Annotated in this window: 56 protein-coding genes and 2 pseudogenes (2 of these 58 running past the window's edge); 20 read left to right on the top strand and 38 right to left on the bottom strand. The window is 63.0% G+C overall.

The window, feature by feature from the left end; translation table 11 throughout:
* Window positions 1-68 carry the start of a helix-turn-helix domain-containing protein gene (locus tag ACTWQN_RS17075; RefSeq protein WP_443204470.1) on the bottom strand. Its footprint begins 142 nt before the window's first position, so only the first 68 of its 210 coding nucleotides appear in the window; its start codon is at window positions 66-68; its stop codon lies off the left edge, out of view.
* A 182-nt stretch (window positions 69-250) separates the two neighbouring features.
* On the opposite strand from ACTWQN_RS17075, the gene ACTWQN_RS17070 reads away from it, so the two are divergent.
* The 3 genes from ACTWQN_RS17070 to ACTWQN_RS17060 all read left to right on the top strand — a co-directional run bounded on the left by ACTWQN_RS17070 (window position 251) and on the right by ACTWQN_RS17060 (window position 2,727).
* Window positions 251-634, top strand: a complete 384-nt coding sequence (locus ACTWQN_RS17070) for a helix-turn-helix domain-containing protein (protein WP_443204469.1) — start codon at window positions 251-253, stop codon at window positions 632-634.
* A 210-nt stretch (window positions 635-844) separates the two neighbouring features.
* Complete coding sequence (locus ACTWQN_RS17065; protein ID WP_443204468.1) at window positions 845-2,371, top strand: transcriptional regulator; 1,527 nt, start codon at window positions 845-847, stop codon at window positions 2,369-2,371.
* Window positions 2,356-2,727, top strand: a complete 372-nt coding sequence (locus ACTWQN_RS17060) for a signal peptidase I (protein WP_443204467.1) — start codon at window positions 2,356-2,358, stop codon at window positions 2,725-2,727. The genes ACTWQN_RS17065 and ACTWQN_RS17060 overlap by 16 nt, the downstream gene beginning before the upstream one ends.
* On the opposite strand, the gene ACTWQN_RS17055 is transcribed toward ACTWQN_RS17060, so the two are convergent.
* Window positions 2,724-4,274: a transcriptional regulator gene (locus tag ACTWQN_RS17055; protein WP_443204466.1), complete on the bottom strand. Its 1,551-nt coding sequence runs from the start codon at window positions 4,272-4,274 to the stop codon at window positions 2,724-2,726. The two genes, ACTWQN_RS17060 and ACTWQN_RS17055, sit on opposite strands and share 4 nt — an antisense overlap.
* A gap of 280 nt (window positions 4,275-4,554) precedes the next feature.
* Between ACTWQN_RS17055 and ACTWQN_RS17050 the strand changes: the two genes are divergently transcribed.
* Window positions 4,555-4,836, top strand: coding sequence for a hypothetical protein (locus tag ACTWQN_RS17050; protein WP_443204465.1), 282 nt, complete (start codon window positions 4,555-4,557; stop codon window positions 4,834-4,836).
* Complete coding sequence (locus ACTWQN_RS17045) at window positions 4,833-5,117, top strand: HC3 family zinc finger protein (protein WP_443204464.1); 285 nt, start codon at window positions 4,833-4,835, stop codon at window positions 5,115-5,117. The genes ACTWQN_RS17050 and ACTWQN_RS17045 overlap by 4 nt, the downstream gene beginning before the upstream one ends.
* Window positions 5,118-6,241: 1,124 nt before the next feature.
* Here the strand turns inward: ACTWQN_RS17045 and ACTWQN_RS17040 are convergent.
* Window positions 6,242-7,258 carry a hypothetical protein gene (locus ACTWQN_RS17040; protein ID WP_443204463.1) on the bottom strand — a complete coding sequence of 339 codons (1,017 nt, stop codon included), beginning with the start codon at window positions 7,256-7,258 and terminating at the stop codon, window positions 6,242-6,244.
* Between the two features lie 194 nt (window positions 7,259-7,452).
* Window positions 7,453-8,826 carry a toll/interleukin-1 receptor domain-containing protein gene (locus ACTWQN_RS17035; RefSeq protein ID WP_443204462.1) on the bottom strand — a complete coding sequence of 458 codons (1,374 nt, stop codon included), beginning with the start codon at window positions 8,824-8,826 and terminating at the stop codon, window positions 7,453-7,455.
* Window positions 8,827-9,038: 212 nt separating this feature from the next.
* Here ACTWQN_RS17035 and ACTWQN_RS17030 point away from each other — a divergent pair, with 212 nt between their 5' ends.
* On the top strand, window positions 9,039-12,572 hold the full coding sequence (locus tag ACTWQN_RS17030) for a tetratricopeptide repeat protein (protein WP_443204461.1): 3,534 nt from the start codon (window positions 9,039-9,041) through the stop codon (window positions 12,570-12,572).
* A 454-nt stretch (window positions 12,573-13,026) separates the two neighbouring features.
* On the opposite strand, the gene ACTWQN_RS17025 is transcribed toward ACTWQN_RS17030, so the two are convergent.
* On the bottom strand, window positions 13,027-15,249 hold the full coding sequence (locus tag ACTWQN_RS17025) for a KAP family P-loop NTPase fold protein (RefSeq protein WP_443204460.1): 2,223 nt from the start codon (window positions 15,247-15,249) through the stop codon (window positions 13,027-13,029).
* Between the two features lie 464 nt (window positions 15,250-15,713).
* Here ACTWQN_RS17025 and ACTWQN_RS17020 point away from each other — a divergent pair.
* The 3 genes and pseudogenes from ACTWQN_RS17020 to ACTWQN_RS17010 all read left to right on the top strand — a co-directional run.
* A pseudogene (locus tag ACTWQN_RS17020) lies at window positions 15,714-15,989 on the top strand (transposase); the annotation flags it as partial.
* Between the two features lie 205 nt (window positions 15,990-16,194).
* Window positions 16,195-17,121, top strand: coding sequence for a hypothetical protein (locus ACTWQN_RS17015; protein WP_443204459.1), 927 nt, complete (start codon window positions 16,195-16,197; stop codon window positions 17,119-17,121).
* A 51-nt stretch (window positions 17,122-17,172) separates the two neighbouring features.
* Window positions 17,173-17,823: a hypothetical protein gene (locus ACTWQN_RS17010; RefSeq protein ID WP_443204458.1), complete on the top strand. Its 651-nt coding sequence runs from the start codon at window positions 17,173-17,175 to the stop codon at window positions 17,821-17,823.
* 611 nt (window positions 17,824-18,434) lie between these two features.
* On the opposite strand, the pseudogene ACTWQN_RS17005 reads toward ACTWQN_RS17010, so the two are convergent.
* Window positions 18,435-18,596 (bottom strand): annotated as a pseudogene (locus ACTWQN_RS17005) (nitrile hydratase subunit alpha); the annotation flags it as partial.
* A gap of 371 nt (window positions 18,597-18,967) precedes the next feature.
* On the opposite strand from ACTWQN_RS17005, the gene ACTWQN_RS17000 reads away from it, so the two are divergent.
* On the top strand, window positions 18,968-20,665 hold the full coding sequence (locus tag ACTWQN_RS17000) for an AIPR family protein (RefSeq protein WP_443204457.1): 1,698 nt from the start codon (window positions 18,968-18,970) through the stop codon (window positions 20,663-20,665).
* A gap of 69 nt (window positions 20,666-20,734) precedes the next feature.
* Here the strand turns inward: ACTWQN_RS17000 and ACTWQN_RS16995 are convergent, their stop codons facing one another.
* A complete protein-coding gene (locus ACTWQN_RS16995) occupies window positions 20,735-20,929 on the bottom strand; it encodes a hypothetical protein (RefSeq protein WP_443204456.1) in 195 nt (64 codons plus the stop codon).
* 362 nt (window positions 20,930-21,291) lie between these two features.
* Here ACTWQN_RS16995 and ACTWQN_RS16990 point away from each other — a divergent pair, with 362 nt between their 5' ends.
* Complete coding sequence (locus ACTWQN_RS16990) at window positions 21,292-21,747, top strand: hypothetical protein (RefSeq protein ID WP_443204455.1); 456 nt, start codon at window positions 21,292-21,294, stop codon at window positions 21,745-21,747.
* Here ACTWQN_RS16990 and ACTWQN_RS16985 read toward each other — a convergent pair.
* The 11 genes from ACTWQN_RS16985 to ACTWQN_RS16935 form a co-directional block, all read right to left on the bottom strand.
* Window positions 21,731-22,354 carry a 3'-5' exonuclease gene (locus tag ACTWQN_RS16985; protein WP_443204454.1) on the bottom strand — a complete coding sequence of 208 codons (624 nt, stop codon included), beginning with the start codon at window positions 22,352-22,354 and terminating at the stop codon, window positions 21,731-21,733. The genes ACTWQN_RS16990 and ACTWQN_RS16985 overlap by 17 nt on opposite strands.
* A complete protein-coding gene (locus ACTWQN_RS16980) occupies window positions 22,347-22,613 on the bottom strand; it encodes a hypothetical protein (protein ID WP_443204453.1) in 267 nt (88 codons plus the stop codon). The genes ACTWQN_RS16985 and ACTWQN_RS16980 overlap by 8 nt, the downstream gene beginning before the upstream one ends.
* Window positions 22,601-23,152: an alcohol dehydrogenase catalytic domain-containing protein gene (locus ACTWQN_RS16975; RefSeq protein WP_443204452.1), complete on the bottom strand. Its 552-nt coding sequence runs from the start codon at window positions 23,150-23,152 to the stop codon at window positions 22,601-22,603. Before ACTWQN_RS16975 ends, ACTWQN_RS16980 begins: the two co-directional genes overlap by 13 nt.
* A gap of 51 nt (window positions 23,153-23,203) precedes the next feature.
* Window positions 23,204-23,800 carry a DUF5134 domain-containing protein gene (locus ACTWQN_RS16970; RefSeq protein ID WP_443204451.1) on the bottom strand — a complete coding sequence of 199 codons (597 nt, stop codon included), beginning with the start codon at window positions 23,798-23,800 and terminating at the stop codon, window positions 23,204-23,206.
* Window positions 23,801-24,005: 205 nt separating this feature from the next.
* Window positions 24,006-24,452: a GNAT family N-acetyltransferase gene (locus ACTWQN_RS16965; RefSeq protein ID WP_443204450.1), complete on the bottom strand. Its 447-nt coding sequence runs from the start codon at window positions 24,450-24,452 to the stop codon at window positions 24,006-24,008.
* A gap of 105 nt (window positions 24,453-24,557) precedes the next feature.
* Window positions 24,558-25,289 (bottom strand): alpha/beta hydrolase, encoded by a 732-nt coding sequence (locus ACTWQN_RS16960; protein ID WP_443204449.1) that lies wholly within the window; start codon window positions 25,287-25,289, stop codon window positions 24,558-24,560.
* A gap of 26 nt (window positions 25,290-25,315) precedes the next feature.
* Window positions 25,316-25,795 (bottom strand): pyridoxamine 5'-phosphate oxidase family protein, encoded by a 480-nt coding sequence (locus ACTWQN_RS16955; protein WP_443204448.1) that lies wholly within the window; start codon window positions 25,793-25,795, stop codon window positions 25,316-25,318.
* A gap of 269 nt (window positions 25,796-26,064) precedes the next feature.
* Window positions 26,065-26,307, bottom strand: coding sequence for an HAD family hydrolase (locus ACTWQN_RS16950; RefSeq protein WP_443204447.1), 243 nt, complete (start codon window positions 26,305-26,307; stop codon window positions 26,065-26,067).
* 63 nt (window positions 26,308-26,370) lie between these two features.
* Window positions 26,371-26,679: a hypothetical protein gene (locus ACTWQN_RS16945; RefSeq protein ID WP_443204446.1), complete on the bottom strand. Its 309-nt coding sequence runs from the start codon at window positions 26,677-26,679 to the stop codon at window positions 26,371-26,373.
* The gene (gene sigJ, locus ACTWQN_RS16940; RefSeq protein ID WP_443204445.1) at window positions 26,679-27,602 is read right to left on the bottom strand and encodes an RNA polymerase sigma factor SigJ; all 924 of its coding nucleotides are present in this window, start codon (window positions 27,600-27,602) and stop codon (window positions 26,679-26,681) included. Before sigJ (ACTWQN_RS16940) ends, ACTWQN_RS16945 begins: the two co-directional genes overlap by 1 nt.
* Complete coding sequence (locus ACTWQN_RS16935) at window positions 27,599-28,336, bottom strand: SDR family oxidoreductase (RefSeq protein WP_443204444.1); 738 nt, start codon at window positions 28,334-28,336, stop codon at window positions 27,599-27,601. The genes sigJ (ACTWQN_RS16940) and ACTWQN_RS16935 overlap by 4 nt, the downstream gene beginning before the upstream one ends.
* A gap of 458 nt (window positions 28,337-28,794) precedes the next feature.
* Here ACTWQN_RS16935 and ACTWQN_RS16930 point away from each other — a divergent pair, with 458 nt between their 5' ends.
* Window positions 28,795-29,148 (top strand): hypothetical protein, encoded by a 354-nt coding sequence (locus tag ACTWQN_RS16930; protein ID WP_443204443.1) that lies wholly within the window; start codon window positions 28,795-28,797, stop codon window positions 29,146-29,148.
* A gap of 121 nt (window positions 29,149-29,269) precedes the next feature.
* Window positions 29,270-29,731 (top strand): hypothetical protein, encoded by a 462-nt coding sequence (locus ACTWQN_RS16925; protein WP_443204442.1) that lies wholly within the window; start codon window positions 29,270-29,272, stop codon window positions 29,729-29,731.
* Window positions 29,732-29,758: 27 nt separating this feature from the next.
* Here ACTWQN_RS16925 and ACTWQN_RS16920 read toward each other — a convergent pair whose 3' ends face one another.
* Genes ACTWQN_RS16920 through ACTWQN_RS16910 form a run of 3 tightly spaced genes read right to left on the bottom strand, consistent with a single transcriptional unit; the run spans window position 29,759 to window position 33,187 of the window.
* Window positions 29,759-30,514, bottom strand: coding sequence for a succinate dehydrogenase/fumarate reductase iron-sulfur subunit (locus tag ACTWQN_RS16920; RefSeq protein ID WP_443204441.1), 756 nt, complete (start codon window positions 30,512-30,514; stop codon window positions 29,759-29,761).
* Entirely contained in the window at window positions 30,511-32,439 is a 1,929-nt protein-coding gene (locus tag ACTWQN_RS16915; protein ID WP_443204440.1) for a fumarate reductase/succinate dehydrogenase flavoprotein subunit, read from the bottom strand. Before ACTWQN_RS16915 ends, ACTWQN_RS16920 begins: the two co-directional genes overlap by 4 nt.
* 1 nt (window position 32,440) lies before the next feature.
* A complete protein-coding gene (locus ACTWQN_RS16910; RefSeq protein ID WP_443204439.1) occupies window positions 32,441-33,187 on the bottom strand; it encodes a succinate dehydrogenase cytochrome b subunit in 747 nt (248 codons plus the stop codon).
* A 378-nt stretch (window positions 33,188-33,565) separates the two neighbouring features.
* Between ACTWQN_RS16910 and ACTWQN_RS16905 the strand changes: the two genes are divergently transcribed.
* The 4 genes from ACTWQN_RS16905 to ACTWQN_RS16890 all read left to right on the top strand — a co-directional run bounded on the left by ACTWQN_RS16905 (window position 33,566) and on the right by ACTWQN_RS16890 (window position 37,786).
* Window positions 33,566-34,063, top strand: a complete 498-nt coding sequence (locus ACTWQN_RS16905) for a carboxymuconolactone decarboxylase family protein (RefSeq protein WP_443204438.1) — start codon at window positions 33,566-33,568, stop codon at window positions 34,061-34,063.
* 210 nt (window positions 34,064-34,273) lie between these two features.
* Window positions 34,274-35,722 carry a MocR-like pyridoxine biosynthesis transcription factor PdxR gene (gene pdxR, locus ACTWQN_RS16900; protein WP_443204437.1) on the top strand — a complete coding sequence of 483 codons (1,449 nt, stop codon included), beginning with the start codon at window positions 34,274-34,276 and terminating at the stop codon, window positions 35,720-35,722.
* A gap of 484 nt (window positions 35,723-36,206) precedes the next feature.
* Complete coding sequence (gene sigJ, locus ACTWQN_RS16895; protein ID WP_443204436.1) at window positions 36,207-37,166, top strand: RNA polymerase sigma factor SigJ; 960 nt, start codon at window positions 36,207-36,209, stop codon at window positions 37,164-37,166.
* Between the two features lie 365 nt (window positions 37,167-37,531).
* The gene (locus ACTWQN_RS16890) at window positions 37,532-37,786 is read left to right on the top strand and encodes a sigma-70 family RNA polymerase sigma factor family protein (RefSeq protein WP_443204435.1); all 255 of its coding nucleotides are present in this window, start codon (window positions 37,532-37,534) and stop codon (window positions 37,784-37,786) included.
* A gap of 363 nt (window positions 37,787-38,149) precedes the next feature.
* Here the strand turns inward: ACTWQN_RS16890 and ACTWQN_RS16885 are convergent, their stop codons facing one another.
* From ACTWQN_RS16885 to ACTWQN_RS16855, 7 genes are all read right to left on the bottom strand, one after another.
* Window positions 38,150-39,073, bottom strand: a complete 924-nt coding sequence (locus tag ACTWQN_RS16885) for a sigma factor (RefSeq protein WP_443204434.1) — start codon at window positions 39,071-39,073, stop codon at window positions 38,150-38,152.
* A gap of 1,068 nt (window positions 39,074-40,141) precedes the next feature.
* Window positions 40,142-41,872, bottom strand: coding sequence for an L-aspartate oxidase (locus ACTWQN_RS16880; protein ID WP_443204433.1), 1,731 nt, complete (start codon window positions 41,870-41,872; stop codon window positions 40,142-40,144).
* Between the two features lie 206 nt (window positions 41,873-42,078).
* The gene (locus ACTWQN_RS16875; protein WP_443204432.1) at window positions 42,079-42,423 is read right to left on the bottom strand and encodes a hypothetical protein; all 345 of its coding nucleotides are present in this window, start codon (window positions 42,421-42,423) and stop codon (window positions 42,079-42,081) included.
* Window positions 42,417-42,776 carry an FAD-dependent oxidoreductase gene (locus ACTWQN_RS16870; RefSeq protein ID WP_443204431.1) on the bottom strand — a complete coding sequence of 120 codons (360 nt, stop codon included), beginning with the start codon at window positions 42,774-42,776 and terminating at the stop codon, window positions 42,417-42,419. The genes ACTWQN_RS16875 and ACTWQN_RS16870 overlap by 7 nt, the downstream gene beginning before the upstream one ends.
* A 537-nt stretch (window positions 42,777-43,313) precedes the next feature.
* The gene (locus tag ACTWQN_RS16865) at window positions 43,314-44,285 is read right to left on the bottom strand and encodes a fumarylacetoacetate hydrolase family protein (protein WP_443204430.1); all 972 of its coding nucleotides are present in this window, start codon (window positions 44,283-44,285) and stop codon (window positions 43,314-43,316) included.
* A complete protein-coding gene (locus tag ACTWQN_RS16860; RefSeq protein WP_443204429.1) occupies window positions 44,263-44,730 on the bottom strand; it encodes a nuclear transport factor 2 family protein in 468 nt (155 codons plus the stop codon). The genes ACTWQN_RS16865 and ACTWQN_RS16860 overlap by 23 nt, the downstream gene beginning before the upstream one ends.
* Before the next feature lie 74 nt (window positions 44,731-44,804).
* Complete coding sequence (locus ACTWQN_RS16855; RefSeq protein ID WP_443204428.1) at window positions 44,805-46,256, bottom strand: amidohydrolase family protein; 1,452 nt, start codon at window positions 46,254-46,256, stop codon at window positions 44,805-44,807.
* 323 nt (window positions 46,257-46,579) lie between these two features.
* Here ACTWQN_RS16855 and ACTWQN_RS16850 point away from each other — a divergent pair, with 323 nt between their 5' ends.
* The 3 genes from ACTWQN_RS16850 (at window position 46,580) to ACTWQN_RS16840 (ending at window position 49,151) form a co-directional block, all read left to right on the top strand.
* A complete protein-coding gene (locus tag ACTWQN_RS16850) occupies window positions 46,580-47,293 on the top strand; it encodes a GntR family transcriptional regulator (protein ID WP_443204427.1) in 714 nt (237 codons plus the stop codon).
* An 806-nt stretch (window positions 47,294-48,099) separates the two neighbouring features.
* Window positions 48,100-48,678, top strand: a complete 579-nt coding sequence (locus tag ACTWQN_RS16845) for an FAD-dependent monooxygenase (RefSeq protein ID WP_443204426.1) — start codon at window positions 48,100-48,102, stop codon at window positions 48,676-48,678.
* A gap of 158 nt (window positions 48,679-48,836) precedes the next feature.
* On the top strand, window positions 48,837-49,151 hold the full coding sequence (locus ACTWQN_RS16840; RefSeq protein WP_443204425.1) for a type VII secretion target: 315 nt from the start codon (window positions 48,837-48,839) through the stop codon (window positions 49,149-49,151).
* A 423-nt stretch (window positions 49,152-49,574) separates the two neighbouring features.
* On the opposite strand, the gene ACTWQN_RS16835 is transcribed toward ACTWQN_RS16840, so the two are convergent.
* The 10 genes in view from ACTWQN_RS16835 to ACTWQN_RS16790 are tightly spaced (at most 44 nt apart) and all read right to left on the bottom strand, a layout consistent with a single transcriptional unit that may run on beyond the window.
* A complete protein-coding gene (locus tag ACTWQN_RS16835; RefSeq protein ID WP_443204424.1) occupies window positions 49,575-50,249 on the bottom strand; it encodes a TetR/AcrR family transcriptional regulator in 675 nt (224 codons plus the stop codon).
* Window positions 50,246-51,403 (bottom strand): thiolase C-terminal domain-containing protein, encoded by a 1,158-nt coding sequence (locus tag ACTWQN_RS16830; protein ID WP_443204423.1) that lies wholly within the window; start codon window positions 51,401-51,403, stop codon window positions 50,246-50,248. Before ACTWQN_RS16830 ends, ACTWQN_RS16835 begins: the two co-directional genes overlap by 4 nt.
* Window positions 51,400-51,810, bottom strand: a complete 411-nt coding sequence (locus tag ACTWQN_RS16825) for a Zn-ribbon domain-containing OB-fold protein (protein WP_443204422.1) — start codon at window positions 51,808-51,810, stop codon at window positions 51,400-51,402. Before ACTWQN_RS16825 ends, ACTWQN_RS16830 begins: the two co-directional genes overlap by 4 nt.
* Window positions 51,807-52,655, bottom strand: coding sequence for a MaoC/PaaZ C-terminal domain-containing protein (locus ACTWQN_RS16820; protein ID WP_443204421.1), 849 nt, complete (start codon window positions 52,653-52,655; stop codon window positions 51,807-51,809). The genes ACTWQN_RS16825 and ACTWQN_RS16820 overlap by 4 nt, the downstream gene beginning before the upstream one ends.
* On the bottom strand, window positions 52,652-53,563 hold the full coding sequence (locus ACTWQN_RS16815) for an SDR family oxidoreductase (protein ID WP_443204420.1): 912 nt from the start codon (window positions 53,561-53,563) through the stop codon (window positions 52,652-52,654). The genes ACTWQN_RS16820 and ACTWQN_RS16815 overlap by 4 nt, the downstream gene beginning before the upstream one ends.
* Window positions 53,564-53,854, bottom strand: a complete 291-nt coding sequence (locus ACTWQN_RS16810) for an aldehyde dehydrogenase family protein (RefSeq protein ID WP_443204419.1) — start codon at window positions 53,852-53,854, stop codon at window positions 53,564-53,566. It abuts the gene before it with no gap.
* Window positions 53,855-53,879: 25 nt separating this feature from the next.
* Window positions 53,880-55,106: a cytochrome P450 gene (locus ACTWQN_RS16805; protein WP_443204418.1), complete on the bottom strand. Its 1,227-nt coding sequence runs from the start codon at window positions 55,104-55,106 to the stop codon at window positions 53,880-53,882.
* Window positions 55,103-56,014, bottom strand: a complete 912-nt coding sequence (locus ACTWQN_RS16800; protein WP_443204417.1) for an NAD(P)/FAD-dependent oxidoreductase — start codon at window positions 56,012-56,014, stop codon at window positions 55,103-55,105. Before ACTWQN_RS16800 ends, ACTWQN_RS16805 begins: the two co-directional genes overlap by 4 nt.
* A gap of 44 nt (window positions 56,015-56,058) precedes the next feature.
* Window positions 56,059-56,232 carry a hypothetical protein gene (locus tag ACTWQN_RS16795; RefSeq protein WP_443204554.1) on the bottom strand — a complete coding sequence of 58 codons (174 nt, stop codon included), beginning with the start codon at window positions 56,230-56,232 and terminating at the stop codon, window positions 56,059-56,061.
* Between the two features lie 44 nt (window positions 56,233-56,276).
* A protein-coding gene (locus ACTWQN_RS16790) for an NAD(P)-dependent alcohol dehydrogenase (RefSeq protein ID WP_443204416.1) crosses the window boundary here: on the bottom strand, window positions 56,277-56,370 show its 3' end. The gene runs 1,004 nt beyond the window's last position; only the last 94 of its 1,098 coding nucleotides appear in the window; the start codon falls outside the window, past its right edge; its stop codon occupies window positions 56,277-56,279.

The following is a 56,370-nucleotide window of genomic DNA, read 5'->3' as shown; positions in this document are numbered from 1 at the left end:
CGATCGACATTGAGAATCCAGGCGGCTTTGCGGACGGTGAAGTACGCCGGTCGTCCGGCGTTGGACATATCGGTACCCATTACGGAAAGCCCTTCGAGAAAGATCTGATAGCTGATTTCAGCATTATTCTGATGATTTCAGCGCATATAAGGCGCGAAAAGTCCGCACCGCGCGATTAGTGCGCGGTCATGTCACGGAATGCGGCACGTAACGGCTAACCTCTGCGCTGAGGCGGAGCGCGGAGGAATACGTGTCGGAAGATTGGGCGGCAGTCGCCAGAGCGATTAACGAGCGCGTGAACGAGCTCGGCTGGCGACAACGCGAGCTCGCCGAACGCTCGAACGTCTCGCAGGCAATCGTCCGCGAGATCCAGCACCACGTTGTGGAGCGCCGCCGCAGCGCCCGAACGCTGGAGTCGCTGTCGGTGACGCTCGGCTGGCACCCGCAGCACCTGATTTCCTTGCTGCATGGGCGAAAGCCACCTGCGCCCGACGAACCGATCACGGTCGGCCCTGACACGATCTGGTCCCGTTTGGACACGCTCGAACAGCGCATGGTCGAGATCACCGAACGGCTCGACGACCTGAAAAGCGATCTCACGACGGTTATCGAGCATGTCCGCAAGAACCGCTAGCGCCGGGTGGTTTCGCTTGCTGGATCGGGCGTTTTCCATGCCTTCAATTCCAATGCGAATCCAGCAGGAAACCCATGCATCACCGACGCACATCCAGTGCACGAGCAGTGCAGAACCAGTGCACAAAGCAGCTACAGGGGGCGCGCCGCAATGGATTTGGTGACCGGTTGGACAGGCCGGGCCGCGTGCGCGCTACAAGCGGCATTGCGAATGAGCAACGAGGCATTCGCGGAGCATCTAGGAATTGCCGTCCGAACAGTCAGCGGTTGGCATCAGAAGCCCACTTTGGTACAGAAATCCGAGATGCAACAGCTGCTTGACACGGCATTTGAGCAGGCATCGCCGTCCGTCAAGGCACGGTTCGCCCAACTGGTCAACGGCGCTGCCGAAGCTGACCCCACCGGTTCTCCCGTCGACGACCAGGCAGCGGCCGACGCCGAACTACGGCTGGGCACCGATCCCAACATCGGCGCGGCGCTTGAGTGGCTGGACGAACACGCGGGCTGGGAGCCGGGGACGAGTCGACGAGAAGTAGCGTCGCGGCTGGCTCGGCTGGACGTGAGCGAGCTGCAGCGACGGGCAAGCCGTCGGGGTCGCGTGGATCAACGCACTGTCGCGCAAGTCCTTGGGAGGTACTACGGCGAGCAGGCTGGAAGTCACGGCAGATACGCTGCCAGCTACGGCGGCGAGACCGAAGCCGAGACAAGCATCTTGACCAGCGCTGACTGGCTGGATCTTGAATGCCCGCTGATCGCCTCGCATGACCGGCTCGCAGTCACCAACGCCCACGATGCCGATGTGCCATTGGACAACGACGGTGCCGGACGCGCAGCGCAGCGGTTAGCCGAAACGTTGGCTATGGGTACGAGGCTTGTCGACATGCCGCTCTACCGGCTGCTCGGAGTGGACGTTTCCCCAGGCTCGATCAGCGGGTCGGTCGGCGTCACCAGGTTCGTCGAATACGCCGTGACCATGGACCTACTCGAAGGCGAACTGATCGACGCAATAGCAGCCGACGCGCAATCGGCCCATGAGGCGCTGCCGCTGCGCGACAAGTACTTGCCGGATATCGCGTCCGTGGTCGACGTATTCGGCCGACTGTGCGCGGGCGGCCCGTTGGCGTTGTGTGCGGTCGCTCGCCCCGCGAGCCCGTTTCGAGGTGAGGCGGACTACGTTCTCCTGGTGCAAGAACGCTCGGGCCATGTCCTCAACGCGGCGCGTCGGCTCGCGGTGATCCCCAAGGGCTTCCACCAGCCGATGACGGATCTGCGTGTCGACGCGCAGATCGGCGCGACCCTGCGGCGCGAGATGGAAGAGGAACTGTTCGGGCGCGACGACATCGACAACACCTTCGGCGATCAACGAACCGCCGACCCGATGCACCCGAGCCGACTGTCCGAGCCGATGCGGTGGCTTTTTGAAGACCCAACTCGTCTGCGCATGGAATGCACCGGATTCGGCCTAAACCTGCTCAGCGGGAACTTTGAATTCGCCAGCCTGATCGTCATCGAAGATGAAGAATTCTGGGCACGCTACGGTGGCCAAGTCGAAGCCAACTGGGAATCGGTAGGACTCCGCCAATACTCCAGCCTGGACAGGGACCTGCTCGGCGAACTAATCCATGATGTAGCGTGGAGCAATGAAGGACTGTTCGCACTGCTTCAGGGCCTTCGACGACTCGGCCAAATCGGCGGCGAGCGAGTGAGCTTGCCGCCGATCGAATGGGAGGTACGGTAGTGAGCCGCAATTGGCACCACGGAAACGCAGCCGAAGACGGCAGCGAAACCCGCGGCTGGGTGCTGGGCCACTTCATCGACCCATCCGAAGGCGTCCGATCAACAAAGGACGTCGAAGTGAAATGGGGCGTCCACCCGGCTGGCGAGAAACGCCCCGGCGGGTGGACGACCGACGACCAGCGAACCACCATGCTTCTGCTGGTACAGGGACACTTCCGTCTGCACCTCACCGAAGGCACGGCCGATTTGGCCAAGCAGGGCGACTACGCGGTCTGGGGACCGGGGATCGATCACTCCTGGGAAGCGATCACAGATTCGGTCGTCGTCACCGTCCGCTGGCCGTCGGCGTCCAACTAGCTCCACTCCACGGCGGGCAGGTTCACTCGGTGGCCGCCAACCTCACACAGTCGGCGAATCCCTTGCGTCAGCGCGAAAAGCCCTTCGTCGCTCCAGGATTCATCGGCCATCAGCTCGGCGACCAAATGATCGTCCAAACTGGAGTACAGACGCAGTCCTGACGCCTCCCAGTTCGCTTCGACCTGCCCACCGTAGCGTGCCCAAAACTCATCGTCCTCGATGACGACCAGGCATGCGAACTCGAAGTTGCCGCTAACAAGGTTCAAACCGAATCCCGTACATTCCACTCGCATACGGGCGGAATCCTCCCTGAGCCATTGCATCGGCTCGGACAAACGACCGGGATGCAAGGGCGCAGCCACACGGGGTGCGCCAGCTGTGCTGTCGACTTCGCCTCGGCCGAACAACTCCTCTTCAATCTCTCGCAGCAATGTGCTTCCCAGCTGCGCATCGCCACGAAGATCTGTCATAGGTTGGTGGAAGCCTTTCGGGATTACGGCCAGCCTACGAGCGGCGTTGAGAACGTTCTCCGAACGTTGCTGGATTAGGAGCGCATAGTCCGGTTTGCCACGATACGGATCGGCTGGCCGAGCAATGGCGCACAACGCGAGCACACCGCCAGCACACAATCGCCCGGAGATATCGAGAACAGATGAAACATCCGGAAGGTACTTCTCACGCAGCGGCAAGCCGTAGAGCTGATTGTTGGGCGCGCCGCTAACTGCGTCGACCAATTCCTTTTCGAGGAGATCCATGGTCACGGCGTACTCGACGAACGGCGCGACACCGACAGCACCCGCAATCGCGCCTTCTCGGATGTCAATGCTCAGCAACCGATAGAGCGGCACGTTCGCGACTCGAACACCCAACGCAGCGGCTTCGGCGAGCCGATGCACTGCATGCCCAACCCCGATGTTGCCAGCTGCAACGCGGCTGCCCGAGTCGGTAGTCAAGGTCAGTCGATCGTTGCCCTTGCCGAGCGGACAGGCGAGATCCAACCAGCTCGGCCGCGTGAGCACGCTCGTCTGAATCTCTCGATGTCCACAGTGCACACTGTAGGTGTCATACCCCGACGTGCCGTCCCCGTAGTACATCGATAGGGCACCCGCTATCTGGCTTCGGCGCACCATGCCGCGTCGGACATGCTGGTCGCGCAGTTCGTCCGTGTTCAGCTTGCTGAGCTGCGACATCACCTTTCGTCGGCTCGTATCGGGTACCCAACCGGCGTGTTCATCGAGCCAGCCGTAGGACTTGGCGAGGCCAAGGTCAGCATCGGCTGAATAAGTCGTGTCGCGCTGCTCCGTGGAAGGCCCCGGAGTCGCCAGCAACTGGTCGATGCTGACGTCAAAGATGTTTTCCAGCAGACGAGCCGTAGCTGGTCGAACCCGACCGAGGGGCCTACCGTTCGGTCCAGTGCCGGATGCCAGCCGTTGAAGGTGTCGGACGCTGAGCGTTCCTGCCTCCTTGTGTTCGCGAGCGTACGTCTCGGCATACTCGGCAAACTCTTCGAGCGTCTGCCGTCGCTCCGTGATCTTCTGCTCAAGCACCGTGCGAAATCCACGCACTGTCGGTTCCTCCCGCCCGCCCGCTACGGGTGTCGCTTCATGTCGTCAGCGTGTCGTGTCCAAGTCGTTCCGCTGACAACGCGCTGATGAAAGCATGATTTCAGTCTGACACGGACCGCCCGCACGCGGTCACGAAAAGCGTCCGGCGTCGTCGCCTCGCCGCCCCCTCAATAGCGACGACGCCGGACATCTGGTCACGGCCAGGGTCGATGCGTTGTCCCCCGACACCCGACCCTGGCCGTGGCCCTTCGGGGAGGAACGAATGGACGCGTCGACGCCGTGCCGTCGCCCATGCTCCGGACTGGACAACTCTGGCTGCGTACTGGCGATCGTGCGACCAAGCACGCTGATCACGTCGTACGTGAACGACAGCAACATGATCTCGATCTCGGTACCCGGCAAGCCGTGCGACGTGCTTCTGGTCCTCGATGCAGAGGGAACGGAAGAGTTCGTCGCGCAGTTGCAGCTGCGGTTGTCCGAGCTACAACGCCGCCGAAGCCGAACCTCGGCTGCTGAGCCGATACGCGCATCGGGACGGTGGTGACCATCCACCCGTTTCATTGGGTGCCAGCCCAGGACCAGCGGCACGCAAGCCTCGACAGGAGACCGGGCGGCGGCTACCCAACCGGCATGTCGGTGCGAACGCTCTGCGATCAGCAGCTCACAGCCGAGAACACGGAACTGGCCTGGCTTTGGCTGACCTGCCCCGACTGCAACATCGAAGCGCACCGCCTAGCCAACGTCCCCTTCCCCTTGATCAACGACCAGGCTTCTGAGCGCCGAAGCTCAGGGCAGCCCACCCGCAAGCGGTTCAAGATTTCGTGACACATTCCGTGACTTCCGTTAGCCTCACGATCGCCTGTCACGAAACGTGTCACGATATGAGGTCTCATGCCTGCCGTGCTGTGCTTGGGATGCGGTGAGCCCCTAACGCCAGGATCAAACCTCGGGCGGCGAACGCGGTACCACGGCGCAGCCTGTCGGCAACGCGCCCGCCGGGCACGCCTGCGCACTGATAGCGAGCGCGGCTGGGCAGCACTGGAACGAGCCGATGCGGCGATCGTTGCGACACGCCGAGCAATAGGCACTGGCGCAGATGCCCAAGCCGCAATCGCTGATCTGCTGGCTGCCGCAACCGACCTCGCCGAGTTGCATGGCGCCCCTCAACCTGTTCGGGCGCCTGCCCCAGCTCTCGATGCCTTCAAGGCGCCCGTCGCGGAAAGTGTCACGGAACTCAATTCGTGCGACAGCCAAGGCGCTTCTGCCGAGGGAGAGCCGGAAGAATCAACAACGGAAGCCACCGACACACCGCAGGCGTGGCAGCTTCCGACGCCAATCGGCTCCACCGAGAAGGTGGACTTGGACACGGTTCGAGTGGAACGCTCATCGTATTATGAACAGACAGGCAGGTGGATCGTCATATGTGGCGCAGGAAAGAATGAGCGGCTGATCGGATTCTTGGACCCCCACGGCACCAAGGCCAAGAAGTGGAGCGCACTTGCGCCGACACTGACTCGGATCTTCGGCGGCCCTTTCCGAACAAGACAAGAAGCCCTGCTGCGCCTCCTGGACTCGCACATACACGCACGTTGATTCATTCGTCACGCTGTCGCAGCGCGCTCAAACTGCGTAGTCCGACGCGCGGTCTGCTGACGGGACGGCTGTACGTGTCCCATTGCCGGTGTGCCTTCTGGCGTGCCGGAGGGTGGTTCGGGACAGCCTGGGACGCGTAACGGCGGTTGTTGTCCCATGCACGGTGCGTGGCCTGATTTCGCAGGTCATTAGACACTTTCAACCTGTCCACTGAAGGCGTCCCAGCCTGTACTCGGGCGGGCCAAGTGGGACGACCTGCGTTCCCTGCCGAACTAACCAACCCGCGCTTTGCAGGGACTAAGCTAATGACTGCTGTACGAGCCGCCGCAAGTCGACGTCCGTGGTCAAAACACGCCTTACTCAGTGCATTCCATGTTGCACGTTTCGATCTCCAGCACTTCAGGCGCGCCGGACTCAACTACCAATCTCGCTATGTACGTACCACTCTGCGACACAGACCTATCACCAAGAATGTCAGTGTACTGCGCCGTAGCGGCGTAGCTTCCGACTACAGAAATCAGTCCTGTGACGGGATCAAAATCCTTCCTTATGTTGATCGCCGGGTCTCCAGCAAACGACCAACGAACAAGGGTGTTGTCCGCAGCCCCGATCACTTCTGCATCAGGACAATCTGCTGGCATGGTTGGCTGAGTACTTGCAGCACAACGCCCGAAGGCTCCACGGAGGACAGCAGCCAACTGTTCCTGGGCAATCACAGGATCTCGCTTCACGATCGACTGAGTTTGCGATGGATCGACTGTCTCCAAGCTCGTGATCGCCGCGCCTGTCGACGACACCTTGGCAAGGTACGGAACGATCTTGGTGGCAAAATTCGGATATGTCGGCGGGTACTCGTAGCTGACAGTCATCACTGCGTTGCCATAGACAAAAAAGACTCCGTCCTGATAAGCGATGCGGGCCCCGTCCATTGGGTCGCCGCGCAGGCTCCAGCTCACATTTTCCCCAGTTCCAGCTTGGTTTTCCGACTGCGGGCAGTTAACGGGAGCAAGCACCACGGCGTACGAACACGACTGAAGACCCTCAAAGACCGTCGAGATCAGCATGTCGCGCCGCACTCCCTCCGGCCATGGATCACTCTCCTCCGGAATCGCACTGTTCTCGCCGCACTGAGAGAGCACGGTGCCGATCAACGCCAGCACAGCCAACAGAGCCCAGAAGCACCCACCGCCCTTCCGCTGTTCCGGCACCGCTTGCTCATGATCTTGCTCGGAACTTTCGGCGGATACTGGAGCAGTGACGTTGACGGTATCTGCACTGCCAACCTGTACCACGGGACCATTGGCCGCGCCGCTAAGATCATTTCGGACCCCGCCCGAACCGCTTCCATCGCCATCGGCGTTGGGAACCTGCACCTTGTCTCCCGAATCAAACAGCAAGCGAGTGTCAGGGAGCTAGATCATCCGCCAAGCTTAGCGAACAGCAGGCCACCACAACCCAAACGGGGCCATGATCCCGGCTCCGGGCATCGTACTGTAGTCGCCCCTGACTCAGATACAGCGCGCAGACCAGGTGGGGGTTCAAGTCGTGAGTCAGCTGACCCGTAGACCTAATATCGGGGCAGCACTAGGCGGCGATGAGCGCTCGCTGCTCGCACGACCAATGGGTCGAGCCGCCAAACCGTGCCGTCTCGGGTGGCTGCGGAGCGAGTGAGCAGGTTCTTCAGGATGGTGCCGACGTCGAGGGCGGCGAGACTGGGCAGGTTCGCGAGATACCTGGCCGGGAACACGAACCTCGCGGACCGGTCGGCAAGGCGGAGCAGTGCCAGTTCGTCTTCGCTCATCCGGTCAATAAGTTTGCGCACAGGTGCGATAGCGGGGCCAGTGACCTGTTCAAACGTCTCGGCTTCCGAGGCGAGGGAGAGGTAAGATGACAGACCGTGGCGATCTTGTAGGTACTTGCCCAGAGCGACAAGGGCGGCTGGGTTGCCGCCGAGTGAGAGCAGGATCCTGTCACGCGCGTCGCGGTCCACGCGACTGTCAGGTAGTCGGTAGGCATCGAGCAAGTCGGCCGCGTCGGTCATGGGCAAACCGTCTAGCCGTACGACCGGGAGAAGATCGCGGAAGATGTCTTCGTCGGTGATGAGTACGGTCCGCGTTCCGTTCTCAGTGGGGTGTGGAAGAAGGTCCAGAACAGAGGTCCCCAGGTCTGCGGGCACGTCGTCAACCACCCATAAGCAGTTTGGCACGTGGTGGCGGAGATCCCGGACATACTGATCCCGTAGTACGTCTTCCATGCTCACCCAGTGGATGCCTCCGGGGAAGGCGGCGGCGAAACGCCAGAAGTAGGTGGCAACCAGGGCGGTCTTGCCTACACCAGGCAGCCCGCAGACCGAGACTACCGAGACTGCGGCCGGATCGTCGATCAGCGAGTAGTTCGCCGCGTGCAACGCCGAGTGCAGATCCCAGAGCTCGCGATACCGCCCGACGAAGTTCTTCACAAGTGCCGTCCGGCGAGTGGGCCAGCCGGGGCGTTTAACGGGCAAGATCTCGCCGATCGTCCCCTCGACTGCAACCGCACGTTTCATGATCTGGCGGGCAATTTCGGAGGGTCCGATCTCAGCTCTTACGAACCTTGCGTCCGCCAGCTCAACCGGCCGCAGGTGTTCCGTGCCCGGCTCCGGGTTGATCACCATAATTCGCCCGCAGGGATCGCCCTCCCGTTGTCCGGCGAGGAAGACCTCCATCAACTCCTGTTGGCAGGCGCGGCGGCGCGAGTACGCGGCAGAGTAGTAGGCGACTAATGTCTTCGCGGTCCGCAGCGACTCCTGGACACCGTCGGTGATCCCGGTGAACGCCTCGATTTCGTCCTCGTCAAGGAATACCCGCAGGCCGAGCGCACGCAGCTCGCCTGCAAGTTCACGGGCGGCCACTCGGTCCGTACCTGAGAATGACAGGAAGATGTCATAGCTCTGTACCGGCAAGCTTGTGCGTCCTCTCCATCGACTCGTCCAGTCGCTCCCCCGACCGCTCGTCGTCCAGTAATCTTCGCAACTGGGACTTCAACATCTGTACCAGCCGCCACGGCGGACCGACCCGTTACATCGTTCCCATCCGGGTTCGTAACGGTTCACAGGGCGACACTGACCTCAGAGTGGCGACTGGCGGGGACGAATATGAGGCAGAGGGGACAGCGGTGGGCGATTGGGCATCCTTCGGCAGCAGGGTGCGGGCGCTGCGCTTGGAAGCCGGTCTGTCCACCAAAGGCCTCGGCGACCTCATTCACTACAGCAAAGCCCAGGTCAGCCGGGTGGAACAGGGGCGCTCGGCGCCGAGCACGACGTTCGCGGCTGCCTGTGACCGGGTATTCGACACCAGCGATGAGTTGGCCCGCGCGGCGGCCGAACTTGCTGTCGGGGACCGGAGAGCGGCCGCCGAGCCCACCTTCGACCTGCCCGCAGGCCCGCGCAAACTTATAGGGCGGGAGGCCGAGGTCGAAGCGCTTGAGGATTGCCTGCGGGCAACCGACGACAGGCGCATGTCGCGGGTATGCGTCCTGTCCGGCATGCCAGGGATGGGGAAGACGGCGGTCGCACTGTGGGTCGCGGAGCTGCTGCGCAGCGACTACCCCGACGGCCGCCTGTACTTCGACATGCAGGGGTATCACCCGGACAATCATCCCGTCGGTGAGGACGAGGCACTCGATCGCGTCCTTCGGCGAATTGGTGTCGCGGGCGAGCTGGTTCCGCGGACCGTGGACGAGCGTGAGGCACTGCTTCGCCGGAAACTCTCCCACCGCCGAGTGCTCTTAATTCTCGACAACGTGGTGAGCGTCAACCAGGTGGCCCGTCTGATGCCCCCGATCGGCCCGGCTGCAGTGATCATCACGAGCAGGCAGCCGCTTTCCCCCCTGGACCCAGCCTTCGCTTGGCAGATGAAGGCCCTGGCGCCGGAGGACGCAGCCGAGTTATTCCTCTGGGTCGCACGGTTGCCAGCGGGGTCCGACGAACGCGGCGATCCAGCGACTGTCGCCGAGATTACAAAGCTCTGTTACGGCCTCCCACTGGCGCTGTGCATCGTGGCATCCCGGTTTCGCGACAATCCCGTGCGGCGCTTGGAGGACGTCGCAGCGCGGCTGGCCGACCAGACCGCCAGACTGCGCGAGCTCGACGACGGCGTTCGAAGCATAAGCGCCGTGTTCGCGGCATCTTGCGCCACATTGTCCGAGTCACAGCAGGCCCTACTCGTCCTCATCGCCCTGCACCCCGGCCCCCGCGTGGACGCGAATGCGGCGGCCGCTCTGGCCGGAATCGATCCTGCGGATGCGGGATACCTGCTTGACGAGTTGATCAGGTCCGGGATGCTGGAGCGGCATTCGCACAACGCCTACCGGATGCACGACCTTCTGCGTGATCATCTGCGCGGGGTCGCGGCCGAGATCCTGTCCGGACCAGAGGTAACAGCAGCCCGACGCAGACTCTACGACTACTGCCTGCACTCGGTGGCGACGGCGGACATGCGGATCGACGAGCACCGGTACCGAGTCCCGTTGGACTCGCCTTCACCTGCAGTTGCCGCCACTGTCCCGGAATTCCCGGACGTTCGGTCCGCCAAGGACTGGATGGATCGGGAAGCCGAGAACTTCCTGTCCGTGATTCGGGAGATGGTCGAGCACGACGAGAACATCGTGTGCTGGAAGTTCGCCTACTACCTGCGGGGCTATTTCTACGCCACCAAAAAATGGGAACTCATGATCGCCTGCTATGACCGGGCGCTCGATTCGACGACAAAATCCGGGGACCGCCGGGCGGTGGCGATCGTGCTGAACAACCTGGGTATGGCCCACAGTGAGCTCGGCCGCGGAAAGGCGGCGATGGACCTCTACGCGCAGGCACGGATCGACTTTGTCGCTGCGGGAGATCCCTACGGGGAGATGAACGTGGTGGCGAATCACGCCTGGCTTGCCCACGAGCGCGGAGATCACAAGTTGGCCCTCGACCTGGCGAATACGGCGCGGGACTTCTATCGAGTCCGAGAACAGCATTCCAACGCCGCCATTGCCCTGGACTGCATCGCTCGCTGTGAGTTGCGGCTCGGCCTGTTAGCCGACGCAGAGACGCACTTTCGCCAGGCGCTCAGTGACTTCGTCGGACTTAGTATGCGTGATGGGGACACCGCCCAGTTGCTCTCCCACCTCGGCGAGACCGAAGTACGGCTGGGAAAACCAGAGCAGGCCGCCGAGCACTACCACCAAGCGATCCTGCGCGCCCGGTTGGGAGGCGCCCCGAGAGAAGAGGCGGTGGCCTTCGAGGGCCTCAGCCACGCGGCCGCTAAACAAGGGCGGTCCGTGGACGCCGACGCACACCGCGCCGCCGCCGTTGCACTCTACGAAGACGTGGGAGCGACCGAGGACGCACAGCGGCTGCGCGCTGAACCGCTCGCCTTGGGAACGAGAGATCGCCTGGAACCGAATTCGGAGAGGTCCCGTGTGACGGGCGCACAGCATCCGCTGCGGATACTCGCGGTCAACACAGAGTGGTCGTCGAGACATGGCGGCCTGAGCACGCTCAACCGGAAACTCTGCAAGGCCCTGGCGACATTGGGGGCCCAGGTCTTCTGTTCGACTCCGCAGGCATCCGAGGAGGAACGGCACGACGCCGAGCGCGCCGGTGTCCACCTGGTTCACCCGCCGCCTTCCCTGGGGCGTCCAGAAGCCGCCTTGTCACGGCCGCCGAAACTGCCTGACGACGTAGTCCCGGACGTCGTGATCGGTCATGGGCGCAAGACCGGCGAGGCAGCGATGTGGCTCGTGGAGGATCACTTCCGGGAAGCGAAGCTGCTGCACTTCTTCCACGTGATCTCCGACCGGGTCGAGTTCGAGAAAGGCCAAGAGCCGCACGGGGACGCGATGGCGGTGGCCGAGCAGCGCAGCCAGGACGAACTCGTCGTCGCCGAACGAGCCGACCTGGCGATCGGTGTCGGCCCCGTGCTGCATCACTATCTGCGCGACCGGCTGCGCGGTTTCGAGTCTGCGGAACCACTGCGGTTCGACCCAGGGTTCGACGCGGTCGAGCCCGCTGCCGAACCCCCGCCACCCAGCGACACGCTGCGGGTGCTGATAGTCGGTCGCCTCAGTATTCGAGAGGCGAGGGTGAAGGGCCTTGACATCGCCGCACGGGCGCTGGGCCATGCCCTGCGACAACGAGGACCGAACGACCCAGAGGTGGAGTTCATCCTGCGCGGCGTCGAAGCCGGTGAGGGAACGGCCGTGGTGGAGATGGTTCGGAACTGGGCGGGCACCCCGTCCTTACGCGTCGTGCCCCGTCCCTACTCGTCTGACAAAGCGACACTCGGCCAGGATCTACACCAAGCAAACGTCGTAGTGATGCCGTCGCGGACGGAGGGATTCGGCCTCGTGGGCTTGGAGGCCATCACGATGGGCGTGCCGACACTGATAAGCAGACGCAGCGGCCTGGGGGCACTCCTTGATGAGGGGCGCTCCGCCCTGTCCGTGGACCTGTCCAATCGGGTGATCGCAGTAACGGATGACGAGCGAACCGACACGCTTCGTTGGGGAGACGCGATGTCAGCGTCGCTGAACAACCCCAAGCCCGCGTTTAAGGCAGCGATGGAACTGCGGGCTGAGATGGCGGAGAGGCGAACATGGGCGATGTCCGCAGCGACACTGCTGAAGTCGGTCCAGGCTCTGATCGATGATCAGGCGCGGTAGGTTGCCACGACCGAGCAGGAAATGGCAGTGAACAGCACATCACGCCAACTGGTTCTCGTGCTCATGGCTCTCTGCGGAGTGCCCTGGGATTGCTCGCCGAATTTGCCCAGGTGAGGCATGAAGAGCAACGGGTGCTTGGGCTCCGTTAACAGCAGCTGTCCCGAGCGAAGCGTGACGAGCGGTTTCGGGTGTGGACCTGGACAGATTTCAGGCAAACCCGCAGATGGATCGTCCTTTGTGGTACCGGTGAGACCGAGCGCCTGGTCGGATACGTGTGGTCAGACGGCACCAAGGGCAAGAAGTGGCACGCACTCGGACCAACGCTGACACGCGTCTCCGGTAGCGCCCCTTGCCGGACAAGAAACGAAGGCCTGCTTCATCCTTTGGAAGCGGGGCAAATGAACGCGATCTGACCGATCTATATCGTCTCGCCACAACACCTCCATCGCTTCCGTCATGCATTACCGCAGCACTGCCGGATCGACATGGGCGTAAGTGGACCTCCGTTGTCGTGCGCCACTACTTGCTGAAGATCTTCATCCTCGGTGAGAGGATGGAGGTCGTCCGGGAGCAGTTCGGAGCGCCAGAGCGGCTCCCGAATCCCCTTGATTGCCTCTGGGTTTTGCCGCAAGATATCAGCAATTCTTGGCCAACGGATACGAATAATCGTCCACAATGCAAGGGTATCGGCATTTACCACACCGCCCTCAAGCGTACGAACTGCTCGCAGAATACTGTAAGTATTCAAAAATAGCTTTGTACTACGAGGGTTTGGAGGAAGCAGCCGGGCAAACTTTCGCAAGGCGTGTTCGGTATGGATCTGGGTTTCTGGGGCGAACAAGGCATTCACAGCGTCCTCGGCGACCACTCCGCGGTCGTTTGGCGACAATCCGCTGATAGCTGCCAGCACTGCCTCATCATCCCCAATGGCCTGGTTGATCTCGTCCCTGGCGACTTCGATGTCGGACTCAGTCTCAGACTCGGCGACCCCCAGTAGAGAACCGAGAAACCTATTCTGGGATGTTGCGCCCAGTGCAGGCATCGGTACTGTAAGTTGGAAGAGCTTGTCCAGAAATTGGTAACCGAGTGAGCCTCCTGTTGGGGATAGATCAGACCCAAAAGTCTCGTAAGCGATCTCGTAGCTCTTGCGAAGCCATGATCCGTCGGCTGAGATGACGAAGTATGCGGCAGGCGTCTGCTGGTAGCAATTACCTTGCATGCGAGGCGCGTCGCGTACCAGTGTCTGGATTGAGTCGAGCAGTTCAACAACATACGGGTGCTTACAGCGGTCGATGTCGTCAATGAAGAACACAACAGGCTTGCGCGACTGCCGTAGGCACCAGTCAAAGTGTGCTGAAACTTCCAGCATTGGATTAGGTTCGTATTGTTCAAATAGCTGGGCTCCACGAGCGGAATCCCAGAGCAGAAAACGACTTGCGACCTTTGCGCCAGCCCAAAGCACACTTAGAACCACACCAATTCCGGCAAGTATCTTGAGGATTTCGGCCCAGGGTTGAGCAGGGCGAGCGACTTGAAGAATACTGAAGCCAAGGCCACCAGCGAGAAGAACGAGGAGTACGAGTGCAAGCAGGTACGGGGCACCGGAGCGCCTTACCCTGGCCCACGTTTCTTTGATACGAAACCATCGGCGCGCCCACCAGCCACGGTCGCGAGCAATCTCGCTACGGGTTGCGGTCAGGAGCGCCCACCATGGCGGCGACATGCGAGACTGCTGCCAGGCGTCGAACCAGACGATCAAGAAATCACTATTTTGACGCGATTTTTCACTGCTGTGCGACCGATTCCGGCCCCGCGAATCGGCAGATTGAAGCCGCGTTGAGAGAAATCTCAAAAGCGTGCTCTTACCTGAACCCCATTCGCCGTCGAGATGAATAAGAAGCGAGGTATAGGGGTCGCGCCGTTGACTAGCTCTGATGTGACCAGCCAAAACCTTAGCCAGTGCCTCGCGCTTCAGCGCGTCTTTATTGGCTGGAGAATCGGTTGACCATCTAACTTCGGTGCCGATCGATTCCTCTACGTGATTCGCTGATTGCTCCCCCGCGCCGTCCGAAGTGCCGTTCGACGCCGTCGCCTGCACGGGCTCCGAGAGCCGTAACCACGCGACGGTGCTGGTTTCCTTGACCACCACGGAAATCTGCCGGAACACATCGGGCTCGGCCGCCTGGTCGTGCTCGATCACGTCCCGGAAGAAATCCTCCGACGCGATCAAGCCCAGCGTACTGTTCGTCTGCGCCTGCAAGGATTTCGCGTCCCGCGCGTCGAGAATGCGGGCCGCGAAATTGATCGCCGGGCTGACCTTTCCATTGGGACTTTGCCGGACATCACCAGCGTGCAACGCCACCCTGAGCTGCATGACCGCCGCGTCGGAATGCACCGCGTTGTGTCGGCGCAGCCCAGCGAGCAGCCGGTTCCACAACTGATCGGCCAGCCGAATCCTGGGGATGTTCGGGGGCACCAGGATTATCTTCCCGTCGCCGCGATCCTCCACCTCGCACGAGTGCCACCCGACGCCCGCCTCGTCGAAAGCCCGCTCCAACAACTCCTCAAGACCGCGATGCACGGCGAGCTGACCGAGGAACCTCCGGCTCGCATCGCTGAAACTCGCGACATCGACCAGCACGATGCTCCGAAACTCCGCCTCTGAGTACTGCGGCATGAGACCCCCTCCCAACCCGCGATACCCGTGCGCCGTCCCCGCCGCGACCCCGCCGGTGTCGTCGGAGGCCCAGAACGAGACATCGGCGCACCGGCTGTCACCCGACATCGCGGACGTACTGTACGCGACCGCGCACTGCCGGGTGCCCCGTTTGATCTTCGCCCTTCTAACTCGTCGCAACTCTTCCGCACACCTGGGGTGGAATAGTTATCACTGGTTGGCTCACTTCGATCGGGCGATTGCGACCCCAAGCCAACAGCACCGCTGTCACAGCGGCAGCCTTCACGCAGGCCAAAGCCACCCAGGCCGCGCCTTCGCTGAGTGCCACTTGTGCGCCACACGAGGCTATTCGGACACAGGTGGGACACGTAAGAGGACCCGTCCCAAGCGGGGGACTGTGCAGCGAACGGTGTTTCCGGCCCGACACGCCGGGCAGAGGTCCGGCGGGATGGGCACTGTGAGTGATGACATCGGACGCTTTGAGTTCACGCAAGAGTGAGAACGGGGCGGGGCGGCAGGTCTCGCCTGAGCAGGCCGCTGCGGCGGCGATGGTGGCCCAGGCCCGACAGCAGGGTCTGGAGTTGACCGGTCCTGATGGGCTGTTGAAGCTGTTCACCAAGAATGTGCTGGAAACGGCCTTGAACGAGGAGATGACCGGGCACCTCGGCCATGCCAAGAACCAGGCCGACCCTGAACGAGAGTCGTCGAACATTCGCAACGGAAACCGAACGAAAACACTGGGGCCAATGCTGACCCGGATCTACGGTGGGCGGTGCCGCACAAGGCAGGAAGCGCTACTCCGACTTCTAGACCCACACGTGCCCAAGCGCTGACCCAACTGACCAGCGGGGAGAGGTAGCCGCGTCCCAACGCCTGGCGTCATCTGCACGTTAATAAGCTGGTTGCGTAGACGTCAGGCATGGTAGAAACCACTTCATGCCACCTGTGCCAGACACTGAGTCTTTTGAAGCCGACAATGGTGCTCATGCCAGGCTTTGGGGCGATCTTCTTAACGGCATCTACGTTGCTTGGAAACTCGTTCAGCATGACCTGGGCCGTTACTCTATTGAGACATCGCCAGCGCGGCAGCACGATCACGAAATCTTCACAAAATACCCGCATTGGGGAAACCGTGAGGCCACGAATGTAGGAATCGACGCAGTGCAAGCTGTCGATGCAGCAGCGCAATACATTCGAGGCTTGAACGCGTTGATAGCCGATCAGGTTCTGGTTGTTGCCCATAGGCCTCTAGTCAGGGGCGTCGTTGAGCACGTCTCACACGCTGGGTGGCTTTTAGACCCAAGCGCGTCCACGGAAAGCCGTGTCGCTCGCTTTTGGATGGCACGGCTGTCTAGCCTACGCCGCTATAAACATATGACAAAGTCCCGAAATGCGTCTCGGCCGCAACAAAAATTGCTCGATGGTCCTATCGAAAGCACTGAGAAAGAGCTACTTCGGAGATTTCCCGGAGTTGACCTAAGCTGGAGCGATATGGAACGCCCTCCTCAGTGGGTCATTGTCGGCGAATCCTACCCTTCCCTGAGGAAGCAATGGAAATTGCTTGCTCGCTGGATTGGGATTGAGGGGAAAGTTGGTGGTATCTACGATATCCTGTCGTTTGTTTCGCATCCCAACCCTGCCGCCCTTTCCGAGATTGTGGACACTACGAAAGTAGGCGATCGGATCGAGTACGGTTACCGTATCAACTCTCAAGAATGGCGGAATGATCTTGCACTTGCCTGTTCTCTAGTGTACAGGATAGGCCAGGCTGTTTGCAGTTATTTTGGCTTGGATGATGGGCCGCTGGAGCAGTGGATGATGGAGTACGAGGATGCGTGCGGGCCGGGATCGGTTATCGCAGAAACCCCATAACTGAAGCTACTGCCCGAAGAGTCCATTGACGGCGTCCAGTTAGGATATCGAATGTTTGCCGCGCAACCCGGAATCGTTGCAATTTACGAGAACGCTTGCGACTCCGCAAGCAAGTTGACCTTCAAGCCTGTGATCGCATTCAATGTTGATGGGTTTCCGATGGTTATCGGAAACCCTGAAGACAGGCAAAACTCCCAGCTCATTCGGGCTGACGAACACGAAGGATATCTCGGCATAGTTTACAGCCCCGCGCAATTCGATAAGATCGACGAGCACGTTGACCATGGCAATTGCAAGCAAGTCGTGGGCAGTGATCCCGCAGTTATCCAAGTCAATTCAGAAATCGTCACCGACGTGTCGCATAAAAATTCGTTTGATATGACCGAATTGGAGATAGCAGCCCTAGAGTTCGCCGCCCTGCGCGCATTGGAAATGGCTGGAAAACGGCAGCTTACGAACAGCAACAGGGGATGGCGAGGCGCGATGAAGGGGGTGCCAGCTTGGGAAATCCACACTCGTATACCAATTACAGATATGGAGAAAGCGCTTTCCGGTGCGTACGACCTGCTGCAACAGTGTCTACCCGGCCGGGACAGGTTACACAGCGCAATCGACTCTTACGTTCGTAGGCGCCTTTCAACGCAGACTTCTCACAGTAGGGGCTTGCTGATTGAAACACTAAAGAACGCGAATTGTATTTAGTTTCGACGTCGGAAACCATTGGGCGCGCCGACCTCACGACGTTCGTGGATCAGCTCACCGGGTGCGCCCACCTGAAGGAGGCTGCCGATCTCAGTTTCAGGCTGATGGCCGCGCACGGGCTGGCCAAGGCTCTGGCGGCGTACCACCGGTGGCTCCAGGACCGTGCAGCAGGAGATCAGCACGACACGCCGAAGGGCATTGAAGTTCTCCGCATAGTTGTAGCGGGACAGGTGACCGTGTCCCAAAACCGAGCACGCGCTACATGTGCCACGAGCGCTATTCCGATACACGCAGGGACATCCGACAGAGCCTGTCCCGACCGGTGCATCAGTCGACTTTTCGCAGCTCACTAGGCAAACCCGCCTGTCCCGCCCAGGCGTCCCAGGTGGACATCCAGCGGGACAGGCTGGACAGTAAAAGCCCTCTGCCTCAATCCTTTTCGGGAAGCAGGAGACGTGTAGTTAGCGTGCAAGTCCCCCTCGGACACAGAATTACCCCATGGGGAGACGTGGCATATTGCCGCTGGTCAGGCTGGATTGGCGTCGATTTCCAGATCGACCTCAACCCCCACAAGAACCACGGCTCACCGGGCTGTGAGTCACAGCGGGCAGTTACACGGCTGCGGTGCCGATTAGGCGCTCTCTGGTGACCAGCGTGGCGAGGTTCGCCTTGCTCATGCCGACGCGGTCGGCGGCATGATAGCACCATGTCTCCGCGCTGGAATCCCACACGGTGATCTTCACATAGTTGTCGAGTCGCAGTCCGAGCTCGGCGAGGACGGTGCGGGCTCACGGACCACGCGGCAGGACCGGTAGGTAAGACTCCCGCAGGTCGGAGTGCGAACCGTCACCCCACAAGTCACGCGCATGACACAAGTCGCGGGCATGGAACTGCACCGTGGTAGACGGGCTCGATCCAAGGAGACGACACCAGAAAGCCTCAACAGACTCACCCCGGTCGAGTTTAAGACCATCCACACCACCGCGAAGGCGGCTTGACAGCAGGCAACCCCGACGCCAACCGAACCCGAGGAGAACCCGATCTGGTGCGTGAAACGCACCAAGAGAAGATCACCTAATGTGACTCATCCAAAGCCTGATTTAAGCCGATAGACTAAACGGATCAAGTTTGAAGCGAGGTGACAGTGAACAAGCTGTGGGTTCGACACATCAGAGAGGCTCTTAATACTAACTTTGCGGAACGTATCCAGCTGGAAGATTACAAAAGAGCGAGTGACTCACTCCGAGAAAAGGCATTTTTAACCAGAGCATTGGCAGCCCTTGCCGTACAACGCTTCACAGGACTTCATCCAATAGATGCAGCTAAGACTGTGGTCGACGAAAGTGGAGACAATGGTATAGACGCGATCTGGATCGACGAACCCGGACATCGAATAATAGTTGTTCAGTCAAAATGGGATGGAGCCGGAAAGAAAGGTATCGGCCTAGGCGATTCCAGAAACTTCATCGGAGGATTTAAGGACCTTCTAGATCTTAAATATGACCGTTTCGGTCCGAAGCTTCGCGCTTTTGAGGACCGAATCACCGCAGCTCTCGACGATCCCGAGATTCGTTTCACGCTTATTGTGGCTACAACAGGAACATCCGAACTATCGCCTCCAGTCAGCAACGCCTTCAATGACGTCCTTAGCGAGATGAACGAGGCTCAGCAAATTGTTTCCCTGGAGATCCTCGGAATCAGCGAATTTCACTCACTCATAGTAGAAGGGCTTGATGGCTCAAGGATAGACTTGACAGTAACACTTGAAAATTGGGGAACAACCGGGGAGCCTTACGAGGCGTACTACGGTATAGCTAGCGCAGCTAGTGTGGCAGAATGGTATGAACGACATGGCGACAGACTCTTCTCTCAAAACATAAGAAAATCCCTAGGTGGAACACCCGTAAACGAGTCTCTGGTAGAAACATTGCAGGAGTCACCAGAACATTTCTGGTATTTCAATAATGGGGTAACCGCTTTGTGTCACTCCGTAAAGAAGACGGCACGTCGTGCGTCTTCTCGGACTTTTGGTGATTTTTTTCTGTCTGGAGTTAGTGTTGTAAATGGGGCTCAGACAGTGGCTAGCATTCACAGAGCCTCTAAGATTCTTGGTAGACCAATCGAAGATGCACAAGTTTGGGTTCGGTTCATTTCACTCGAAGGATGCCCAGCGAATTTCGGTTCAGAGGTGACGCGGGCAACGAATACACAAAATTCCGTTGAGAGTCGGGATTTTGTCGCATTAGACGACGAACAGGGTCGACTCCGAACAGAACTCTTGCTGTCTTTGAATAAGAATTACTCAATTAAGAGAGGCGAATCTGTCCCGACACCAGAGGATGGATGCACTGTAGTCGATGCTACCGTTGCGCTTGCATGTGCTAACAGAGATCCACAGTATGCCGTCCTTGCAAAAAGCAAAGTCGGTAGCCTTTGGGAAAATAGACACTCTTATTACAAGAGTATATTTAATCCCAGTGTCGGTCCTTATAGGGTCTGGCGCTGCGTTGAGACTATGCGGGCCGTGGACGCGAAGCTGGAGTCGCTTCAGCGACAACAGTCTTTAGAGGGACGCCCCCAGGCAATTGCACGCCAAGGAAACAGATTGATCTTGCACATAGTGTTTCGCGATATTGATTTGCATCGCGTCGATGATCCAGAGTTTCCCTGGGAAAGCGAACTAGAAAGAGTGCCAAATCTCGCAGAAATGGTGCTATTCGAACTCATCGCTCAAGTCGAGAAGAACTATCCGTCCAGTTACCCAACGAGCCTATTTAAGAATATAGGAAAATGCAAAGTTCTAGCTTCATGTGTTCGAGAAAGGATGCAATCATCCAATTAATTTCAAGTTTTGGCTTGTTCCTTTGTCACTGAACATACCGATCAAATAGCCCAGAACACGTAGCAGCTTCTAGTTCCACTCGTCGCCGTTGACGTCCCACAGCTCCTCGGCGTGCGCCACCACTGGAGGGATGGTCTCCAGCTGAGCGTCCTCGTGCCGCTTGACGGATTCCTGCGCGAGGATTTCCTGTTCCGGGGCCTGGTTGGAGGTCACCTGCGCGCCGTACTGCGCACTCACCAACGCGATCATCAGCGGTACTACCACCAAGGTGACGATCGTCCCGCCGATCGCCCACCACCTCTTCTGATTCCGTACTACAGAGGAGAAACCAGGCTGCCCCGCCCCGTTTAGTTGAGCTCCGGCAGCACGAGGCGGGTGGATAGTGTTCAAGTCCCCCCTCGGACACCAGTGGGTGGGATCCCTCCCACTCGAATACAAGTGGTTTTCCAGTCGACGAGACGGTGCGGCGCGCTGCGCCCACCGTCTCGTCGTGCTTTGTGGCCAGTCCCGCACGGTCAGGGGTGGTGGCCGTGGTTGAGACGTTCGTGCCCGCGGTCGTTCCTCGATCAATGTCCCGGGCCCCGCAGTCGCTGAAGGACCCGCGCAGGGCGATGTCGATCACACGTTTGGCGGCGCTGCCGGGCGAGACGACCATGCTCTACCGAATCGCCGCGCTCGACGAGCGGGGACGGATCGCGGAACAGTCCGTGGTGAATGCCCTCGGCTGGAGTCCGGGTGAACGGCTTCAGTTCGGCCTGATCTCGAACACCGCGATCGCGGTGCAGCCGGACGCCGGTGGGATGTTCACCCTCGCCCGACGAAGCCATATTCCGCTTCCGGTCACCGCCCGGCGGTGGTGCGGCCTGCGGACAGGCGACCGCGTGTTGCTGGCCGCAGCACCAGATCACGGCGTGCTCGTGGTCTACACGATGGGCGCCCTGGACGCGATGGTCGCGGGCTTTCACGCCTCCGCATGCGGGGGTGAGGCGTCACCTACATCACTGGGCCCGTCGAGGGACACGAACAGGCCGCGTTCCTCCATCATGTGCCCTTTCTGCGGCGCGGTCAGTCGAAGAGGGTGAACTCGTGCTCGGGATCCTTGGGCTGGACAGCGGGAGCGAGCTCGATACCGCCTGCCGCCCGGAGGTCGCCCCAGGTGGTCACGCGGAGTTCGGTGACCAGCAGGGAAAACAGCCGTGCAGTTACCAGGACGTCCCAGTCGACTCGGTGCGGTTGTAGGCCGTCTGGCAGGTCGTGGCCGAGGTTGTGGTGTGCGATGAGTGCGCCGAGCTTGTGCGTCGGCAAGAAGGGCCATGCCTTCCGGGCCATGCGCAACGTGTCCAGAGCAACGGGCGGCTGCCAGTCCGGGAGCTTGCGTGCCATCACGCCGAGGTCGACCGTGACGTTGTGCCCGATCGGAACCGCATTGCCCAGGGATGTGCGGACCTCGGCGGCGACTTCGTTGAACGCGGGCTTGTCGGCCACGTCTTCGTCGGAAATCCGGTGCACCTTGCGGGCATACCAGGTGATCGTGCTCTCGGGGCGAACTAGCCACGACACCGGTTCGCCCACGGTGCGCGCCTCAATCGGCACAATGCCCACCTCGACGAGGTCTGGCGGACGCTTACCGTTGCCCTCGACGTCGAGGACAACGAACCACGTGTCCGTCCACAGTGCAGTATCACTCATTCGTCCGGTCTTTCCATCCGATGTCGGCCCGCCTGTGCAGCTGCGGCTTGTGTGGGTGTCGTTGATCGTGGATTTGGAACCCGAGCGCATGCTGCAGGTAGTAGCGCGGCTGTTCGTCCAACCCTCGCAGCACAGCGGCGCGTTCGATGATCTCTACGATCTCGAAGTCTTCCGTGTTCGGGAGGTGCAGCGCAGTCGCTCGGATGGTCTCGTCCGTGGGAATCGTGCGCGCGGACGCGCACAGGTTCAGCTGCTGCACGGGGCAGATGTCGCAGAGCTCCCTAATGCCGTAGTGACCGTTGTAGTCGGCGACACCCAGCCGTAGGCAACGGCGCAGGAGGTCTTCCGGAACGCAGCGCCGCCGTCGCCGTCACGGAACGCGGTGAGAACCCGTTGTTCCAACGTCTCTGGGACGATCTTGCGGCGTGCGGTGTCCTCGTAGGGTTCGGTGTGACCTTGCCGCTGCACCTCGACCAATTGCCCGATCGGCAGGACCGCGGCACGCTCGGCGGCTGCGCCCTGCCGCCCGTCGTGGCCCAGGCTGTTGCACCAAACCCACTCGCCGGCCCGGAACCCGACGGCGTCCGAAGCCACGCGGCCGACGACATCGCGGCCAAGAGCCAACGGCAGCGGGACGGGTGTCACGTAAAGTCCGGAGCGGACGAAGGTGTCGACCGGATTCGCCGAAGTCGCGACGACGTCGACCAGGACGTCACCGGGTCCCGCTACCGGTTCGGGCAGCTCACCGACGCGGATCTCATCCACGCCGCCGAGCCGTTCGACATAAGCCGCACGCACGTTTTCTCCTCTTCAAGAGCGCGGAGCGCCTATTCCAACCCGGCACCGGGTTCAGGCCATAGCGACTAGCATCAGTCCCATGCCGAGCGCCATCAGTCCATCGGCTCCGCTGCTCAGGGTTCGCAGCACCGGGCCGGACGTCCTCGCGCCGTCGATCGCCCGCGCCAGGAACACCAGGCCCGCCACCACGAACAGAACCATCAGCACGAGGGCCACGACAGTCACGTCGGCCGGAACCGCTCCGTCGCCGGGCATCGGCATCCCCGGCATGCCGGTCATGCCGACGTGTGTGCTCATGCCGCCCATGGCTCGGGGCATCACGAACACCATCCACGCCATGGCCGCCATCACCACCACGTGGTGGAGCGCTGTTCCGCGCCCTCCGCGGTAGTCGTGCGCCTCACCGACAAGCGACACGACCAGGAACCACACGGCTGCGAGCCCGAAGAAGACCGTTTGCGGCAGACGAGCGATGCTCATCGTCGCAGGCCACGCCATCGCCACCATCGCCACGCACATCACGACGTGCAGGACGTCGCCGGCGCGGTCCGGGAAAGTCCCGTGCTTGACGCTGCGGTACGCCCAGAACGCGCCGGTGAGCATGAACAACGCCGTCACGATCCAGCGAAGACCGGCCGTCGTGATCATGCAAGCACCTCTCGCCGGCACCTGGCGTTCTCCATCATCAGTTCACTCCACCGTGGACGGTCCTGGTGCGGTTCATCGTCCGGCCGCGCTCTCGGAATTTCCCGGGGACTGGCCGACATCTCAAGGGCGGGGAGGTGGCACGGCTGGGGTTTCCACTCATGAGGTTCCCGTCGAACAGCCGCCGGCCCGCTCCGGTGGCCGGCCATCAGCCGACCGCCCCGGCGAAGTGGAATGCTGTGATGTCCAGCCGGTGGCGGAAGTAGAAGCGGTGCGCGGCCGCGTTGGAGACGCCGGAGTCGAGTTCCAAGCGGACGCACCCACCTCGACGGGCCAGGGCCTCCAGCTCACCCACCAAGCGAGCGCCGACTCCCTGCGACCGCGCGCCCTCGTCGGTGACCAAGTCGTCGACGAACAAGATGCGCCCTCGGCTGGTGACCAGTATGCGGTAGCCGGCCGCGGCCAGTGGCTGCCCGGCCGACGTACAGGCGACCAGGTAACGCAGGCCCTGGCGGTACCCATCCGTCAGCAACTCCCCGAACAGCTCGTCGGTCAACCCGGGCCGGAGCCGACGCAGCAGCGGCAACAAGTCCGCCGCCAGCTTCGGATCGTCGTCCGGCTCGAGTTCCCGGATGTCCAGATCGGCTCCGCGCATGAGCCATAGCTCCCTTGCTCTCCAGCCCACCCGGCGCCCGGGTGGGGCGTCGCCGCGTCCGCGGGCGTGGCCCGGCGCGAACGCAGCGGCGAGTCGGCGATCGGCTCAGTCCCTAGCCGCGAGCTCGAGTTTGCTCGCGAGGAGAGCCGGGTTGGTGAACATCACCTCGTGTGAACCCTCTAGCGTCACCAGGCGGAACACACCCAGTCGGCGGGCGTTGGCCAGATAGCCGTGCTCGGGGTCGCCCGGGGGAAGGGCTGAATCTTCGTCACACAGGACGTAACTGCGGGGAATGCCGGTCAGCGTGTAGAACTCCGAGAGATCGAGCTTCTCGACCGTCGGGCCCAGCGGCTCCGGGGTGAGCATGCCGTAGGTCTCCTGCGCCCGTTCCAGATCGGCGTCCCCGATGAACGCGTCCCGCCAGACCTCGAACGGCAGCATCACCGTGTTGTCACCCGAATGTTCGGCCAGGAGCGGGAACAGCTCCTGGTACGCAGGGGGCGCGTTGTCCAGCACACTCGTCCCGTTCGCAGGGACGAAGGCGTTCAAGAAGACCAGCCGCCGCACCCGGTCCGGCAGGCGTTCGGCGACACGGGCGATCACGCTCCCGCCGAAGCTGTGTCCTACCAGCACGAAGTCGGTGAGGTTGTGGCTGTCAACGTAGTCCGTGATCGAGGCCGTGCAATCGTCGTGAGTCACCTCCCGGGAAACCCCGGCGCCGTGGCCAGCGATGGTCGGACTGTGCACTTCGTGCCCAAGCTTCTCCAGGTGCTCGGCCACATCCGCCCACAGCGACCCGTCGTGCCACGAACCGTGCACGAGAACGAATAGGGGCATTTCAGCTCCTTCAGCGGGACGGGCTGCTAGACACCGGTTTCGGAGGTCGCTTCAGCGAGGCCGTATTTACGCAGCCAGCCCTTGCGGACATCCGGCTCCGGAACGTGATCGATCGTGTACGCGGGCGACAAGAGCTCAACCGCCTCGCTGACCGTGATCTTGATGGCGTGGTTGCACGGCTGGCTGTCACCGTGCATCGACCGCAGCCACGAGCGGATCCACTCGAAATCCGGATGCCCCGCATCGAGGATCTCGGCCGTCCCCCGGAAGCGGAAACCCTTGCGAGCAATAAAGTCCACGACGTTGACCTCGATCGCGGGCTGGTGCCGCAGGTTCTCCACGGTCTGCGGCGAGGCGATGTCCATGAAGATCAGATGCTCGGAGTCCAACACCCGCAACGAGCCTTTCGGCGAGAGGTTGGGAGTCCCGTCAGGACGGACGGTGGCGACGAACATCAGTTTCGCGTCTTCGACGACGTCAGTCATTTCTTGGCTGATCGTGGGCACGGTACACACCTCTTCACGTTTTCCGGACCTGCACGACACTAACCACGTGCCCGCGCAGCGGAAGTCAGAATCTTCTGGGCAGAACCCGGCCGATGCGCCCGGAGCCGACAAGCTCCTGGGCGGCCAAGTTCGTCGGCTGCCTCACGCCACGCTAGCCAGGGTCAAGCGAAGCCACATAGTCCACTTCCCGGCGAGCGCACTGGACCAGTTCGCCTGCCTGGCCGTGTTCTGCCCACAAGAATTGCCGATCCCGCTCCGCGGACGCGTGGTTAGTGTCTGTGGTCAACGCCACCTCCGGGCAGCGACAAAAAGACCGATGCCTCGAGCGCCGTTTCGTAGATACGCGGATCCGGCTTGAGCAAACCCACTTCACCCGACACCACCACCCTGCCGTCGAACGCCGCCAGGACGGGACAGGTGGACCGTGCGATCGGATACGTCTCGGCCGACCAGTTGGTGATCGCGTAGAGCGCGGTCCCGGAAGCGCGCAGCTCACCGATCAGCTCGCCCATTCCCGGGACGACGCCCCTGAGCATCTCGTGCCACTGTTCGTGGAAGGCGCGGATGTAGCTTTCTTACGCCGGATACTCGCGAACGCGTTCCTCGACCGCGAGCGACATCGGCTTCCCGCCGTCGATCTCCTCGTTACACCAGCCGGGGCACACCTCGTCGAGGAAGAACCGCCGCCGGTTCGGGTCGCTGATCAGCCGGTCGAACAGGTACACCCGATGGCAGTCGACGACCACACCTCCGACGTCGAAGATCAGCGCCGGCAATTCGTGGTGAACGGTATCCACCGCCGCGGTGGATACCGGCAGGAACGCGAGGGAGACGAAGAAGTCAAGGCAAGACGCCCGCCCCAGCTCCCATCCTCCTCGCTTCACTAACCATCGTTAAGTTTCCGCGCCGTCCTGCTTGGGGTGTCGACCAGCTTCGGAAGTTTGTCTGGGGTGAGAACGAAATCTGCTCTCGTGATTAGTCTGTTCTGGATAGTGAGTGCGCAGACGAGCACGGTGTGGTCGTCATCGACGAGGATGAATCCTGGACCGCCGTTAACGGTGACCGGAACCAGCCGTTCGTGCGGCTTGATCCGTTGGGCAATGCCAACGAGGTAGCGGGACACGCGCTCGGCCCCGCGCACCGGGTGGCGGGCTGCGGTCACCTTACCGCCGCCGTCGGCGGTGACCTTCACCGAGGGGTCGAGGATCTTCAGCAAGCCGTCGAGGTCGCCCGCGGTGGCTGCGCGGGTGAAGGCGGCAACGGCTTCTTGGTGCTGTCCGGTTTCGACATGCACGCGGGGTGCGCCGACGGCGATGTGTGCGCGGGCGCGGGCTGCGAGTTGGCGGACCGCAGCTGGGGTGCGGCCGACGACGTCGGCGATCTCGTCGTAGGGCAGGCCGAAGAGCTCGCGCAAAGCCCATGACGTGCGTTCGGCCGGGGTCAGCGTCTCCAGCACGACCATCACGGCAAAACTGACGGTTTCGTGGAAGGCGGTCTGTTCAGCCGGATCCTGGTTGGGCGGTTGCTTGCCGATCAGTGGTTCAGGAAGCCACGGCCCGACGTATTCCTCGCGGCGAACGCGCGCCGAGCGCAACACGTCGAGAGCGGCGTGGGCGACGGTGACGGTCGCCCACGCCTCCACGTCGTGGACGTGTTCCTTCTGATCAGCTTTGACCAGGCGCAGCCAGCAGTCGGAGACCACGTCCTCGGCTTCGGCCTGAGTGCCCACGAGCGCATAGGCGATGCGCGTGAGGCGTGCCCGGCATCGGGTGTAGACGGCGGCGAGTTCATCTTCGCGGGTCATCATCGCCCCGCAGTTGTCCGCGCACCGACCAGGTGCTGCTCGAAGGTCTCGTGTCCCCGGGCGTAGTCGTCCCGAGGCAGCAAAGCGACGCCGCACATGTCCTTGCCGCCCAGATTGGGAAGGGCGGCCCGCAGCACAAGCCGCCGCTGGCCACCCGCTGTGATCACGCGGCGGGCCACGTCGACCATCTGCAGTTGCGCCGGCCCGGCCAAGTCTGGCGCGTAACCGGCGGCCCCCTGGCCGACGTGGTGGCTCAGGGCTGCGACCACGACCGGCTGCAAGAGCATCCAGGCCGCCATGGCGATGGACGAGTGGTTTGCGATCAGTTGCTCGGGGAAATCAAACATTTGCGTGGCGCGCAGGATCGTCCACGGCACACAGCCGACGACAACCAATTTCTTCTGAGAGCACTTTCCAAAGTAGTAGCCGAAACCGGCGGTGTTGCTACCCACGACAGACAGCGCGATCAGGTGATCGAGCCTGGCGCGCTGCGCGGCCGCAAGCAAGTTTTTGGTCGCGTGGAGGAAGAAAACGACCGAGGCATTCTTCGTAGTGACCACATTCCTGATGTCGATCACCGTGCGGCAACCGGACAGCTCCTCAGATAAGCCCGCACCAGTGATCAGGTCGGCTTCCGGTGAACGAGCCAGGGCCACTGGATCGTGTTCGGCGGCGCGCAGCTCCATCACTCCGGTGCGTCCTATCAATCCGGTGTCCAAGGCGACCGCGATCTCCATCCGAGTTCCCCTTTCCCTGGGACTACGCGGCGTCATAGCGACGACGCGCGCCTCCAGTGTTGCGACATCAGACGGTCGGCGCCATGTCCAGGCATACTGTTGCGGACGCGGCCCCGCATGCCGTGCCTGCTGGTGCTGCAGGTGCGGTTGTGGTCACCTTTGACCAGGTCTAGGTCGGCAAGGAGCGACTTGGAATCACCAGCCACCCCAACCGAAGGCCGGACACCAGGAACTTGCATACGGTTCCGGGACAGACCGCACGTCCAAACCCAAGCTTTGCAGAGCGCCGACCTGTCTGCGATCGTACGAAGAATCTACAGACAGCGAGATGACCGGAGCCGTGTCCGCACTGACAGTTCGCGAAGCCGCAGAGTGCGTCGGCGTGACCTGACGGAGAATCGCTCGAAGGTGTGACTGCGGCCATGTCACAAACGACGCGTTAGTCTCGTCGTAGAAGTATGACGCACGTCGTTCGCCGAATATGCCTGATACTTCTGATCCTCTACGGCATCTACACAAGACTGTGGGGGTATTTCGCTCCGACATCCTGGTACGCACGCTTCCCCGGCTTCGGCCTCAACTGGCTGCCACCGTTTGGCCCGTACAACGAGCACTTCGTCAAGGACGTCAATGCGATGTACCTCGCGCTGGTCACCTTGACCCTGGCCACGCTCCTCTGGATGGCACGGCAGTCGATGGTGCATCTCACCGGGGCAGTGTGGCTGACCTTCAATGTCCTCCACCTCATCTACCACTCCAGCACCTGCACATGTTCTCACCGAGTGACCGACTCCTCGGCGTCCTGTCGTTAAGTCTGGTCGTGGTGTTCGCAGCGCTGCTGCTCGTCCCCACTCGCGGGAACACCGCACACCCGAGGCCCAACAGTCGCGGTAGGACCGGCCTCGCCACAAGAAACCGGGAGAACTCCTGATCATGTCCCACAACGTGCAAGCAGACCGCCCCCTGACCATCAAGGCCACGATCGACCGCGCATGTTTGGCGATCTTGGTCGCCGTTGCCGCTGGCACCGGGTTCTGGGCGTACTTCGCACCTCGCTTCTGGTACGACGCCTTTCCCGGCTTCGGGCTGAGCTGGTTGCCCCAGCTCGGTCCGTACAACGAACACTTGGCGAAGGACACTGGCGCGATGTTCCTGGCACTGGCCGTGCTCAGCCTACTGGCTCTCTGGCGCGCCACCGACGTGCTGCTCGTGCGCATCGCGGGCGGGACGTGGCTGGTATTCAACGTCCTGCACTTCGTCTACCACATGACGATGCTGCACATGTACACGCCGCGCGACCAGGTGCTCAACGTGCTGACGCTCGGACTGCTGATCATCGTCTCGGCAGCCTTGATCGTGCCCACACCAAGGCGACCACACGCGGACAACTCCTGATGACACCCCGAGGCCGTGCGGGTGTGGTCAGCGTCCTCGCCCGCGCTGGTGTGATGTGGCGTGGAGAAACTCCCTGTTGAGATTCACGATGCTGGTCAACGGGATGCCCTTCGGACAGGAAGCCACGCATTCACCGGTGTTGGTGCAACCGCCGAAGCCTTCGGCGTCCATCGTGTCCACCATGTCGAGCACGCGTTGGGCGCGTTCGGGCTGTCCCTGTGGCAGCGAGTTGAGGTGGGCGACCTTGGCCGAGGTGAACAACATCGCCGAACCGTTGGGGCAGGCGGCCACGCACGCGCCGCAACCGATGCAGGTGGCGTTGTCGAAAGCGGTGTCCGCGGTCGGCTTCTCCACCGGGGTGGCGTGCGCTTCGGGAGCGGCGCCGGTGGGCGCGGTGATGTAGCCACCGGCCTGGATGATGCGGTCGAAGGCGGAGCGGTCCACCACGAGGTCCCTGATGACCGGGAAACCCCGGGCACGCCAGGGTTCGACGTCGATCACATCGCCATCGGCGAAGGCGCGCAGGTGGAGTTGGCAAGTGGTGGTCTGCTCCGGGCCGTGGGCACGTCCGTTGATCACCACTCCGCAGGCCCCGCAGATGCCTTCCCGGCAATCGTGGTCGAAGGCCACCGGCTGCTCGCCGCGCTCGACGAGGTCCTCGTTGAGCACGTCGAGCAGCTCCAGGAACGACATGTCGGGGCTGAGTCCCTCGACGGTGTAAGCGACAAGACGACCTTCGGAAGCCGGGCCTGGCTGCCGCCAGACTCGCACGGTGAGCTTCATGTGTAACTCCGCTGGGTGGGGTGGACGTACTCGAAGTTCAGGGGTTCGGTGTGCAGCACAGGGGCCGCTCCGTATTCCCAGGCAGCCACGTGGGCGAAGCGCTCGTCGTCGCGGCGGGCCTCGCCGTCGGGGGTCTGGTACTCCTCGCGGAAGTGCCCGCCGCAGGACTCCTCGCGCACCAGCGCGTCAACCAGCATCAGCTCCGCCAGTTCCAAGAAGTCCGCGACCCGTCCTGCCTTCTCCAGCTCCTGGTTGAGCTCGTAGCCGCTGCCGGGCACCCGTACCGAACGCCAGAACTCCGCACGCAGTTCCGGTACGCGCTCCAGGGTCTTGCGAAGACCGGACTCGGTGCGGGACATACCGCAGTGGTCCCACATCAGTTGCCCCAGCTCGCGGTGGAACGAATCCGCGGTTCGGGTCCCATCCACTGCCAGCAGCCGGGCCAGCCGGTCTCGCACCTCGGTCTCCACTCGTCCGACCGCTGGCGTGCTGGGGTCGATGTCGGCGAGGTCGGTGCGGCCGAGGTAATCGTTGAGCGTCGTCGGCAACACGAAGTAGCCGTCAGCAAGGCCCTGCATGAGAGCCGAGGCGCCAAGTCGGTTCGCGCCGTGATCCGAGAAGTTGGCCTCGCCGATCACGAACAGCCCGGGGATCGTGCTCTGCAGGTCGTAATCGACCCACAGCCCACCCATCGTGTAGTGGATCGCAGGATAGATGCGCATCGGGACGTCGTACGGGTTCTCCGCGGTGATGCGCTCGTACATCTCGAACAGGTTGCCGTACTTGGCAGTCACGACTGGACGGCCGATGCGCTTGATGGCGTCGGTGAAATCCAGGTACACACCCAGCCCACCCGGCCCCACGCCGTATCCGGCGTCGCACACGTTCTTCGCGGCCCGCGAGGCGATGTCGCGCGGGACGAGGTTGCCGAAACTGGGATACATCCGCTCCAGGTAGTAATCGCGCTCGCCTTCCGGAATCTCGGCCGCGGGCCGAGGATCGTTCTTGGTCCTGGGCACCCAGATCCGTCCGTCGTTGCGCAACGACTCGCTCATCAATGTGAGCTTCGACTGGTGCTCTCCGGAACGCGGGATGCACGTCGGATGGATCTGGGTGAAGCACGGATTGGCGAAATAGGCGCCGCGCTTGTGGGCACGCCAGATCGCCGTGGCATTGGATCCCATCGCATTGGTGGACAGGTAGAAGACATTGCCGTACCCACCCGTGGCCAGCACAACGGCATCGGCCAGGTGCGTGGTGACCTCGCCGGTGACCAGGTCACGGGCCACGATCCCGCGGGCGCGTCCCGCCACCACGACCAGGTCGAGCATCTCGGTTCGCGCGTGCAACTCGACGTTACCGGTGTCGATCTGCCGCGACAGCGCCTGGTAGGCACCGAGGAGCAACTGCTGGCCGGTCTGCCCCCGAGCGTAGAAGGTGCGCTGCACCTGCACGCCACCGAAGGATCGGGTGTCGAGGAGTCCGCCGTACTCACGAGCGAACGGCACCCCTTGGGCGACAGCCTGATCGATGATCTGCCCCGACACCTGCGCCAGGCGGTACACATTGGACTCCCGTGATCGGAAGTCGCCGCCTTTCACCGTGTCGTAGAACAGCCGACGCACCGAGTCACCGTCGTTGCGGTAGTTCTTCGCCGCGTTGATCCCTCCTTGCGCGGCCACCGAATGCGCCCGCCGCGGCGAATCCTGGAAGCAGAACTGCACGACCGAGTAGCCCTGCTCAGCCAGTGTCGCTCCCGCCGACGCCCCAGCCAGCCCGGTGCCCACCACGATGATGCGATGCTTGCGCCGGTTGGCCGGGTTCACCAACTTCGCCGAGAACTTCCTGGCCTCCCACCGGCTCTCGATCGGACCGTCCGGCGCCGTCGCATCGGCGATGGGCTCCCCCACCAGATAATCAACCACGTCAACCCACCCATCCGGTCATCACCGAGATCGGAATGCTCAAGAACCCGGCCGTCAAAACGAACGCAAGAGCCGAACCCGCGAAGGCCAACACCCGCTCCCGTGCGGCCGTCGCGACACCGATCGTTCGCAGCGCACTGTGAAACCCGTGGTTGATGTGCAACCCGACCATGAGCACGGCGACGATGTAGATGACATCGACCCACCACACCTGGAAGTCCGCGACGACGTTGTGGTACGGATCGCCTTCCCGGAAGTCCCGATTCGCCACGCCGACCGTCAGGTCGAGGATGTGCCAAACGAGGTACATGCCGACGATCACACCGCCCCAACGCATCGTCCGGGTGGCATACGACGCCCGCAACCGCTGTCTGTGGCGGTACCGAGCAGGCCGGGCGCGAAGATCCCGTTTGGAAAGCTGGACCGCAGCGGTCAGGTGAGCGATGAGCGCGATGAAAAGGGCACACCGCATGATCCACAGGAACCACCCGTGGTGCAGCACCGGCTGCCCGATCGTCCGCAGCCACGCGGCGTACCCGTTGAAATCCTCGGGGCCGAAGAAGATCTTGAGGTTGCCGACCATGTGCGCCACGAGGTATGCCAGCATCGCGAAGCCGGACGCGGCCATCACGATCTTCTTACCTATGCTGGAATCCCAGAAAATCCGCGACGACGAAGTCCTGCGCGGAATTCCGGGACTGGAACCGGCGGTGACAGCACCGCCCGGCCGATCTCGCGTGATGCTCATGACATTGATTCCGATCACTGTCGCAGATGGACACAACCCGGCCCCCGACGAACGTGGACCCATATCGTCAGGATTTCCGCAGGGTTGCTCTCAGCAGGTTTAAACCGGGGGTCAGCACCCCCGCAACGGCAAGTGCGGCTGCTCACACGAGGTGTCCCGCATTCCTGAAGGTCATCAGAACTGGCCCACGAAAATATCCCGCAAGTGGCCCACGATCGGCGTTTGCACCCCACTGGTCCACGTACTCACGTGTGGTGACAGGTGTCACGAGGATTGGTGCCCCTACTGCATTCCACGGCCTGCCGAGATGAACTGGTGCACGTTCTCGCACAGCGACTGGACCACGCAACGCCCTCAGCACGGACTTAGCGTGTCCACATGGGATCAAACGATGCGGAAAGGGCCCCGGAGCATCAGCCGCGACTGAACATCGCTGGCCTCGCACCCGAGGTATACAAGGCGATGGTCAAGTTGGACACGGTGGTGTGCAAGGGCGTCGACCCGACCGTTCTGGAACTGGTGAAGATCAGGGCCTCGCAGCTCAACCACTGCGCCTTCTGCCTGGACATGCACACCAAAGACGCGCTCGCCGCCGGAGAATCCGTAGCACGGATCATCCAGCTATCCGCCTGGGAGGAGTCCCAGCACTTCTACTCGCCCAAGGAGATCGCCGCGATCGAGCTCACCGACGCGATCACGGTCCTCACCGATGGTTTCGTACCGGATGAGGTCTACGACCACGCCGCCAAGCACTTCGACGAGGCGGAGTTGGCGTATCTGATCGCGGCCATCACCACGATCAACGCCTGGAACCGGTTCGGCGTCACAGCTCGGGGCGTCCCCGGCCACTACACACCAGGCACCACCGCCCACTGACCTCGCGCGTCAAACCGCCCGGTGCTCACTTCGGTCGAGCTCCGGGCATTTCCGACGCACGCCACCGCGCGCTCGCAACTGTCACGTTCTGCCCGGCTGCGTCGTCCTAGCGATGACAGGCGGCACCCGCGAACTCGAAAGACCGAGTGTGGGGAAATGCGGCGAGCAGTGGCGGGAGGGACAGGCGTGGCAGGGGCAAGCCTTCGCCGAGTGGCTGGCCGAGGAGGCCGTGGAAGGACGGCATCGAGCACCACTTCAGCTCGGGAGCACCTTGGTAAAGCACTGGGCACGGACCTGCACCTCGATCTCGAACGGGATGGTTTGGGCGTTCGCGCCAGCCTGATCGAGGCATTGCGCGAGACGGTGCGTACCGGTCGCCTCCCGCCCGGCGCTTCTCTGCCGTCGTCACGCACGCTCGCCGCAGACCTCGGGCTAGCGCGCAACACAGTCGTCAGCGCCTACACGGAGTTGGTTGCCGAAGGTTTGCTCACTGCGCGACAGGGCGCGGGGACGCGCGTGGCTCGTCGGCCCGCCGCACCCGCAACTCACGCCCGCCCACGCTCGGCCGGGCCGTTGCACGACCTGCGGCCCGGACTGCCCGACGTTTCGTCCTTTCCGCGCGCCGAGTGGCTACGCGCGACGCGGCGCGCATTGGCTTCAGCCCCGGATCAAGCGTTCGGATACAGCAATCCTCGGGGCAGCATCGAGCTGAGAACCGCATTGGCGAACTACCTCGCGCGCACCCGCGGTGTCCGCACCGATCCGAGTCGCATCGTGATCTGTTCAGGCGCGATGCACGGGCTCACGCTGCTGGGAGCCGCGCTCCAGGCACGGCAAGTGCGGTCGGCCGCCGTGGAGTCCTACGCCCTGGACATCCACCGCAACATCCTGGCCAAGGCAGGACTCCGGACACCCGCCGTCGAACTCGACGGCTACGGAGCCAAGACCGACACGCTCCGTCAACTCCCCGAGACCGGCGCCGTGCTGCTGACCACCGCCCATCAGTTCCCAACCGGTGTCGCACTGCACCCTGATCGGCGAGCGGCCGTCATCGACTGGGCACGCACGGTCGACGGTACGGTCATCGAGGATGACTACGACGGCGAATTCCGCTACGACCGCCCGCCCGTCGGTGCGCTGCAGAGTCTGGATCCGGAGAGAGTCATCTACCTGGGTACGACCAGCAAAGCGCTGGCCCCCGGACTGCGCCTGGGTTGGATGGTGCTGCCCGAACACCTCGTGGGCGAGGTCGAAAGAACCAAAGGCGAGGCCGATTTCATATCCAGCGCCCTCAACCAACTCGTACTGACCGAATTCCTCAACTCCGGAGCCTACGACCGGCACGTGCGCGCGAGGCGACTCGCCTACCGGCGCAGGAGGGATCAGCTAGTCGATGCCTTGGCCACCCATGCTCCGCATATCCGGGTCACCGGGATCGCGGCTGGGTTGCACGCCGTTCTCGAACTGCCCACCGACACCGAGCAGGCCGTCCTGCGTTCAGCAGCTTGGCACCGCCTCGCCATCCAGGGAATCAGCAGATTTCGCCACCCATCGGTCGCAAAGGGACGAGACGCACTCGTGATCGGCTACGCGACACCCTCGAACAGCGCTTGGACCGGAGCGCTCGACGCACTCTGCGGAGTCCTGCGCTCGTTGTAATGGCTCGCAGGACAGTAGACCCGTCAACGACCCGGTTCACCAAACCCCTATGCGGTACAGATGCGGTCGACCACGCAACGCACGCCGAAAGACAAGGGTCTCGCGCCACACCGACGGGCAATACGTCAGTCACTCCGAATCTTGGATCACGAACCCAGACAGCAACGCCCAGCAAACGATGACCATCCCCGGCCCTCGATGTGTCCCTTGAAGATCACCAACCGTGTGAAATCAGCCGACTGTTCAATCGCACCACATGCCCCGTCCAACACACCCTTGACCACATCCCGCACTGGTCACGATGGCGGAGAATCAGTCAGTCTGAAGTCAATCGGAGATGCGGGCATCACGACCTGTCGTTGCAGTACTGAAACTGATGGACCTTGCTTCGACGGTCTCCGATGTCACATCGCGGCGCGCTGTCTCGTCTTCATCGCAGGTGTGGAACATGCGCACGATTGGGACAAGGAACCAGGAGTTTGTCGTGAGTGACGAAGCGGTGCTAGCAGCCGCCTACACGCGAGCACGTCCTCGACTGGTGAGAATCGCTTACGCCGTAACGGGCAGCCATGCCGAGGCCGAGGACGTCGTGTCCGACTCCTGGCCGCGATTGGTGGCAGCAGACGCGAACGAACCGGTGCAGGACGTCGAGGCGTGGGCCACCGTCGTTGTGGCCCGACGCGCTCTGTACACACTGCGCTCCGCCCGCGCACGCAGGGAGACCTATGTCGGACCATGGCTTCCGGAGCCCTGGCTCGAAGTTCCTTCACCAGACCCTGCCGACCGGGCAACCCTTGATGACTCGGTCAGCTACGCATTGTTGGTGGCGCTCGAAACGCTCAGCCCGGCCGAGCGCACCGCCTGGGTGCTCCACGACTTGTTCGGCATGGAGTTCGCCGAGGTCGCTCGAATTATCGGGCGCACCCCAGCCGCAGTGCGACAGCTCGCCGACCGAGCCCGCAAGCACGTGGTCGCCGGTACCCCTCGCGTAGAGGTCGACCCCGCCACGCACGAAGCAGTGGTGGACGCGTTCAGGCGCGCAACCGCCGAGGGCGATATAGCCACGCTGATGACGGTCCTCAATCCCGCCGTGACTCTCACCAGCGACGGTGGCGGGCAGGTGCGGGCAGCCCGCCGACCCGTACACGGAGCCGATCGGGTCGCACGAATGATGGTGGGCCTATCGAAACAGATGGGATCAAAACACCAACCCATGCCGGTGCTGATGAACGGTGCTCCCGGCCTCGCGATGCTTGAGCGTGACGAGTACGACCTCGTGATCTCCTTGACGCTCAACCGTAAACGCATATACAGGGTCGACATCATCCGCACCCCAGACAAACTGACCTTGCTCCACGAGACTTTCTGCGCCTCCGTAAGCCATGTCCCCGCAGATCGCCCCAATCAGACAAGTTCTCCGAAATCGCGGAATGGACAGCGGTAAAGGACAACTCGACTCCAGCTGTCGCGACGGCAGCGGTAGTGATCAGCGCATGGCGTTCCACCGGTGTGTCAGACGACTTCCTGGCCAAGTTGTTGACAGTGGACAAATAACGACGAGACCCATCCTCCTCGTCATCGACCAAGTACACCACGATCTCGAAACACTGGTAGGTGATAGCACGGCTCTCTCGCCGGCCGTAGTTACCAGTGACGGCGCCATACATTGCACCAACCGCCATCCCAGACTAGTGCTCGGTTCGGGGCTGGGAACCACAGGACCACGCCGAAGGCAGTCGAGCATCGCGCGAGGAAGAGCGGAGGACCTTGACGTTCGATCGAGAACACGACCTATCCATAGACCAGGTCATGGCTGAGCGTCGTCTTCTGAACGAGCTCGCGTTTCTCATGCTTGGGTCCGAGAAGTCCGCCGAGCACGTCGTTCGGATGACATATCTGCGCTGGTACTTCACGGCCGACGAGGAAAAATCGCCGTCCTCCCCGCCACGATGGTGGCTCATCCGATCCGTTTCCAGAGCCTGCCTACGAATTCTCAAGTCTTCGCCGAGCGGCGCCGATGGCGACGCCGAGGACGGCAAACCAACGGGTAACGCTGTAGTCTGAGCCGACCCTTCTCTTGGACGGAGTAATCACCGGACATCTCTGTTCGATGATTGTGGCCGGCAGTCCGCCGCTTGAGAGGAGATCGACGACACTCCCGACATACCCGAAGATCACCATCCTGCCCGATATCAGGACGACCGACTGGAACATTCAGATGGGGTCAACAGTGATCGTCAACGGCGGTCAGCGAATCCGCTTTGTAGACCACGAATCCGCAACGTGGGGCGCCATCAGCGCCAATCGGGCCACTTCTCGTGCACTTGTACGCACAAGAGTTCCCTGCCTTGTGATCACTACAGCAGTAGTCACGACGACTGACGTCGATGTGTTGTTCATCACGATCCACTGCTAAATTTCAGGTGATCAGCTTAGCTGATGCGCTCTGCAGGAGTGTGGAGCCCGAGACTCCGAACTTTTTCGGTACAAGGCAAGTTTCTCTGGCGCCCGGACGATATCCACCCTGGAGATTCGGCTCCGTTCGAACGTTAGAGAGATCACGAAGTAGAACTCATCACATTCGAGCGCTGCGAGGCCGGGAGCACCGTTAACCATCACTGGCATCGGTTGGTGTTTATAGTCCACCAGACTCGCCAGACTCACGAGCATTCGTGCGACCCGGTCCGCTCCGTGCACGGGCCGGCGGGCTGCGCGCACCTGGGCGCCACCGTCGCTGGTGAGAGTCACGGCGGGATCAAGCACCGTCATCAGGGCGGGTAGGTCGCCCTTGATGGTGGCGCGATTGAACGCGTCCACCACTGCCCGATGCGTGGCAAGATCGACCACGCGAGAGGTACGGGCGGCCACGCGCTTCCGGGCGCGGGCGGTGAGTTGTCGCAACGCCGCGGTGTTGCGCCCGACGACTTCAGAGATGTCATTGAGTTCCATGTCAAACAGGTCATGGAGTACCCAGGCGGTGCGCTCGGTCGGGCTGAGTGTTTCGAGCACCACCATCAGTGCGAAGCTGATCGAGTCATCAAGGCTCGCACGGTCGGCAGAGTCTGGCAGAGGTGCTTCGAGCCACGGCTCCGGAAGCCATGGCCCGATATACGTTTTCCGGTGTGCGCTGGCGGAGCGCAGTGTGTACAGAGCGCGTCGGGCAACAACGAAGGTGGCCCACGCCTCGACGTCCTGCACCGGTTCGTCCGCGTCTGCTGCCACCAGAGCTAGCCAGCAGTCGGACACGACGTCCCCGGCTTTGGCGTAGCTGCCTGTCACGGCGTAGGCGATCCGCAATAGCCGATGGCGTGCCCGCGTGTAGGCGGCTGCGAGTTCCACTTTATCGCTCACGACCGGCTCCTGGTGGAGGCATCTACCTCTGCCTGCCCGCATTTCCAGCATCACACCTCTCTATGCCTCAACCGTGCGGATGTTCCGCACCCTCGCTGGAGACGAGGCCACGCGCCGGTATGTGACATCGGGAGCTTCGGCGAAGCCGTCGTCCCGCCACCCTTGTGCCCACTAGGAGCCGGTCACCATGCGGTCATAGAAGGCAAGCCGTGACGTCGCGGAGGGTCCTGACATCTCTCGACCACCAGGCCAACCGCTAGGCAGGGACTGGTAATCGACCCATGGGACTAAACGGATATCGCGTCGTTCAGTGTCCGTTGGGCGGGCGCTTGCCGGTTGACGATATGTGGCGCACGCCACGCCGAACTCGTACTTATTCGGACAATGCGATGTCACGTTTGACGACACCCGGATCGGTCATATCAGGAACTCCGCGATAAGTACGACGAAGCAGACAAAGAGATACACGTACGTATGCGTGTGGCGCTGCAGGGCATGCTCCTCGTGTGCCTGCCCTGCCCGTTGTGGTTTTCCTCACAGGGAAGGGTTTAGACGAGGCACTCAGGGAAGTCGACAACGTGTCAGTAACGTGGCCGCGATCGAGCTGTCAACGGCAGCTGAATCTATTCACGCGCCGTCGACACGAGCGAGACATGTCCATCGCTTGCTTCGAGACCACTGGGCGGGCGAAACCTGCTTGCAGCCAAGGAACGGCAAGGATGACGTGCAGACGTCCGGCGTGCCCTCGGCGTTTTGAACGCCGACCCCGGAGGGGGTGTGGACGCTGTGGCGCTGGCGCGCCTGGCTGACACCGCGATGGCCGGGCCGCCGCACCAGGTGCCGACTACCACGACGTCGTGAAGTATCCGCGTCCCGCCGGCGAGGTCTCGACATGCTCGACGGGCACACCGAACCGTAGTTCGATACCCGCGCGAGCAGTGACCTCGTAGTTCAGCAGTGCGATCCGCTCGGTGTCCCACATACCGGCGAGAAACTGTTTTGAGTGGAGGTGAGAGGCATTATTGTCGCCTGGGTCGTTGCAGCGGTCTGGTAGAAGCTGAGGTTCGGCTACTCGACGAGCTTGCCGACGGTGGAAACCTCCCGCATGAGAGCGAAGATTTCCTCGGGAATCGGCGGAATTTCTTCGCGGTCGACCAACCTGGGACCAGACCACACCAGGTTCACCCGCATCGACTCGTCAAGGTCCGGGTAGTCGGACCGGTTGTGGCAGCCTCGGGTCTCACGACGTTCCAGTGCGGCATCAAGCGTTGCCCTGGCAGCCAGGGCAGCAGCTTTGAGGTCGAAGGCGTGCGCGAGATCCTGGAAACCCGCGATATCCGGGTGCACGCCCATCCGGGACATCCGATCCTCGACGGCGTCCAGTTCGGACAGACCCGCCAGCAGCCCGGTCTCGTCGCGGACCACGCCGGCGTGCTCGGTCATGGTGTTCCGCAGCGCCCGCTGCAACGCCCGGACATTCTCCGGGCCATCATTGTGCAGAAGTTCGTCCACCTCGCCACGCGCCTCGGCGAGCACCCCAGCGGACCGCCGCTGCTCGACAAGTCCCGCCGAATACTCCGCTGCGGCCTGCCCGACGATCCGGCCGTACACCAAGAGCTCGATCAGCGAATTGCCGCCAAGCCGGTTCGCGCCGTGCAGGCCACTGGCTGCCTCTCCGATCGCATACAGCCCGTCGACGCCGGTGCTGTGATCCTCCGGCCGCACCCACACTCCGCCCATCGAGTAGTGCGCGGTCGGAGCGATCTCGATCGGCGTCTGTGTGATGTCGAGCATCTGCAACTCAAGCAGTGTCTGATAGACCCGCGGCAGCCGACGCATGATCTTCTCTTGGGGCAAGTGCGACACGTCCAGCCAGACACCGCCGTTCGGGGTGCCGCGGCCCTCCTTGATCTCGGTGTACGCGGCCAGCGCCACCCGGTCCCTGGTGGACAGCTCCATCCGCTGCGGGTCATATCGCGCCATGAACCGCTCGCCGAGGTCGTTGCGCAGGACCCCACCCTCGCCGCGGGCCGCCTCCGATACCAGCGTCCCCGCCGCGTTCTCCGGCTCGATCACCCCGGACGGATGGAACTGCACCAGTTCTGGGTCACGAATCCGGCCACCGGCAAGAACCGCGAGCCGGAAGGAGTCTCCAGTGTTCTCATCCCGACGTGAGGACGTCCGCCGCCAGATCCGGGTATGCCCACCCGCGGCCAGGACCACCGCATCGGCGTGGATCACATAGCGGGTGCCGTCGTTGATGTCGAACCCGTAAGCCCCGAACACGACGTTGTCGCTAACCAGGATCCGCGTGATGTACACGGTATCGAGGATCGGGATGTGCAGCTGGGCCGCCCGATTGACCAGCGTGCGCTGGATCTCCAGTCCAGTGTAGTCGCCGGCGAACGCGGTGCGGCGGTAGGTGTGCGCACCGAAGAACCGCTGTGAAATCCGTCCGTCCTCCTCCCGCGCGAACAGCATTCCGTACCGCTCCAGATCCTCGATTCCCCGTGCAGCGCCCTCCGTCACGGTCTGCACGACGTCCGGGTGGGCCAGCAGATAGCTTTCCCTGAGCGTGTCCGCCGCGTGCTGCCGCCAGTCGTCCGCAGGGTCCATCGTGGCCAGTGCGGCGTTAATCCCGCCCGCCGCCAGGGACGTGTGCGCGTCCGCCTTCGGACGCTTCCCCACCGCGAGCACATCCACCCGACGCTCGGCTAGCTCGATCGCCGCGCGCAGACCCGAGCCTCCCGTTCCGATGATGAGAACTGACGTCGCGACCTGTCGTTGCGGACCGTTCATGGGTTCTTGCTCCGTTCATCCAAAAGATCCAGCCTGATTCACTGCGTCCGCACCCGGCCACGAATCACCTCGCGCCCCGAAGGTCTGACGGTGCGGCGTCACGGGCATGCGCATTCGCGCTGGGCCGCCGCGGCCCGGAATTGATTGCGACCGGAAGGCCGCCCAGTCCCCACCACCGCTGATCACCGTGTCAGGCGGGCGAGCGGTCAGCGGGCCGCGAGGCGCAGCGTCCGCACCGTCGAACGGACCACCTGTTCCTTCACGAACGCGGCCGTCTTGCCAGTAATGATTGTGCGCTTTGGCGAGTCGTCAGCACTGACAGGCTGAATCAGTCCATTGCGACGTCCTATGCTGAGGCACTGCACGTAGTACCGGAACGACAGCGGCTTGGGTTCCTCGCCGCGCAACTCGGCGACGATGTTCTTCCCGGCGTGCGACCCGACCGGCATCGCGGTAGCGCACGCCATCCGAAGCTCTCCCGAAGCTTCGGTGCGCGCGGCTGCCGCGTCCCCGACCGCGTAGATCTCAGGATGGGAGACCGACCTCAGCATCGGATCGACCTCCCAAACATCTTCGTCCGGCTACCAAGCGCGTACACGAGTCGGTCGTAGGAGTACCGCCCACCGTCGTCGGTGCGAACTTCGCGCCGCATGGGGTCGATCTCGGTCGCCCGCGCAGCCACATGCGTGATGTGCTTGTTCCGCAGGAATGTCGACAGCAGGTGGGTGTTTTTCGGGCGGCCGGCGGCCAGCTCGTGCTCACGGACCCGCTCTGTGAAACTCGACGTCGGCTCGATCAACGTGACACCCGCGCCATCCGCAGCTCGCAGAGCGGCCATCAACCCGCCATACCCGGCACCGATCACGACGACATGCTGACTGGTCAGATTCCCCTTTTTCGTCATACTAGTAGGACGAAACAGACCCCAACCCGTGTGACATGTGATCACAACGCAAGATCGGGTAACCAGGGAGTATTTCAGGCAGGGTTCGTGATACACCCAGATGAGCAGGTGTCCGACCGTCGCGTGTTTGACGACAGTGTGCGTCTTGATGGTCACGAACTACTCGGAGGTGGTGAAGCGCCTGTAGCGGAGAACTGGCTGCGTCCGTCCGACTGATCATGTTGAACGATCGCAGCTGCGCCGGGCCGCTGGCGTGGAGAAATTCCATGCCAGCCACGATTCAGCTTGTTCCCAGGCCGCACTAAAGCAAACGGGGAGTTGAATATCACATCGACAGGATGCTGCTGAAGCTCAAGACACCGGAACCACCCTGGTCTGGTAGCCCGAGCGCATTTCACAGGCATGGTCAAGGTGCGAACATGACCGCCTCGACCATTCGAGAAGCGAATCGAGTGAGGCGGACATGTCCAGCTTCACGAAAATAGTACAAACTTTGAGTCTGGGCGAAGTGTTGCGGTGCCGACCACGCGGACTTGGTCAGCTACCGATTCCGGCCCATACTCCGCCCACGGCCGGCACAGTCGTCGCGGCCTGGACCGAGACGGGAACGGCCCGGTTCTCCAGCTGGCCGATGCCCTCGACCCAGCTGATCAGCTCGTCGCCGGGACGCAGGAACCGCGGTGGGTTCATGAACGCCCCCACGCCTGAGGGCGTGCCGGTGAAGATGACGTCGCCGGGGTAGAGCGTGCACAGGCTCGATAGGTACTCGACCAGCACTGGCACCGAGAAGACCAGATCAGATGTTCGCGCCGCCTGCTGGGTCCGGCCGTTGAGCGCGCAGCCGAGTGCCAGGTCGTCCGGGTTCTCGAACTCGTCCGGGGTAACCAGGACCGGACCGACCGGACCGAACGTGCGCAATGATTTGGACAGCGAGAACTGGGGATACCCGCCGTCGAACTGCATCACCCGATCCGTGATGTCCTGACCCCCCGTCAGCGCTGAGACGTACTCCCAGCCCCGCCCTGGCGGCACGTGGTCGGCGCGAGCGCCGACCACCGCGACGAGCTCGACCTCCCAGTCGACGTTCTCGGACGACAACTCGACCGGCGACGTGGGGCCAGTCAGGCACGATGGGAATTTGGTGAAGACGAGCGGACGTTCCGGTAGATGCGCTCCGGCTTCCTCGATGTGGCGCCGGTAGTTCGCACCCACTGCGAATACCTGGCGCGGTGCCTGCAGCGGGTTTTCCAGAACGCTGCCACCTAGCTCGCGGAAGTCCCCTCGCACGCACCGCCTGTGGACGTCCACGATCTCGTTCCACTGCTCGAACATCACGCGCGCGTCCGCGCGGACCGCTCCCCCGGACACCTCGCCCACGTCGGCGAAACTGTCGCCGGCGACGAACACTGCCCGCCCTTCGATCACACCGATACGCACTCGTCCTCCCAAGTTCTCCGTGGCCTGACCGGCTCCGAGTGTCAAAGGTTCAAAGGGGAACCTCGACGGCATCCGCCGGGACGTCGTCGACGTCGACGCCGCTATCCGCCTCCCGCCAGATCTCGTAGGCGATCTCGCGCGCGATTTTGCCGTCCCGCATCTCGAACATGTGGACGAGTCGCGTGCGCACCTTGGTACCGATGGGGTACGGGAGGTTGGGCATCTTGTCGCCGACGACGACGGCCTCGCTGATGTGGTCGGTGAACACCGAGGTCTCGGTGACGACCTCGCGCAGCAGCGTCATCTTCGTGATGTGTGTCGTCTTGAAGATGTTGAGGTACGCCTCCTTGACCTCCGCCCCGCTGCGGTAGACCTGACCCCGTGCAGGCGCCTCCCACACGATGTCGTCGGTGTAGAGCTCGACCGCCTTGTCGACGTTCTCCGGGTTCTCGTTGTGGAAGTGGGCCTCCACTGCCAAGCGATTGCGCTCGATGATGTCGCTGGTGGACTCGGACATAGTGACGTTGCTCCTTAACTCTCTTGTGATTTCCTGGCCGGGCTGTACCCGAGCCCGGTCGGCGTCGGGGCTGCTCAGGCGGCGTTGTCCCCGCTCTGGAGGGAAAAGCTGTCCACGCTCAGCTTCAGCGCGGCCAACATCCGGTCCCGCGACGACTCCGCAGCACCGAGAATCCGGGGTAGGTCGTGACCGACCAGGCTGCCGCGCCACTTGCGCACCCGCCCGGCCACGAACACGGTGTCGACGTTGCCTCGGTTGGCGAACCCCAGCAGTGTGGTGAACGCGCACGGCGACGGCGACGTGTTGAGGTCAGTCCGCCTGACGAGCACAACGTCGGCCTGCTTCCCAGGCGTGAGTGAACCGGCCACATCGGCCAGCCCGCAGTTGATCGCGCCGCCAAGCGTGGCGAACGTCAGCGCCTGTTCCGGCAACAGATTCTCGCCGCTGTCACCGGAAGCGAGCCGGGTGAACGTGGCGCCGCGGTGCAGAGTCATCAGGTGCTGCATCTCGACGAACATGTCGGCGCCGTAGCTCAGTTCGTTGTCCATGCTGATGCCCGGCACCAGCCCGTGTTCAAGTGCCTGGTCGATCGGCGGTGTCGCCTGCCCCAACCCGAAGTGGGCGTCCGATCTGGGGCACACGTTCACGGTTGCCCCAGCGTCGGCGATGAGCCGCCAGTCGTCAGGGGGAAGCTCAATACAGTGGTTAAACGTGTGCTCGGGCGTCAGCAGCCCCGCGGAAGCCAACTCGGCGAGGTTCGTGATGTGCCGACCCATCTCGGTCGAGACCCACATCCCCTGGTCGCGGGCGTAGCGCCACAGGTCCTCAGTGGGAGCGAGGTCCAGCAGCCGAAGAGAAAGCAACTGGTCCTCGCTCGCGAAGTACCGGACCCGCGCATCCTCCACCGCCTGCAGCCAACTCCCCTGGTCTACGGAACCGTCGGTGGGCGGAGCACTCGCGTGGACCGCCCGGATTCCCGCGTCTGCAAGCCCCTCGACTGATGCGACGAGGTGTTCCGGTGTTCGAGTGTTGTGCGAGTTGTCGAGAATGGTCGTGACACCGCCGTCGAGGGCGTTCAGTGCGGTGAGCAGGTTGCCGAGGTACATGTCGTCGGGCGTGTACTGGGGTGCGAAATCCCCGTGGACCATTGACATATACGTGGGGAAGTCGATGCCTGCCGCGAGGCCGCGAAGTTGCCCCTCCCACGCGTGCACGTGCGAGTCGACGAATCCCGGCACGACGATGGCATCACGGGCATCGACCACGATGGCGGCCTCGCCCGCCCGCTCCACGAGGTTCGGCCCGACCGCGGTGATAGTGCCATCGGTGATGAGCAAGTCTCCGATCAGATTCCCGATCTCGGGGTCACCACTCACGATCGCCCCGCCAGCGAGGAGCACGGGCGCTTCCGGTGACCGGCGTAGCGCCTCCCCCACTGCCTCGTCTCGGCTGGTGTCGCGACGTCGGACCGGCGCGCCCCGGTTGATGCGGAGGTAACGCTCAGACCAGTCCTCGGTGAAATTCATAGGCTCTCCTCCTTGACCGTGTGCAGCTGGAAACTCCTCGATGGGCCTTCACCAGTTGTCGCGGCCGTGCAGCAATTGGCAACGCCTTGGGCGACGTAGGCGCAGCCCAGGTACCTCTCCCTGCGGGGCGCGGAAATGACGTCGTGCAGTCCGATGCCCCGTTAGTCAGGCTTATGAGCCGAAAAGCGCAGTGGCCCAAGATTTTTCGAACTCAGCAACCGGGTGGGCCCGGTCGACTGAAGCCAAGTATGCGCCCTTCTATGAGCATCTGCAAGAAATATTCGAATCTTTTTCTTGCATGTCCATGCCGCTAGACTGTGAGCATGACATCCTCTCGCCTCCCGACTCGTGCCGCCGACGTGTACGGGTTGATCCGCGCCGACATCTTCACGGGCAAGCTGGCCCCTGGTACCCGGCTGAAGTTCAACGAGCTGTGCGCGAGGTATGACACGAGCGTCGGAGCTGCGCGCGAAGCGCTCACGAAGCTTGTCAGCGAGAACCTCGTGATGGTCCGTCCCCGCCAGGGCTACATCGTGTCCACGCTCTCCCGTGCGGAGTTCGCCGACCTGGTCCAGGCGCGGGTCGAGGTCGAGGCGATCGCCCTGCGACTGTCAGTGGAAGCCGGGGACATGGCGTGGGAGGCGGCCGTCGTCAGTGCCCACCACGTCTTGGAGCGAACGTCGTTCTCCGACTCCGAGGACCGCCTGATGCCCACCCAGGCGTGGAGCGACGCCCATCGCGCCTTCCACGGCACCCTCATAAGCGCGTGTCCCAGCCGTCGCCTCGTGGCCTTCGCCTCGCAGCTGCGCGAGGAGTCGGCGCTGTACCAACTGTGGTCCATCTCGTCCCGTCTCGAACCACACCGCGACGGAGCGGGCGAGCACCGAGCATTGCTCGATTCGGCGCTGAAGCGGGACGCCCCCCTCGCCGAAGAGCTGATCCGCGAACACCTGCTGCACACCGCCCGCCTCGTCCTCGACCTGGACGACGACGAGTTCCGTCGCGAGACAGGGGAAAACCGCAGTACCCAACCATGAAGCACTGAACCCTTCTCACCCGCTGGGCCGCCCCGTATCTGGGCAACCAGAACTGCTGTGCCGATGCTTCCTGACCTGCCCTGTGTCTGGTCTGCCGACCGGCACCGGCCTGTCGGAGACTTTGTCCGGTTGCTAGGTGTAGTGATTCGGGAGCGTTCACGGCGTGGGCGAACTTCTCAGCGAACTCCGGGGAAACGTCTTCGTCAACACCCCAATCCGCCAACCCGTGGGTCAACAGCCGGACGAATTCCTCATACCCTCCCGGCTAAACAGGCACATCGCCACCACTGGGACCCTGGTGGTGGTTGGCGTGCTAGGTCAGAGCCCAGCGTCGAAAGCCCTTGCGGGGGAAGCAACTGAGCGGTCCGTAGCAGAAGATAGCGAAACCTGCCGCGTCGAATAGACATCGAGGGAGAGCCGAGCCGGGCGGTTCACGGTTAAGGCCATGGAAGCGGTGAAGATCCTGGCAGTGCAGCCGCGACGGACTCCTGGGCGGCTAGTCGGGGAAGAGGAGCGGCCGTCTCCAGTGATGGTGGCCGCCACCGAGGCTCGTGGGGACGATTGTCAGATTAAATCCACGTCGCCTGCCATGCCTGGCGCGTGCGTCGATATCCCGCTTAGCTCTGAGGCGGCATCCCCGCCGCGATCACTGAAAATGTTGTTGGTCGCTTAGGCAGAGGCGAAACAGACGGAAGGAAGCTTATGAGGCAACGGAAAAATGCCCGTCGGCGTGCCCTCATCGTGGGCCTTGGCATCAGTGGCATGGCTGCAGCGATCAGGTTGCACGAAGCTGGTTGGATACTGCAGTGGTTGAACGTGCGGCTGATCGTCGCTCCGGCGGCTACACCGTGCTCGTCCATGGCACCGGTGTTTACGCTGCCGAACGACTAGGCATCGCGGACGCGATCCCGACCCGCAACTTTGATGTTCGAACCACTTACGAGGTGCTGCGGTCTGGCTTTCGCATGCCGGGCTATGGGCTCGGTGACATTCCAACCAGGCCGCGGATCATGATGCGTGGCCGCATTGAGAAGGCACTGTTCAATGTGCTACCGACGCAGACAGAAGTGCGATACTCCACCACACCGGTTGCCATTGAGCAGGATGACACTTGTGCCACTGTCACCCTCCGTAACAACGTGACGGATGTCGAGAGCACGGGCCGATTCGAGCTCGTTGTGGGTGCGGACGGAGTCCGTTCCACGGTGCGATCACTGGTGTTCGGCCCGCATGAGAACTACACCAAGCCAACCGGTTACATGACCGCTGCCGCGCTCATGCGTGAGCACATCTCTGGCTTTGAGCCCCACGAAGGCTTCGCTTATACGGCCCGCGGGAAGTGCGCTTGGGCATTTCCCTTGGTCGACCTGGCCGCCCCTCCATGATGTTCACGTACCGCACCAAGAACGTCCGGGAAGAATTTAGCAGGGCACCTGTTGAATCCTTGCGACGCGCATTCGGCCCTAAGTCACTAGGGGTTCCGTGGTCGCCGGAATCGCCTTCGCGGAGCAAATCGGCCGCTGGATATAAAAGTGAGGGCAGCATGACGGCGTTCGAGGTCGAACCCGACGATCTGGTCGCGCACGCGAACCATCTGGACGGCCTGGTGGACTGGTTCACCACCGCATCGCAGGCGGCGGACTACGCGTTGTCCGATGACACGCACGGACTGCTGTGCGCGTTCCTGCCGCCGATCATCGACCCGGCTGGGGAGCAATCGAAGGACGCGCTGAGCGCGGCGGTGCAGGGGACGAAAACCACCGCAGACAACGTCCGCGCCACAGCAAGCGCCTACCGCGAGGCTGACGAGGGCGAGGCGCAGCCGTTCCTGCGGCAGACCGCCATTAGCGATGGCTAGGCCGACGGTGGCGTGGCCAGTAGCCGGGTCCCGGGTGCGGCCCTGGCCAATGCGCGCACGCCGAGCCAGGCCGAGGACCGGGTGGCAGCGACCGCCCCGACGGGAGTCGCAGTTCCGGACCGGCACGGTCGTCAAGTAGGCGACCGGTCGTTCTGTGGCGCCGGGCCGCAGAATCGCCCGGCGCCACACGCATGTTCAGCAGGACGCAGATCGAGGAATACGGACACAATGGCCAGTGCGGAAGGGTTCGGGGACCTGATCAGGAATCCCGACGAGGCGATTAAGTTCGCTTGCTGACCACGTTCCAGGATTTCGCCCGCGTTTTGGGCCAGCTCAACACCCGTGTCTTCGAGTGCATCGAACCCCGGCACGCACCGGTGCTCAGCCGCAGTCCGTGCAAGCCGATCGCTCTGCTGGGAAGTGTCAACTGTCGTCCCTGCTCCGCGGCAGTGGCGGCCGATAGTCGGCTGCTTTGAGGACGAAATCCACTACTCGCTCGACATACTCGGCACGGCTAGCGTCCAACTCCGCCACCCTGTCTGCTGGGGTCATCAGGAAGTGCTGGTTTATGATTCCCGCCAAGGCGTCCAGGATCATCGCAGGCGACGTTCCGACTGGGAGCTCCCCGCGATCGATGCCGCGAATGATGATTTCACGGCCCATCTTGGTCTGCTCTAGTCGCAGGTTCTGGATCGCAGTGTCGAACATGTCCGGATAGATCTTCGCCTCGACCTGGGCTCGAAGCACCACGAGACCATGGGGGCCGAGAACCGAATCGAGCAACGCGCGCGTCACCGCCAGTAGATCAACCCGGAGTGAGCCGGTGTCGAACACCTCCGGCGGTGGCTTGCGCGTCGCGAGAGCTGCCTCGACCAACTGCTCCTTCGTCCGCCAGCGTCGGTACAGCGCAGCCTTGCCAACTTGGGCGCGCCGCGCGACAATGTCGAGGTTGAGCTTCGCCCACCCGACCTCGCCGTAGACTTCCAGGGCAGCGGCGAGCACACGTCCTTCGATGTCCGGGTCCAAACGACGGCCCCGTCCGGGGCTGACGGACTCGCACGACACATCCCGAAGTTTGCCACACGGCTCGATCGTCATGGTCTGTCCCCGGCCAGCACGAGGCTGGCGGAAGCGGCGAAGAACAGGCCAACGCCCTGCACGAAGCTGACCCGCACCCCGGGCACCTGTGCCGCCGCCTCGCCGCGCAGCTGACGGACCGCTTCGATGATGGCGAACATGCCGTACATGCCGGTGTGGGTATAGGCGAGTCCGCCGCCATTGGTGTTCATCGGTAGTGCACCGCTCGCACTCGTATTCCCCTCAGCAATGAAGGAAGCGGCGTCGCCACGCCCGACGAACCCGAGGTCTTCGAGCATGTAGAGGGGTAGGTGCGCGAAGGCGTCGTAGCACATCAGGTGGTCGACGTCGGAGTGCTGGAGCCCCGCAGTGGCGAACGCCTCCGCACTGGAGCGCCGGAACGCGTGGAAGGACCCCACCTCGTCCATCTGGGACACCAGTGTGGATTCCGCCGACTCACCGGACCCGAGCAGGTACACCGCCCGCGTGGCGGCCGGGAGATCAGCCGCTCGTTCACTGCTTGTGAGCACGAGTGCCCCACCGCCGTCGGTAACCACGCAGCACATGTCGCGGGTGAAGGGGTAAGCGATCTGCGGGCCTTCGAGCACCTCGTCGACCGTCACTTCGGTGCGTCGCTGCGCTCGCGGGTTCTTGCTGGCCCACTTCCGCTGAGCGACGACGACGTGGGCGAGGTCCTCGACGGTCAGACCGCGCTCGTGCATGAACCGCAGTGCCGGTACCGTGAAGGTCGAGTACGGCGCGACCGCTCCGTATGGGGCCTCGAACTGCCCTGCCGGGGACTGCGGATTCTGCACCCATGCCGGACGCCCGACACCGGACCTCCCGGATTCCCCGTGGGTCACGATGACAACGTCGGCGGCACCGGCCGCGATCGCGGCGGCTGCGTGCCGCACGTGCAGCATGAAGCTGCCGCCGCCGATCATCGTGCCGTCCATCCACCGCGGTGTGATACCGATGTGGTGCGACACCTCCATCGCCAACGGCCCGGCGGTCGCCACGCCGTCTACATCGGACGGTTCGAGGCCCGCGTCGCGCAGGGCGTTGAGTCCCGCTTGGGCGTGCAGCTCCAATGTCGACAGGTGCGGCAAGTTGCCGAGTTCGTCGGTCTCGGCGGCACCGACGATGGCGATGTCGCCGCCGTGCATGCGGGTCATTCAGCGAGCTCCTCGGGACGGAAAACTGGTACGACCACGTCGCCGCGCTCTTCGAAGGCGACTTGGAGGTCCATGTCCAACAGCAGGTTCTCCGGGGTCGGCGTCACATCGACGATGTTGGTCATCAAGCGGGGCCCCTCGACCAGCTCGACGAGCGCGATGACCGGCGAGAGCGATTCGAATCCCGGCAGCGGCCGCTGGTTGATGATGTAGGAGACGAGCCTCGCCCGGCCCGATACGTCCACCCACCGCACGCTGGACGAGGCGCAATAGCGGCAGAACGAACGAGGGTAGAAGAAGTGGCGGTCGCAGGCCGAGCAGTGCTGGATGCGCAGCACACCGGCGCGGGCGCCCTCCCAGTACGGCGCGGTTTCCGGTGTCGGCTTCGGTGCGGGTGGCGCCGTCATACCGTCCTCCTTGAGAACACGCCGCGGTCCAGGACGACGGTGTCGCCCACCCTCGTCTGGAAGTAGCACGTCTCGCCCTCGTCCCAGATGACCACCGTCAGCTCCTGACCAGGCCGCACCGGAGCGGCGAACCGCGCGGACATGGCTGCGAACGCGGCCGGATCGGAGTCACACACCGCATGCAGGAGTGCCCGCCCGGTGAACCCGTAGGTGCACAGGCCGTGCAGGATCGGACGTTCGAAACCTGCGCGGGCGGCCAGCCATGGGTCTGAGTGCAGTGGGTTGCGGTCGCCGCTGAGTCGGTAGAGCAACGCCTGATCCGAACGAGTGCGGTAGGACATGGTGTGGTCCGGTAGTCGTTCGGGCAACGACCACGGGCACGCGCTACCACGATTCCCTCCGAAACCACCCTCGCCCCGGACGAAAATCGTGCTTCGCAGTTCAGCCAGCAGTCGGCCGGAGCCTGCCTCGACGCTCGACGATTCGATGGTGATGAGCGCGTTGGGCGCCTTGTCGTAGAACCCGACGACCCGAGATGTGGTGCGGGCGGTACCGGCGGACGGGAGCGAGCCGTGCAGTGTGACCGACTGCTCGGCGTGCAGCACCTGCGCCATCTCGAAATCTCCTAGCACCGGACCGTCCCCGTTGCTGGGAAGCAGCACCGCAAACGTGGGTAGCACCTGCTGCGTCACGGCGTGGGAGTTCTCGGTCGTGAATGCCAGCTCGGTCTGCGGATCGTCAGCCCCAGCACCGACGCCGAGCGCGTACAAGATGGTGTCGGTGGAGGTCCAGGAGCGTTCGCCCGAGTCCCATTCCTGGCCAACGAGATCCAGGTTCAGCGTCACGCCGGCCCATCTCCCATCGGAACACGGCCTCGCATATCGACGTTGGGCGCCGCTTTCGCTACCAAACCGGGCACGAGAGCACCCAGTTCGGAAGCCGTCCAGCGGCCCTCTTTGCGCGCGGTTGGCCCCAACCGCCATCCTTCTGCCACGCCGATCTCGCTGCCGCGCACGTCGAAGATCCGCCCTGTGACGTCGCCGCTGTCGACGCTCGCCAGCCAGGCCACCAGTGGTGCGACGTGCTCCGGCCCGAGAGCGTCATCGGCACCGCCCATGAGGGCTTCGGTGAGCCGAGTTCTGGCGGCGGGCGCCACGGCGTTGACAGTCACTCCGTACCGGCCGAGCTCCATGGCGGAGATGAGGGTGAAAGCCGCGATCCCCGCCTTCGCGGCACCGTAGTTGGTCTGCCCGGGATTGCCGTAAATACCGGAAGCGGACGTCGTATTGATCAGCCGAGCGCCTACCGGTCGCCCGGCCTCCTTAGCTTTGTCCCGCCAGTAAGCGGCAGCGAAGTGCGAGGGCGCGAACGTGCCGCGCAGGTGCACCCGGATGACGGCATCCCACTCGTCCGGAGACATCAACGCGAGGGTGCGGTCACGGAGGATGCCTGCGTTGTTGACCAGGGCGTCGAGGCGACCGAATTCGGCCACCGCCCGCTCGACAAGCCGCTGTGCCCCCTCCCAATCGGCGACGTCGTCGGTGCTCGCGATCGCCGCACCACCGGCCTCGACGATCTCGTGGACGACCGCCTCGGCAGCGCTCGGGTCACCACCGGTGCCATCCGCGGCGCTGCCAAGATCGTTGACCACAACGCTGGCGCCCTGGCGAGCGAGCTCAAGCGCATGTTCTCGTCCGAGCCCCCGACCGGCGCCGGTGACGATCGCCACGCGGCCCACGCAGATCTCGCTCATCTAGTCTCTCCTCCGTTGAGCTTGCTTGTCGCGTCGCACCCTGGGCGGGCGAGGACTTGCAGTTCGGTGGATCCGTTCAAGCCCCACGGGCCGTTCTCGACACCGATGCCGCTCCACTTGTGGCGGCCGAAGGGCAGGTCGGGCCGTGCGGTAGGCAGTTTCGGCGGCGTGCATGGCCTTGTCGACCTGCTCCGCAGTGCTGGCGGGTGCCTGCGCGAAGACCGACCCGGTGGCGGGGTCGACGACGCCGAAGGGCCGGTCGGTCGGCCCCGGCCCACCGTCGATGGTCATGGCGCGATCCGGAATCACTGGCATCTCACCAGGCGACTGGGAGCCGGAACACGCCGTTGATCGGCGACCAGACCTTGAACGGCACCTGCTCGACCGGTTCTGCCAACCGCAGCGTTGGGATCCGGCGCAGCAGCGTTTCGAAGATGATCTGCAACTCGACCCGCGCCAACGGCTGCCCGATGCACTGGTGGATGCCGTACCCGAACGCGACGTGATCACGGGCCTTGCGGTGGATGTCGAATCGGCCCGCGTCGGGGAAGTGCGCGTCGTCCCGGTTCGCGGAGAAGTTCAGCGGGATGATGCCCTCACCGGCGGGGATGACGGTTCCTCCGATTTCGATGTCCTCGCTGGCGATTCGCACGACGATCAGGTGAACCACCGTCAGGTACCGCAGCAGCTCCTCGATGGCGTTCGGGATGAGCTCGGGATCGCCCCGGAGTTCGGCAAGCTGATCGGGGTGCTGCAGCAGGGTGTATGTTCCGAGAGCTGTCATGCTGGCGGTTGTGTCGTGACCGGCGACGGTCAGCAGGAAGCATGCGTTGGCGACGTCCTTGCCGGCAATGGAGCCTTCGCGGCTCGCCTTGACGAGTTGGCCGAGGATGTCCTCGCCAGGATCCTCGGCGCGCTCCCGCTCGGCGGCCAGTTCGCTGACGTAGTCGAGGAGTTTTCCGAAGGCGGCCGCAGACCGCGCAACCAGCTCGGCGTCGGTGCCGTCCCCGTGGTTGAAGATGTCCTCGGTCGTCTGGTTGAAGAACCGGCGGTCCTGCTCGCGGACGCCCAGCACCCAACTCAAGACGGTCGACGGAACCCGAAGGGCCATGGCTTGTACGAAGTCGACCGGATCGTCCTTGCTGGCGAGCATGGCGTCGATCGTGTCGTCGACTAACATCTGGATGGCCGGTCGCAACGCCTCGACCCGCCTGACCATGAAGTTTTTCGCCAGCAGTTTGCGGAACACGGTGTGCTTCGGCGGATCCATCCGCAGGAACGACCGCAATGAGAGGTCGTCGGGTGCGCTGGGCGACAGCACCGGGAATCCTGGCCTCGTGCTATCGGCGCTGACCCGGGGGTCAGCGAGGATGGCACGCACGTCGTCGTAGCGCGTGACGAGCCACACCGGGCGTCCCGTCCTGGTAATAACTCGGGTAATCGGTCGATTCTCGCGCATCCATCCGTACAGCTCGGGTGGATCGATCGGCGGCCGGGGCCACGGGAAAGGTGCGTCGATCGCAATGCCTTCGGTGTTGGTCATCGCATTCTCCCAGGAATAGAGTTGTCGAATAGTTGTTGGCGGACTTCCCGCATCCGCTTCGGGCTGTTCCAAGCGAGAACCCCGACCGTTCGGTCGGCGTCCGTGTAGCGCACGACGAAGCGGTCGTCGGTGAGGCTGCCGTCGATCACGTCGACACCCGCACCGACGGGGTGAATTCCGTACATCTGGATCTTTACGTCGTACTGGTCGGTCCAGAAGTACGGCACCGGATCGAAGACTTCGACGTTGCCGCGCAAGAGGTTTCGTGCCGCCACCACGCCCTGTTCGGTGGCGTTCATCCGGTGTTCGAGCCGCATGCGGCGTCCGAAGCGCGGGCTCGGCCACGAGGCCACGTCACCTGCGGAGTAAACACCGGGCGCGGCTTGGCAGTACGCGTCGCATTCGATCCCGTTGCCCAGTGGCAGACCTGCCGAACCAAGCCAGCCGATGTCCGGGGTGGCTCCGACCGCGACCAGGACGCACCCGGCATCGATGCGGGAACCATCGTCGAGCACAATGCCCGCCACTCGTCCGCCCGCACCGATGACATCCACGACGGAAACACCGCAACGCAGTTCGACGCCGTGGTCGGTGTGCAGCCGGGCAATTCTCGCGGCGACCGCCGAGCCGAATTGCCGCATCAGGGGCGCGGGCAGCGGGTCCACTACCGTGACCTCCAAACCCATGCCGCGCGCCACCGCAGCGACTTCCGTGCCCAGGAACCCGGCACCCACCACAACGAGCCGTGGTTTGCTGCGCAACGACGCACGCAGCCGAACGGCGTCCTGCTCGCTGCGAAGGACATGGACGCCTTCGAGCTCGTGACCGACAGGTAGCCGACGCGGGGTGACTCCAGTGGCGACGACCAGGCCGTCGAAGGGAAGCTGCCGGTCATCGTCGAGCGACAAGCGTCGACCGCTGAGTTCGACTCCGGCGACTCGGCAACCCGTACTCACGTTGACCCGAGACGTGAGTAGTGGTCCTTCGGGCGCAACAATGTTCGCCCCAAGTCCCATTCGCCGGCGAGAACCTGCTTGGACAACGGCGGGCGATCGTACGGTGGTGCGGGCTCCTCCCCCACGAGTGTCAAGGCACCGTCGAATCCTTCACGGCGAAGGGTCTCCACCGCGGCAAGCCCGGCAGCACCAGCCCCTACGACCACGATGCTTCTCAAGAGGTCGCACCCGCAGGTACCAGAACGGGTTTGATCGTCTCGCCACTTACCGAGTCGCGCTCTGCATCGTTGATCGCGTCGAGGGCGTAG

The sequence above is a fragment of the Saccharopolyspora antiqui genome (assembly GCF_052246905.1).
Classification (GTDB): domain Bacteria; phylum Actinomycetota; class Actinomycetes; order Mycobacteriales; family Pseudonocardiaceae; genus Saccharopolyspora.
This window is presented reverse-complemented; position numbering and strand designations above follow the sequence as displayed.

Excerpts from the sequence above, each read along its gene's own strand:
- ACTWQN_RS16805 (WP_443204418.1), bottom strand. The coding sequence starts at position 55,106 with ATGACCAACACCGAAGGCATTGCGATCGACGCACCTTTCCCGTGGCCC.
- ACTWQN_RS16985 (WP_443204454.1), bottom strand. The coding sequence starts at position 22,354 with ATGAGTGATACTGCACTGTGGACGGACACGTGGTTCGTTGTCCTCGAC.
- ACTWQN_RS16960 (WP_443204449.1), bottom strand. The coding sequence starts at position 25,289 with ATGCCCCTATTCGTTCTCGTGCACGGTTCGTGGCACGACGGGTCGCTG.
- ACTWQN_RS17050 (WP_443204465.1), top strand. The coding sequence starts at position 4,555 with ATGGACGCGTCGACGCCGTGCCGTCGCCCATGCTCCGGACTGGACAAC.
- ACTWQN_RS16925 (WP_443204442.1), top strand. The coding sequence starts at position 29,270 with ATGTCCCACAACGTGCAAGCAGACCGCCCCCTGACCATCAAGGCCACG.
- ACTWQN_RS17065 (WP_443204468.1), top strand. The coding sequence starts at position 845 with ATGAGCAACGAGGCATTCGCGGAGCATCTAGGAATTGCCGTCCGAACA.
- ACTWQN_RS16840 (WP_443204425.1), top strand. The coding sequence starts at position 48,837 with ATGACGGCGTTCGAGGTCGAACCCGACGATCTGGTCGCGCACGCGAAC.
- ACTWQN_RS16830 (WP_443204423.1), bottom strand. The coding sequence starts at position 51,403 with ATGACCCGCATGCACGGCGGCGACATCGCCATCGTCGGTGCCGCCGAG.
- ACTWQN_RS16860 (WP_443204429.1), bottom strand. The coding sequence starts at position 44,730 with ATGTCCGAGTCCACCAGCGACATCATCGAGCGCAATCGCTTGGCAGTG.
- ACTWQN_RS17060 (WP_443204467.1), top strand. The coding sequence starts at position 2,356 with ATGGGAGGTACGGTAGTGAGCCGCAATTGGCACCACGGAAACGCAGCC.
- ACTWQN_RS16815 (WP_443204420.1), bottom strand. The coding sequence starts at position 53,563 with ATGAGCGAGATCTGCGTGGGCCGCGTGGCGATCGTCACCGGCGCCGGT.
- ACTWQN_RS16950 (WP_443204447.1), bottom strand. The coding sequence starts at position 26,307 with ATGGGCGAGCTGATCGGTGAGCTGCGCGCTTCCGGGACCGCGCTCTAC.
- ACTWQN_RS16825 (WP_443204422.1), bottom strand. The coding sequence starts at position 51,810 with ATGACGGCGCCACCCGCACCGAAGCCGACACCGGAAACCGCGCCGTAC.
- ACTWQN_RS16850 (WP_443204427.1), top strand. The coding sequence starts at position 46,580 with ATGACATCCTCTCGCCTCCCGACTCGTGCCGCCGACGTGTACGGGTTG.
- ACTWQN_RS16880 (WP_443204433.1), bottom strand. The coding sequence starts at position 41,872 with ATGAACGGTCCGCAACGACAGGTCGCGACGTCAGTTCTCATCATCGGA.
- ACTWQN_RS16810 (WP_443204419.1), bottom strand. The coding sequence starts at position 53,854 with ATGACCATCGACGGTGGGCCGGGGCCGACCGACCGGCCCTTCGGCGTC.
- ACTWQN_RS16970 (WP_443204451.1), bottom strand. The coding sequence starts at position 23,800 with ATGATCACGACGGCCGGTCTTCGCTGGATCGTGACGGCGTTGTTCATG.
- ACTWQN_RS16905 (WP_443204438.1), top strand. The coding sequence starts at position 33,566 with ATGGGATCAAACGATGCGGAAAGGGCCCCGGAGCATCAGCCGCGACTG.
- ACTWQN_RS17025 (WP_443204460.1), bottom strand. The coding sequence starts at position 15,249 with ATGCCGCAGTACTCAGAGGCGGAGTTTCGGAGCATCGTGCTGGTCGAT.
- ACTWQN_RS16935 (WP_443204444.1), bottom strand. The coding sequence starts at position 28,336 with ATGGAGATCGCGGTCGCCTTGGACACCGGATTGATAGGACGCACCGGA.
- ACTWQN_RS16930 (WP_443204443.1), top strand. The coding sequence starts at position 28,795 with ATGACGCACGTCGTTCGCCGAATATGCCTGATACTTCTGATCCTCTAC.
- ACTWQN_RS16965 (WP_443204450.1), bottom strand. The coding sequence starts at position 24,452 with ATGCGCGGAGCCGATCTGGACATCCGGGAACTCGAGCCGGACGACGAT.
- ACTWQN_RS16835 (WP_443204424.1), bottom strand. The coding sequence starts at position 50,249 with ATGACGATCGAGCCGTGTGGCAAACTTCGGGATGTGTCGTGCGAGTCC.
- ACTWQN_RS16920 (WP_443204441.1), bottom strand. The coding sequence starts at position 30,514 with ATGAAGCTCACCGTGCGAGTCTGGCGGCAGCCAGGCCCGGCTTCCGAA.
- ACTWQN_RS16875 (WP_443204432.1), bottom strand. The coding sequence starts at position 42,423 with ATGCTGAGGTCGGTCTCCCATCCTGAGATCTACGCGGTCGGGGACGCG.
- ACTWQN_RS17010 (WP_443204458.1), top strand. The coding sequence starts at position 17,173 with ATGTTTGCCGCGCAACCCGGAATCGTTGCAATTTACGAGAACGCTTGC.
- sigJ (WP_443204445.1), bottom strand. The coding sequence starts at position 27,602 with ATGATGACCCGCGAAGATGAACTCGCCGCCGTCTACACCCGATGCCGG.
- ACTWQN_RS16870 (WP_443204431.1), bottom strand. The coding sequence starts at position 42,776 with ATGACGAAAAAGGGGAATCTGACCAGTCAGCATGTCGTCGTGATCGGT.
- ACTWQN_RS16855 (WP_443204428.1), bottom strand. The coding sequence starts at position 46,256 with ATGAATTTCACCGAGGACTGGTCTGAGCGTTACCTCCGCATCAACCGG.
- ACTWQN_RS16910 (WP_443204439.1), bottom strand. The coding sequence starts at position 33,187 with ATGAGCATCACGCGAGATCGGCCGGGCGGTGCTGTCACCGCCGGTTCC.
- ACTWQN_RS16865 (WP_443204430.1), bottom strand. The coding sequence starts at position 44,285 with ATGCCGTCGAGGTTCCCCTTTGAACCTTTGACACTCGGAGCCGGTCAG.
- ACTWQN_RS16890 (WP_443204435.1), top strand. The coding sequence starts at position 37,532 with ATGGCTGAGCGTCGTCTTCTGAACGAGCTCGCGTTTCTCATGCTTGGG.